Here is a 57,671-nt window from a genome sequence, read left to right as displayed (position 1 = left end):
TTCTTGCAGCCTGTGTGAGTAAGGATTTGAGCATTTTGTTTGCAATCTTACTTACTCTTGCCACCTTATGTACACTTGTTCCGGACTCTTGTGCAAATGCTACTACTCCCCAATATGTGGCTATCTTCTTTGCATTGCCTCCAAAGTCCTTAAAGTTATTTGTGTAAGCGATAAAGGCTGCGGCATTAATCAAAGATATTCCTTTGACAGAAGTAATGCTATCGTGGGTTGTCTTGAGTTCCTCATCCTCTTCGATAAGTTCCTGCATCTTTTCCTCGCATTTTTTAATGATGGCTTTTATCTGTTTAATTATCTTGGTTGAACTATCAACAATGAATCTTACATCGCCTAATTCTTTCTTGAAGTCATCCGTGATATTTTTACGAACAGCCATTGCTTTCATTTGAGATACCAAATGCTGGCGGAACAGAAACAACTCTTTGAGTCGGGAAACATTCTTTGATAAAGGAACGTAACATACTGCCATATCTTGATAACGATAAGCATAGAGGGCTATCTTTAACGAGTCAGCCTTATCACTCTTACCTCTGCTGATACCCAAAGATCTCTTGATGCGAAGTCCGCTGTCGAGCCATATTGAATAACCTTTGGCGTACAAGAAGTTGCTTAAAGGCAAAGAGTATTTACCGGTCTTTTCTCCACACAAGAGTAGTTCATCAGCGTTTATCTTCTTTACAGATGACTTTATCCATGTGACAAATGCTTTAAAACCCTCTTTCTTGTTGGTAAACTTTTCATGGACAGCAGATTGCACTGCTTCTGAAAGTTCTGAGTTGCGACAGTCCAATAAGGTCGCATCGAAAGTTTCTTTCGAAAAATCAATTCCAATAATAATTTTTTTCATATCTTTGTAGTTATAAATGGAGAGATTAACCGGAAGCAGCTTGACTCAACAACTCTAAATAGTCTCGAAGACTAAGCATTCTATCCGGTCTATGCAGCTTTGACAAGGGGACAAATACAGTCATAGGGCTTTTAAGCCCATTTGGGGTTCTTGTCTTGTTCCTTGTCAGGTTAATTTTCTCCTTTTTACAACAAAGGTAAGAAAATTAATCCCGGAATAAAAGTTTACTTTTATAAATTGATAAACTTTTTATTCGATGCAATCTCTTTATTTATTGCAATTCATATTGCAAACTTAGAGATTGGGGTTTAATCAAACCTTACATAGTGCTTGAAATCCTAATACGTGAAAATAAACATGAAAACCAAATCTATATGGATGCGCATTGCCAGACACTTGTAGCGTGGCAATATTGTGATTTGAGATGTGGTTTTATGGAAACAATTCGGTATTTTTGGATATTTGCGCTCTAAACAATTTGGTATTTTTGGATATTTGCCATGAAAACAATTCGGTATTTTTGGATATTTTGCTCAAAAAGATTTGCGTAATTCAAAGAAGTAGATTAATTTTGCAATCAAAATCAAATATATAATTGCTACAATGGAACGAATATTCAAACGTAAACTATATGACCGACTTCTCGAATGGAAGCGTGTTCAGAATGGCAAGACAGCAATCCTTGTAGAAGGTGCTCGACGTGTAGGCAAATCAACACTTGTTGAATTGTTTGCAAAAAATGAGTACGAGTCTTACATACTCATTGATTTTAATGAGGCTTCTGACGATGTGAAGTCTTTGTTCAATAATCTTATGAATAAGGATTTTATCTTTTTGCAACTTCAGGCACTCTATAATGTCGTTCTTAAAGAACGTAAGTCTGTCATAATCTTTGATGAGGTTCAAAATTGTCCTCTTGCTCGTCAGGCCATAAAGTACCTTGTTAAAGATGGGCGTTACGATTATATTGAAACCGGTTCGCTCATCAGTATCAAGAAGAATATAAAGAGTATCACACTTCCAAGTGAAGAGGAACGCATCACCCTTTATCCTATGGATTACGAGGAATTTCGATGGGCATTGGGAGACGATGCGACAGTTCCTTTGCTTAGTACATTCTATGAGAAGCGGCTGCCACTTGGCAAGGCACACCGCGACAAGATGCGTGACTTTAGGCTTTATATGCTGATAGGTGGCATGCCACAAGCGGTAGATGCTTATATTAAAACGAATAATTTCAGCATGGTGGATATGGCAAAGCGTGGTATCATCAAAATTTATCAAGACGATTTTCAAAAACTTGACCCAACAGGACGCTTGGAAACGCTGTTTATGGAAATACCGTCTCAATTGAGTCAGGCAAGCAATCGCTATAAACCGTATGCCGTACTTGGTAATATAGACGAGAACAAACTTATGGAACTAATGAAGAACCTTGAAGATAGCAAGACAACTCTTTTCTCATATCATTCCAATGATCCGAATGTTGGTATGTCTCTGACAAAAGACATCTCTAAATACAAGATATTCTGTGCCGATACAGGTTTGTTTGTTACTCTTGCCTTTTGGGATAAAGATCACACCGAGAATGTAATTTATCAGAAACTGTTGAATGACAAACTCAGCACCAACCTCGGATATGTTTATGAAAATATAATAGCACAGATGCTCGCTTTTTCGGGCAATAAACTTTTCTATTATACTTGGTCGAAAGATGCAACCCATAACTACGAGATAGACTTCCTCCTCTCACGTGGAGCCAAACTTCATCCTATAGAGGTGAAATCTTCCGGCTATAACAGTCATGCTTCACTTGATGCTTTTTGCGAGAAGTTCTCTCATATAATAGAAAGACGTTATCTGATTTATACAAATGACTTGAAAAAGGACAAAGATACCCTTCTTCTTCCAGTTTATATGACACCATTCCTATAGATTTATGGCTTGAATATTCATGAAAAAATTTGTTCTTCACGTATGATTTAAAATATAAAACGAAAAAAATAATGAAATATCTGATATGGCTATTTCTTTCCTTGAGAAGAGGAATGTCAACTTGTCAAATAAGGTTTTAGTTGTAACTTTTGTATATAAAGAGAATGGGAAATATATATCCATATACTTATTTGACAAGAGTTAACTTAGGTATGACGATAATATATTTGATTATACAAAATTTTATATAATATGTCTTTTGAGAGGAGATGAGATAGATAGAGTAGTAAGAAAGTGCCATAACCACAAAAGGCGATTAGTGTTTTACAAAGACTTTCAACTACCGACAGTGTTTTTTCCTTGATTCTTCTGTTGTAATGGTAATCTTGTAAAACACATATTTTTAATGAAAAATGGCAAAGAAATTAAAACAATTGCTCTATATGGGTCATAAAAAATAATTGAATATGTGATACGCAATTTTGGGATTCTTGTCCTAAACCTGCGTATTATTTATTAAAAACAATGTTTATAGTTAAGTTTTTTTGTGGTAACTTTGTGTATTTCCTTCTTTTTAATATCTTTGCATGAAAATTAAAATATTTGAATTCTTAAAGAAAGAAATAAAATCGCATTAAAGTGGTTTTGGCAGAAAAAGACATGACTGGAATTTTCTTTCGTGGGAAGATTGCGAAGAGTAATACTGCTATATCGAAGAACTTTATCTAACGAGTGCCTACAGACTTGATTACACTTAATGTGATTGCTGATGCTATTCTATTGGAGAGAAGTAACATATTAGTTGGTAAGCATTTTGAATAGTATTAATTCCATTTTTAACAGATATCGGATTATCTTTGGAGTCAATTAATATTTCAGAAAATAAGAGATGAATTATCAATAACCAGATTTTCAAAAAGGTCGAACTGTTTTTTGCCTAATTTTGTGAATAATTTAAATTAAAATAAAATTTATGAATGAAACATTAAAGCAAATAAGGATTAACGCATTGCAATATTCTGAAAAGGATATGGCAATAAAGTTAGACATGTCTTTATCTGACTATAAAAAAATAGAGGATATAACCCCAATAGATATAAACCTTTTATCAAAGTTGGCAAAAGCTGTTGGAAAACCAATAGAGAACTTGATAGATGCGCAGAAGCAAGAATTAAAGTTTGATATAGATGACGCATTTCAGACTGTTGATGAGTTCAAAAACAAACTCAATGGTTTTGTTAAACAATCTGAAAGTACAGAAGGTTCGCCTAACCTTGATCTTCATAAACTGCTAAATACAGTAAATAAGATGACTCGTAAACCAAGAGTAGCTTTCGTAGGCCGCTCTGATGTAGGAAAGAGTTCTCTTATCAATACTCTGATTGGTAGTAAAACTCTTCCTGAAGCATGGACGCCAACAACGTCTATTATTGTTTACGTTAAGCACTCCTCAGATAAACCTAAATACTGTTCAAATAATGTTATGGTTTTTAAGTCTGATGAGAATACAAATATTTGGGACGACACAAAATTATCTGATCAAGAGTATACAAAATCATTTTGTATAGCTGAAGGCGATTACAAAATTCTTGAAGACTATGGTGCAAGACAGGGCTCTAAATTTGAAGATTCTGACGCTTCGTCTGCTGTGGTTTTTGTAGAATCTGATATTCTTAATAATTGTGATTTGATAGACTTGCCTGGTTATGGAACCAAGGACAGAGAAGAAGATGATTCATTGCTTAAAAAAAATCAGAATGTTGATGTTCTCGTTTATATGTCAGTAGCCAATGGATTCATGCGAGGAGATGATATAAACTGGCTTCAAGGCGAATTACCTAATCTTGCCCCAATAGCATTGAACAATAGGCAACTTAAGCCATTGTCAAATCTTTATATTGTAGCTTCTCAAGCACATACCGTTTCAAATGGCTCTATTGATGCTCTTGAAACTATTCTGCAGAAAGGTGCTGACAGATTTGAAAAAACTTTGTCGTCAAATTACTGGAACAATCTTGGACAGGATACAACATCCAATGATTTTCGTTGTCGTTTCTTCACATACTCTAAAGATCAAAAGTCATTGAGAACCAAGTTTGAGAATGATTTAAGGAGTTTGCTTATTAAACTACCAGAAATTATTAAGAACTCGGTAGTTGATTATGTTAAAGAATATGTCAAGAACGAAAAAACTTGTTCAGAAAAAGAATTGCGTTCTTCTCGTGAAATCTTATCAAAAAGAGAAGAAAAGAAAAAAGAGCTTGAAGAAATCAAGGCAAAAGAACCACAAAGAATCAATGATAACGAGAACAGAAAAGCCAATATTATAAAAAAAATCAAGGATTTATCTCATGAGGCATCAGTAGATATTACAAACTGCTATAATAAGATACTTACTGTTGAAAATATCATTAAGATCATTGAGAAAAACTACTGGAGCAATAAAGAAGAAGACAATAAGCAGTTAAGCGCAAAATTGTCGAATCTTCTTAATGATTCATATACATCAGTACTTAAAAATTATTCAAAAGAATTATCAGAAGATATAGATAAGTTCTTGGAGAACCTTAAGAGTTCTATAACAATGTCGTTAAATAAAGATGGTGTTGATGTTGGCGCAAATTTCAATGTAAAAGTGTCATTTATAACGAGTTTGGAAGGACCGGCAACATGTGGGGCATTATCTGTTTGGGCATCAAGTTTGGGTAAATTAGGAACTTCGATACTTGTTTCTAAAGGGGTAAGTGTATTGTCTGCTATGGGTATCAGCTTAGGTGGAACAACTGCAGCTTATGCAGCAATCGCTGCTTTAGGTGGGTCGCCTGTTGTGCTTGCTATAAGATTAGCAGCAATCTTAGCAAGTTTTGTATATGTTCTATTTTTTGGCGATAGGAGGATAGAAATAGCGAAAAGGATTATTAAAGAATATGACAAAAATAAAGTGTTGAGTAATTATTTGTCTCAAAACTCTAAATATTGGTCAGACACAGAAGTGGCATTCAGTACAGCCGCCAATAAGTTAGAAAAAGATTTTGAAGATTATATTGCTTCATTAGATAAAGATATCAATACAAGCGATGATGATAACATTAATTTAAAAATAGTTTCTGAAGAAAGGAAAATAAGAGTTTATGATTCACTTTTAAATAATCTATAATATGGAAATTTTTGAAAGATTAAAACAAGAAAATTTAATTTGGGATGCCCAAATTGCAGGTAAAAATAAATTCTGCCTTGCCCCAGGTGAAGAAAAGTGTTTTACTGACTATTTTTCTTTTTGCTTGAATGTTGCAACTTGGCCAGTTGAAATTGAGACAAGAACATTCTTCGCAAATGAAGCAGAATTGGCTTTAAATGTGTTCTCTGAAAAGTGCAATATGGACGACTCTGTCTTGACAGTTATTCAGGAATCAAGAAGTAAGCTCGTTAAAGTTTCTACAGATATAAATGATTTTATTCTAAAACAGACAAAAGAACAAGCCAAATCTGCATATGATGCAAACAATAAGGTCTTAGCTAATTTGTCGAAACTCAAATCAGAGATAAATCAGGCAAAGGGACAGTCTCAGTTTGATGAAATACTCAAAAAAATGTCCACCTATGAAGACTGTTTGGACAAGAGCATTTTGGATCAGCAGCAAACAACTTTATATAACTCATTGACAAGAGATTTCTCTGCTCTTGTATCGAATAAAATGTCAGAGATAACTCATCATGATGATATTAAGTACAATAAAAAAGCTGTTGACTCTTTCAAGAAAGCATTTGAGCTTTTCAAGGCGAATGAAGAAAAGTATAAAAAATCAGACACAGAACTCTATGGACTGGTATCTGAATATCTGTTTGCCTTTGATGCCAGGAGACTTACAAATGAGTGCTTGGTATACTACAATCATGTATATTCTTATATTTTCAATAAGTTAGATGATAATGGTAAATTTAGGTTTACTCAATTTTCGTTTGATACACCAAAGAAATAATCTTAGAATGAATAGCCCCCAATCAATATATATGCGATCTTTCTTTGTTAGCGAAGGCGTAATGACTACCCCATTACAGGCAATGAATACGTTTTCTACTATTTCAACGACAAATCGCTATAATACTCAATGCAAGGAGTTCGTGTCTAACCTTAGAGAATTAACTCAACGATATAATGCAAAAGTTAAACAAGTTCTTGCACTAAATCCGACTTATACAGGCTCAAGGAGTAATGGTGTAAAATTGGCCTGGAAATATGAGAAAGCTGATATTACAATGGGTGGTAAAGGCTCTGCAAATTGGAATGAACTTCAGAGACAGGAAATCAAAGAAAGAGGGACTGTTAGAGGTGCCGAGGGGCATCATCAACGAAATGTAGCTGACTATCCAGAAGAACAAGTTAATCCAGACAATATTAAATTCTACAAGTCAAAAAAAGAGCATTTGGAAAAAGGTCACAATGGTGATTTTCATAATGAATCTGTTGCTCCCAAAATAGACAAGGAGGATATGTTAAAACGAACCAATCGAAAAAGGGTGTTAAAAAATGAATTAAAAGGGGCTAGTCTTGCTGCGATAATTGGTTTTGTTTCTGGGGCTTCTATCGGTTTTATCGTAACAATTGCTCAGAATGGCATTTCTCCCGATTCTATTAAAGATGCGGCGATAAATGGTTGGAAAGTAGGGTTAGAAGGTGCTGCATTCGGTTTGCTGAATCATATGGGTACAAGGTTTGTTGGTGATATAGCAACTAATACAATGACCGTATTACTTTCGAATTTCGGAATAAAAGTTACAGAAAATATAACTAAAGCTTGCAATATGGGAATTGCTGGTTCTGTTGCAATCATTACATTCTCTATCTATCAGTTCGTTAGACTTAAAAGGAATGGTTTGCATACTAATGAAGCACTTCGTTTCGTTTGGAAAGACGTAAAAGTTTCTGTAGCTTCACTCGCAATAACTGTTACTGTACAAGCTGCGTTTGGTGGGCCTGCTGCATTGGCTGTCAGTATCGGTATTGGTGCCATATTGCTAAGTTATTCCATGTATAATGTATATCACGATAAGAAACTCATGAGTAAGATACATTGTTACACAATAGAAAAATCATATCCATTAATACTTGAATAATATGACAGTTGAAGACTTTATAAATAAAGCAAAGAATCAGGACTCAAGAAACTTTTTTGAACCATACACTGGCGACATATCAAGTGTGCCTTCTGGAATAGTGGAATTATATCGCAAAGCGAATCCCATTAATGTGGAGATAGATACTAGAAAGTTTGGGAGTATCCATTTTTACCCATTGGAAGATTTGGAGAATCTAAAGAATGATTATTCTTTTATGCCAAAAGATTCTTTCATCTTTGCGTCAAATAATGGAGATCCGATTTTTATTGAAAACTCGCGTTTCTATATTACATATGAGAGTCGATTTAATCCTGAACAATTATCTGATAGTTTTGAAAGTTTTCTTGATTATATTAAAATTAAATAGAGGCCGTTGATAATGGCAGTTCTTCCATACTGTTTTGCCAGATTGATATGCCCCCCAAAGTTTGACAAAAATCTTTCGTGTGTATCATGGCTATGCCTAAAAACAAAAATCTGTTAATGAATTAATATCATATACACAAGTTCGTGATTCGTGTCCTAAATTCGCGTATATTGTGCTATTGCATTCTGCAATTTCGCCTGTTTTACTCTGCAAATTCGCCCAAATTGGTTTGCAAATTCGCCCATTTTGCTGAGCAATTTCGGCGAAATTGAAATTCAGTTGATGGTGTTTTGTGAACTAAAGTATGGGCGAGTAAAGAATGTAGAGAGGCTTACCCCCAATCGCTTCATTATAACGCATTTACTTAGACTTGTTATTTATGTAGTGCTTCCCTACCGTTTTAGCCCGCTTGTCGCCATCTGCGCTGCCATTACATCTCGTCGTAGCCCGCTACGTCTTCGATGAAACGGCAGCACATCTGCTCAACAATCGAACAAAATCAGTTGAGGGCTCTAATTACAGATTTGGGGTAACACCGTGTGGTATTGCTGTGCAGTAAGTTAATTATTGTGTGTGTGCTCTGTTTTTTGTGGTTTTTATTCGTTTATCTGAAATGTTTTTTATTAATTTGCACTCGCTTTCATGCCCCGTAGGCTGTCATAAGAGTTGGCAGCACGGTTATTTATGACTGTAAAGATATGAAGAAATTCCTAAAGTGGTTCGGCATTTGGCTTCTTGCCATGTTCATGACGGTTGCCGCCTTTGTTGCTCTGATATACTTCCCGCCGTTCCAAAATTGGGCTGTCGGGAAAGTGACGGAGTATGTATCGGAGCAGACCGGCATGGATATAAAGATAGAGCGGGTGGGCATTAGTTTTCCGCTCAATCTCAGCATTACCGGACTTCATGTGGAGAAACCCAACGACTCGATACCAAATCTCACAGATACCATTGCCGATGCACGCGAACTTGTGGTCGATGTCAGACTGCTGCCGCTCTTTGACAGCAGGGTGGAGATAGACGCACTGCGGTTCATGGACGTTAAGGTGAACACCGACGGACTGATAAATACCGCCAGGGTGAAAGGCCGTCTTGAACGCCTTAACCTTGAGAGTCACGGCATAGACCTGCGCGGAAAGATCATACGCGTGGATAGTGCTATGATTGCCGGAGCCGACCTGAACATCGAACTGGCCGACACCGTGCCGGAAGACACAACGGCAAACGACAACTTTTGGAAAGTCGATATTGACCGCCTGCAACTTGAGCGCAGCCGTCTCGCCCTACACATGTCGGGCGATACGATGTCGGTAAAACTGTCTGTTGACAACGCTTTGGCCACATCTGCATACATGGATTTGTATCGAAGTCACTACCGTGTGAAACGATTGCAGTGGCGAGGTGGCGAATTCGGTCTTGACTACAACCACGAGCCACATTCCGCCGGACTTGATTATAACCATCTCATGCTGACAGAGGTGGTTCTCGATGCCGACTCTTTCGACTTCTGTTCGCCTAAGATAGACGTGAACATTAGGCAATCGTCATTCCGCGAGAAGAGCGGCCTTGACGTGCGTTCTTTCACTTCGCACTTCGGTCTTGATGCCAAAAAACTATACCTGACCGATGCAAACCTCATTACCTCGGAGTCGCGTATGAAGGTGCATTTCGTGATGGATCAGAACACATTCAGCGAGACTGCACCGGGCAAGATGCACCTCACGGCCGACGGATATGTAGGTAAGCAAGACCTGATGCTGTTCATGGCCTACGCGCCAGAAGCACTGCGCCGCAAGTGGCCGGCACGCCCATTGAAAATAAACACCGTGCTGTCCGGAAATATGCGACGCGTTGTGCTGACAGGATTGGTTGCCGACCTGCCCACAGCATTCCATATCAATGCCCGCGGAACGATAGACAACCTCACCGACCCGGACAATCTTCGTGCCGACCTGCATGCCACTGCACATGCCGACAACATCGACTTTGCCACCGCCGCACTGCCTGCCGGCACACTCGATGGCATGACCATACCGCGCGGAATCGGAATAACCGGACAGTTCAATGTGGACGGAATGCGCTACCGTGCTAAGTTCAGAGCCACCGAAAGCGATGGAACGCTTTCGGGAAGTGCCGACATAAACACTGCCGGAAGCATGACATATTCTGCCGACCTTGTGGCGAGCAACCTCAACCTCGCTCATTTCATGCCACGAAAAGGTTTGGGGCCGTTCAGTGGAAAGATAGCATTGAAAGGCAACGGGACAGACATCTATTCGCCGAGAACACGAGTCGATGCCAACGTGGCGATAACAACATTCGCATACGGCGGCTACGACCTGAGCGGAATGGGCGGTACCGTGCGGTTGAGCAACGGGCATGGCATAGCCGACATAAATAGCAACAACCGTCTCATAAAGGGAAACATCACACTGGATGCACTGCTTGGCAAGCGAGAAATGAAAGCTACGCTCGGTGCCGACCTGTCGCATATCGACTTCCACGGATTGAAACTTGCCGACACTCCGCTATCGGCTGCATTCTGCACGCACCTTGATGTTGCCACGGATATGAATCAGTCGTATCTTTTGAAAGGCACGATAAGCGACCTCGTAGTGCATGAGGGAGAGAGCGGATATTTCCCCGATAACATCAATATCGACCTGCTGATGCGTCGTGACACAACCCATATCATTGCAAGTAACGGCGATTTCAACATCGAAATGGATGCACGCGGAGGTCATAAGGTGCTGTTGAGACAGATGGACAGCATAATGACACAACTGAAAAAAGACTTTGACAACAAGGTAATAGACCAATCGGCACTGCGTGCGAAACTGCCCACGGCGCGAATAAAACTCGATTCGGGCAGTGATAACTTCCTTGAACACATGTTGCGACGGTTCGGCTACTCGTTTGCGGCTGCTAAAATGAATCTCACTTCGTCTCCGCAGTCGGGGCTGAACGGAAATATGGAGATACACAGGTTGCTTGCCGACAGTATCCAACTTGACACCGTGCGCCTCAAGGTTTATTCCGATGCCGAGCGTTTCAAGTTCGACGGACAGGTGCGCAACAACCGAAAGAATCCGCAGTATGTATTCAATGCCTTTGTAGAGGGACAAATTGTGGAGAAAGGATTGGCTCTCAACCTTCGTTCTTACGACTATCGCGACGTGCTGGGAGTGAAACTCGGGGCTACGGCGGAGATGGAACAGGGGGGCATACGCATGCGAATGCTCACCGACAATCCGGTGATAGGCTACAAGGATTTCACCATAAACGATGATAACTACATCTTCGTGGGCAACGACAAGCGACTGTCGGCACGGTTGAGGATGCGCTCAAGCGATGGGGTAGATGTGCAACTGAAGTCTGAGGACGACAACGATGACGTGCTACAAGACCTAACACTCTCCATAAGCAAACTGAAGATTGAGGACATCGTTGCCGTAATACCTTATATGCCTCGCATGTCGGGAACGATAGACGGCGACTTTCACTTCATACAGACTGCTTCCGACATCTCGGTCAGTTCGACGATGAGTGTCAAGGAGATGACTTACGAGGGCAGCAGTATGGGAAATCTCGGTGCAGAGTTCGTATATATGCCTAAGGACGGTGGCTCTCACTATGTGGATGGAATAATCTACAGCGGCGAAGAAGAGGTGGCTACGGTGACAGGAACATACCGTTCGGAGGGTAATGGCTATCTCGATGCCACCATGAGTATGGAAAAGATGCCGATGAGTGTGCTCAACGGAATGATTCCTGACAAACTTGTGGGATTCGAGGGAGAGGCCGATGGTACTCTCGATATACGCGGACAACTGAACAAACCGCAGGTGGACGGTTCGCTGACACTGAACAATGCCTATCTCGTGAGCGAACCTTACGGCATGCGCATGAAGTTTGATAGCACACCGTTGAATGTGTCGGGCAGTAAGATTGCTTTCAAGAACTTCAACCTGCGTTCAAGCAACAACACCCCGTTGGTGGTTAACGGCAACGTGAACTTCTCTAACCTCGACGACATAACGATGAACATTCGCATGGCGGCGCAGAATTTCCAGATAATCAACTCTAAGGAAACACGTCGCAGTGAGGCTTTCGGTAAGGCATACGTTGATTTCGTCGGCTCGCTTAGAGGTTCGCTTAACGACCTAAATATGCGCGGAAGAATGGATGTGCTGGGAACTACCGATATGTCGTATATTCTGCGCGACTCTCCGTTGAACTCCGACTACCAGATGGATGAACTCGTGCGCTTCACCGACTTTACCGACACTACGCAGACCACCGTGAGCCATTCGACCTCAATGGGCTTCAACATGGATCTCGTGGTGAATATCGACCGTGCCGCGCGAGTGGTGTGTTATCTGAACACCGACCATTCAAACTATGTAGATTTGATGGGCGACGGTTCGTTGAGATTGCAATACACACCATCGGAAAATTTCCGAATACGCGGAAAATATACGCTCAACAACGGCAAGATGAAATACTCGATGCCGGTAATTCCGCTGAAGACATTCACCATAAGGGACGGCAGTTATATTGAGTTCACCGGCGACCCGATGAACCCAAGACTAAATATCACCGCAACGGAGCGCACCAAGTCGAGCGTAAACAGCGACGGACAGAGCCGCAGTGTGGATTTTGAGTGCGGCGTGGTGATAAGCAAAACGCTGAAAGACATGGGACTACAGTTCGTTATTTCGGCACCGGAGGATATGACCGTGCAGAACGAACTGAACATTATGAGCGAGGAAGAACAGGGAAAATTGGCTGTGGGAATGCTTACCACGGGAATGTATCTCGCCGGTGGCGGTACGTCGAACCTGTCGATGAACAATGCTCTGAGTTCTTTCTTGCAGAGCGGTATAAACAATATTGCAGGCAATGCGTTGCGCACTCTTGACTTCAGCCTCGGTTTCGACAACGCTTTCGATGCTTCCGGAGGAATGTACACCGACTATAGTTTCCGCTTCGCAAAACGATTCTGGAACAACCGACTGCGTGTGGTGGTGGGTGGAAAAATATCTACTGGTTCAAATATGACGAACAGAGACCAGGCCTTTTTTGATAACGTTACATTGGAGTACCGGATGAGTCAGACTTCAAACAAATATTTGAAGATGTTCTATAATCATGGAGCATACGACTGGTTGGAGGGGGAGAACAGTGAGTATGGAGTGGGATTTATATGGCGACGCAAGGTTAATCACTTCTTCGAACTGTTCAGAAAAGAAACCAACGACGACCGTCTCGACCTGAACAAACTGCAGATGCCGCGTGACTCTACTAATAATAATGTAAATGAAACTAAGGAAAATAAATAATACACCGGCACTTCTGACGGCTGTCTTGCTGTGCTGCGCCATGATACTGGCTTCGTGTTCTACTACGAGTGCGTTGCCGGAGGGTGAGCAGTTGTATCTTGGAATATCCAAAATAAACTACACCAACTATGAACGTGGAAGCCATTTCGCTGCAACGCAGGAGGAGGTTGAGGCTGCATTGGCGTGCGAACCGAATGGTGCGCTGTTCGGAAGTTCGTCCGTGCGCTCACCATTCCCCATCGGACTGTGGGTGTGGAACGCTTTTTCGGACTCTAAAGGGAAATTTGGTAAGTGGATTGGGCGCACTTTCGGTAAGAATCCGGTGCTGATGAGCGATGTGAATGCCCCCTTACGCTCCACCGTTGCGCAGAGTGTGTTGCGAAATCGTGGCTATTTCCACGGCAAAGTGGGTTATGAGGAAATAGCACAGAGAAATCCTAAGAAGGGAAAGATAAGATATGACGTTGAGATGAACCACCTGTTCACACTCGACTCCATTGCTTATTTAGGCTTTACGCCGGTGAGTGACAGTCTGATCAGGCAGAGTCTTGACGATGCAGTGGTGCGTCGTGGTTCGCCTTTCAGCGTTGCAGCACTCGATGCAGAGCGTACACGCATTTCGCAACTGTTCCGAAACAACGGGTATTACTATTACCAATCCTCCTACGCTTCTTATCTTGCCGACACGATGATGGTGCCGGGCAAGGTGCAATTGCGCTTCCAACTCGCTGAAAATATTCCGGAGAAAGCGAAGCATAAGTGGTATATCGGACGTATAGGACTGACATTCAAGCGCACGGTAACGGACATACCGACCGATTCTGTGGAACGAAGTAGGTTCAAGGTGTATTTCAGTGGCCGCCGGCCGCCGGTGAAAACGTCTGTATTAGGGAACGGATTGAAGATGCAGCAGGGACAACTGTTCTGCTACGATGATCTGATGGAGACCGAAAATACCATTACTTCGTCAGGATTATTCAGTATGGTGAATTTCACATTCACGCCGCGCGATGACTCGCCGACGTGCGACACGCTCGATTTGAACATCTCTTGTGTCTTCGACAAGAAATATGACTTCTACGCAGAGACGAACATACGCGGCAGAACCACAGGACGCATGGGGCCTGAACTGGTGATCGGACTCACGAAACGGAATACATTCCACGGCGGAGAGACATTCGACATCAACATGCACGGGCTTTATGAGTGGCGCACAACAAGGAAACTCGTGGACTATTCGGATATGGCGACCTACCGCGTGGGACTGGATGCGTCGCTGACATTCCCAAGAATTGTTATGCCGTTCAGTCTTTTCAAGAAGCAACGAAGGGTATTTAACAATAGTGTGAGGGAGAATAAACAGCACCGCAGGAAGTTTTTTGTAGCCCCTACCACTACCTTGAAAATGGGATTCGATATTGAGAGCCGTTCCGAGTATTTCAGAATGCACACCGCTTCGGGCGAACTGACCTACCGCTTGCAGCCTACACCGACATCGATACACAGCCTGTCGCCGCTGACGGTTGTCTATCAGTTCAAGAATAAAATCACTCATCTCTTCGACTCAATAGTCGGAACAAGTCCATATCTGACGCAGGCTCTTTCCGATCGTTTCATAATGAAACTCTCCTATACGTACAACTATTCGAGTCCGAGAAGTAAGAGAAATCCGATAGCGTGGGAAACGACTATCTCGGAGGCAGGAAACCTTGTGTCGCTCGGCTTTATGGCAACAGGAAAGAAATGGAACGAGGTGGGAAAGGAACTGTTCAAAAATCCTTATGCGCAGTTCCTGAAAGTGAATACCGACTTCGTAAAGCGTTGGAGGGTAAACGAAAAGACATCTCTTGTGGCTCATATCAACGCAGGGGTGATATGGAGTTACGGTAATAATACATACGCACCGTTCAGCGAACAGTTTTTTGTTGGTGGAGCGAATACCATCCGTGCTTTCCCTGTTCGTGGCATCGGACCGGGACGAATGCGCCCTGATGATGGTGGTTTGAGTTATTTGTTTCAGACCGGCGACATGAAATTTCTCGCCAATCTGGAATGTCGTTTCAATCTTTTCGGAAGTCTCAATGGTGCGTTGTTCCTCGATGCCGGAAATGTGTGGAACATAAGCAGTGGTAGTAATGACGTGGAATGCTTCAAACTTTCCAGACTACCACGCGATCTTGCTGTGGGTACCGGCTTCGGATTGCGTTACGACCTTGAGTTCCTTGTTGTGCGTGTGGATTGGGGTTTCGCCATACACGCTCCTTACGATACCGGCTATGGCGGATATTTTAACATGCGCAGATTCGGCGATATGCAGTCGATAAACTTCGCCGTGGGCTATCCGTTCTGACTTCTATTGCCGGTATAATAATCAAAAAGCGGTGGTCACATTCTTTTGTTTTGCGCTTAAAGCAGTGGCGAGAGAAGTCTAACAACCGATTCCCACAGCCGTTGTATGTATGAAGGACGGTGGGTGTATTTCAGTTCTGATGTGGGTATGCAGTGGTTTAGGTCGTCGAGAAAGACCTGTTTCATTCTTTTTGCAACCTCGGTGTCATAGAAGAAGACGTTTGCCTCGAAGTTATTCTCGAACGAACGGAAGTCGATGTTCGTCGAGCCACACGTGCATAGGGCATCATCGGAAACGAGAATCTTGCTGTGGTTGAACTCCTTCTCGTAGGCAAATACTTTCACTCCGGCATCTATTGCCTGCAATACGTATGAGCGGCTTGCCCATTCCACCACTTTGGCATCGCTCTTGAGCGGTACGATCAAGAGCACATCCACACCGGCGTTTGCTGCCGTGCGCAGTGCGAACATAATCGTTTCGGTGGGTAGGAAATATGGAGTTTCCATATATACGTAGTCTCGCGCTTCTATAATGATGCGCACATAACCCTGCATGATGTCGTGGTCGGGAGTGACAGGGCTACCCGTAACCAGTTGTGCAATGCAGTTATTGCTGATTTTTGTCTTAGGTTCAGGATAGTAGCGCAAGCCTGTTATCAGTGTCCGTGAAACGAAATACCAATCGATAAGGAATGCCCTCTGTATGGCATTCACTATTCCTCCGCGTACGAGCAGGTGTGTGTCGCGCCATTTCTTGGCATATCTCACGGCGATGTTCATGCCTCCTACAAATGCCGTTTCACCGTCTATGATGATTATCTTGCGGTGATTACGGTAGTTTATTTTGCTTGTCAGTAAAGGGAAATATACCGGAAGGAAAGGATAAACTTTCACGCCGGCATCTGTCATGCGGCGGAAAAACTTGCCGCTAACTCTCCAACTGCCCACATCGTCATATATCAGGCGCACTTCCACGCCACGATTTACGCAGTCTATCAGTGCATCGGCAACAAGATTGCCTATCGCATCGTCTTCTATGATATAGGTTTCTATATGCACGTGGTGTCTCGCCTGTCCTATATTAGACAATAAGGAGAGGAAGAAATCGCTGCCGTGGGTTAATATCTCCACATCATTATCCTTGAACGGTAATGACCAGTTGCTTTCAATGAATTGGTTTATCAGCGGCGAATATTTCTCCGGAAGGTAAAGGTCGCGCTGTGCAACGAACTCCACCATTGTGCGCTTTGTGAGTTGGTCAAGATTTTTTTGGTTTATGAGTCGTTCTTTCCTTATGTTCTGACCAAAGAAGAAATAGAGCAGAAAGCCTATTACAGGTAAGAAAACAAGCACCAAAATCCATGACACAGCCTTTGCCGGTTGCCTGTTGTCGAGCAGCACTGTGAATATCGCCGGTATAACAAAGACGACAATGTATATCAGGAATATGATGCTTAGGTTTATCATTTGAAGTTCGCCAATTTATGTGTTTGTAGCGACAATCGCCACTGTGGATGCTCTGTGATGTAGTTGATGCAGGCACGCATTATCTCCTCGTTGCGTTCCGGGTCGCCTATATCGCAAGGCTGGAGGTAGAGTAGGGGCAGGTCATGTTTTCTACGCTTCGCCATGAAAGTATCTTCTGTTGAATCCGATTGCAGAGATGGAGGAAGGAAAGTGTCGGGAGTGTGTTCCCCGTCGAATACCACCTTTATTTCGTCTGCCTGCTCCATAATCTCTCGGTAGATGTCAATGTTGTCGCTGTTGTTATATTTTCCGAACGGAATCTTTGGTGAAACGGTAATCCAGTCAATGCCTTTGGCCGGCCGTTTGCTGCCGTTCGTCTCCATGGCAATGGTAAATCCGGCATCGTGTAGGGCATCAACAAGAGTGTCATCTACCTGCAATGATGGTTCGCCACCTGTGAGAATCACAAACCTTGTGGGATAAACCGAAATGCTTTTCACAATCTCATCTGCCGACATCTCACGGTATTCCGAGAAGTCGGTATCGCAGAACGAACACCTGAGATTACAACCTGCAAACCTCACGAATGTCGCGGCGCATCCGGTGTTGTGCCCTTCGCCTTGCAGTGAGGAAAATATATCGTTTATTCTATACATTATTTATATGTCGCGAAACAAACTTATTCAAATCTCGTATGCTGCCACGTTTCCCCTGCTTTCTTGCACTTCCACTCGGTAGCAGTTCGGCACTTGGTCGCATATCCATCGTGCTATGTTCTCGGCCGTTGGGTTACAAGGCAACACGTCGTTGATAACCTTATGGTCAAGAACACTCTTCACCTTTGTCTTTATTATCGAGAAGTCTGTCACCATACCGTTATGGTCGAGTTCTTCGGCACGGCAATATACGGTTATTATCCAGTTGTGACCGTGCATCGAGGTGCATTTGCTCTCGTAGTCGAGTGTGAGGCGGTGTGCCGCCGATACTTCCAGTGTCTTCTTTACGTAATACATCTATGCTAAATGTTTAAAGTTTAAAATTAATAATAGCCAACTCATGTCACGATGTTGTTGCCCAACAGTGTTGCCATATTGTTACGCCTTTTCTGTATGTCGGCATATTCTGCCATCAGTTGGCGGAGTTTGTCGTTGTCTCCCATCGCCTTCGAAATCTCCGTTTTCAGTTGCCGCAGTTTCTCTTCCATGAAGTTCTTGCGAAAATCGAGCAGCAGATGGTTTACATCATTACACAGCGAGTCCTTGTCTTTATTTATTTGCAGACTCTTTGTCAGTGGCACATCCATTAACATTTGCGTTGCGATGTTGCTCAGTTCCACATCGGTATGACGTGTGAAATACTGTTCTGAGTTGAAGTCTGGTTCGTTGCTGTGCTCCGTTGCCTCTTCGAGTATGCGTGCATAGACTGGATTTTTCAGTTGCAGGTCATCTTCGCTGAGGTTGTAACTGATGAATTGCGCCATGCTCAGATTTATCTTCTCGCCGTCTTCTGTCTCCACGTCGCGATATATTATGTCCCCTCCATGCTTGATGATTAACTGTGCTATCATTTTCTCCACGGTGCTTCCCTGTTCTTGCGGCGTGTCCGGTGCAAGTGGTTGGCTGATGGGTCGAGCCGGTGTGTCTGCCGTTATAGGCAGCGTTCCTTTGCTCTCTTTCTCCATATTGCTGCGTATGAACTTGTTCAGCGTAGATATTATTGTCGGCTCGTTTATTCCAAGTCGGTGTACGCAGAGGTTTATGTATGTTGCCCTTACTATCTGGTCTTTTATCACGCTGATGCTCTGTATTATGGAGTTCACGGCTTCGGCGCGTTTTATCGGGTCGCTCACACCGCGTATCATCAGGTCTATTTTGAAATCGATGAAATCCTGTTGGTGTTGCTCCACATATTCTCGGAAATCCTTTGCGGTGTGTTTCCGTGCGAAACTGTCAGGGTCTTCGCCGTCGGGAAGCAACAGAACCTTTATGTTCATGCCCTCGCCGAGCATCATGTCTGTTCCGCGCATTGCGGCATGAATACCCGCCTCGTCACCGTCGTATAGCAGCACAACGTTGGGCGTAAACCGCCGCAGAATGCGTATCTGGTGTACCGACAGAGCCGTTCCGGAGTTTGCCACCACGTTCTCAATGCCGCTTTGGTGCATTGATATTACGTCAGTGTAGCCCTCCACCATATACACGCAGTTCTCTTTCGCTATCGCTTTCTTTGCTTGGAATATGCCGTATAGTTGCTGTTCCTTGTGATATATCTCGCTGTCTGGGGAGTTGACATATTTCTGTTGCACCCCTTTCGTTGCCTGATCGAGTTTTCTTCCGCCGAAAGCCACAGTCTTTCCGCTGATGCTAATCCATGGGAATATCACTCTGCCTGCGAAACGGTCGATAAGTTGTCCGTCGTTCTCGCGCTTATAGCAGACACCGGTTTTCAGGAGATATTCCTCCTTATAGCCTTTATGTAGTGCCAAGCGCGGAAGCGCCTCACGGTCTGAAAGAGAGAAACCGAGACGGAATTTGCTTATCGTGTCATCGCGAAATCCGCGACTGCGGAAGTATTGCATACCTATGGCAATGCCTTCTTCGTTCTCGTGCAACATCTCTTCGAAATGGTCGGCGGCCCATTCGTTTACTATGAACATCGACTCGCGATCGCTTTCTTGTTTCTTTTCCTCGTCAGAGAGTTCGCGCTCTTTTATCTCGATGCCATATTTCTTGGCGAGCCAGCGCAGAGCCTCGGGATAGGTCATCTGCTCGTGTTCCATGATGAATCCCACCGGATTGCCACCCTTTCCGCACGAGAAACATTTACAGATGCCGCGCGAGGGCGAGACATAGAACGACGGTGTGCGCTCGTTATGGAATGGACAAAGGCCTTTATAGTTGGCCCCCGATTTCCTTAACGATACGAATTCGGACACCACTTCCACGATGTTCGCGGTTTCCATTATTCTATCCACCGTAGGTCTGTCAATCATTTCTCGCCGTCAGTTGTTTCACTTCGTTGTTTAATTCTGTTTTTCGGCATGCCATTTTATGGCCTCCATTGCTGTTTTTTCAGCCTCTTCGAGCGAGCAATACAGTCTGCCGCCCGATGCGTTACGGTGTCCGCCACCGTTGAAAAATCGTTCGGCAATCTCATTGCATGCCACGTTATCAACCGAGCGCAGGCTCACCCACACAAGATTTTCGTGCTCCGTGTCTTCGCGCAGTGATATAGACAGACTGATGCCTTTTATCTGCAAGGGCAGGTTTACCAATCCTTCTGCGTCTCCTTTTATGAAGTGAAAACGCTTTATGTCTTGCCGTGATATGGCGAAATAAGTGGCATGCCAGTCGTGGAACACGCGCATCTTCTGATAGAGCACATATCCCATAAGCCTCATTCGCCAGTCGCTGTAATTGTGGAACACGTTGCGATACACCTTGTCCTTGTCGAAACCTTTTGTCAGCAGTTGACTGATGATGAAGAATATCTCCGGCTTCGACGAGTTGAAAGTGAATCCTCCGGTGTCTGTCATCATGCCGCAATAGATAGAAACAGCCCCTTTCTTCGTCATTTCTTCAAATCCTCCGAGTTGCCATTCCACGCGGAAAAGCAATTCGCACGTGCTGCTCATTTCAGGATGCGATATGCTGAGCACGGTATCGAGATCGGGGTCGGGGTGGTGGTCTATCATCACTTTTTTTGCCGGCGATGCTTTCAGCACTTGGCACATGTCGTTGCCAAGCCGCTCGGCTCGGTTGAAGTCGAGGCAGAACACGAGTTCCGCGTTCGCCAATGCGTTCTCCACCGTTTCCTTATGCTTGTCGAATCTCACTATTGTCTGTGAGTCCGGCAACCATTGCAGGAAGTCGGGATAAGCATCGGGCACGGCAATCAAAGGCTCTTTTCCTTGTCGTTTCAAGTATTCCGCAAGTCCGAGACACGAACCGAGGGCATCGCCATCAGGGTTCTGATGACTGCATACAACTATTTTTTCAGACTGCTCTATCAGGCTTTTCAGTAGCGCAGCCTCTTCATCTTTCAATATTTCAATATGCATAGTGACTGCAAAGATACAGCAAAAAGGGAATAAAACAAAATAATTACCTAATAAATCATGCCCCTTTTATGCCCATTCACCTTCAAATTTTTTTAACCCAAATCGATTGTTAGAGTCCTTGACTCATTTTGTTCTATTGCCGGGCAGACTTTGATTTACAGGCTTTGTTTTCGCCATTATCCGTAAATTACTCGTATAAAGATTATTCTGTAAAAAGCAATTTCGCCCAATTTGCTCACCAATTTCGCCCAAATTGCAAAGCAAAATGGGCGAAATTGCTTTTCAAATTGGGCGAGATTGCTAAACGAAATATGTGAAATAGGGTGACGTGGGGACTGAAAATGGGTGTTGGATTTGTGTCTTCGGCTTTTTTGTATTACTTTTGCGGCTCGATGAATTACTTTTGGTTTCAGGAGTAATTGTTTCGGTCTGTTGAAGAAAATACGTTTATAAATATGGAAGAAATAATTATCAGAGGAGCACGGAAAGATGAGGCACCGCTCGTGGCAACGATGATAATGGAGGCTATGAACCATGAGTGCTGTCAGAACTTTGCGGGAGACGAGCACACACTTGATGATTTCCACCGCATGATGACCGCTCTTGTGGGTATGGAGCGGTCGCAATATAGTTATCAGAACACGCTTGTGGCCGAGTTTGATGGTAATGTTGCCGGATGTCTTGTGTGTTACGATGGGGCATTGTTACGCCCTTTGCGCGAGGCATTCATTGCCGCAGCCTGCGAACATTTGGAGCGCGACTTCTCGCAAATGGACGATGAGACGCAGGCCGGCGAACTCTATCTTGACAGTCTGTGCGTGCTTTCGGAATACCGTAACCGCGGCATTGCCACGGCATTACTGCGCTCGTCGATTGTCAAGGCACGCGAGATGGACATTCCCGCCGTAGGACTTCTCGTTGACAAGGGTAATCCTTCGGCAGAACGACTGTACTCCTCGCTCGGTTTCCGCAACGTAGGTGAGACGATGTGGGGAGGGCATGGAATGAAGCATTTGGTCTATATTAAGCCATAATCGGTCATCAACCCATGAACTGATTTTTTATTTATTGTCGGTGTCTTATCTGTCTTTTCTATTCAACATAGCCCATGCTACGTATTCGATGAAACGTCAGCACATCTGTCCGGCAATAGAACAAGATCAGTCAAGGACGCAAATGACAAATTTTGGGTTAATGTCCGATTTGGGCTTTAATAAACTATCCTCTCAAAGAATTTGGTTCTTGGGCCAGTTCACAAGAAACAAATGCTCGGTGGCTCGTGTGAAAGCGGTGTATAGCCAGTGTATGTAGTCGGGCGAAAGCATGTCGTCGGTCATGTAACCTTGGTCAATATAGACGTGTGCCCACTGTCCGCCCTGCGCCTTATGACACGTCACGGCATAAGAATATTTTATCTGTAAGGCATTGAAAAACCTGTCTTCGCGCAGGCATTTCAGGCGTTCGCTCTTCAAAGGAATGTCGGCATAGTCTTCCATTACGGCGTTGAAGAGACGCTCGCTCTGCTCTCGCGTCAGCGATGGGGCCTCCGATTGAAGCGTGTCGAGCAGTACGGTGGCATCAATTTCGCGGTCGTCGTAGTCGGGGAACACTAATTGTGCGTCGGCAAAGGTGAAACCATAAAGGCTCTGAATGTTGCGCACGCGATGCACCCGCATACGGTCGCCGTTGGCAAGGAATGCCATTTCGTGTTCGTTGTCGGTCTCTTCTTCTGTGGTTTTTGTCCAATGGTAGTTGTTCTTTACCACCATCAGCAGGTCGCCCGATGTTAGAGAGTCCTCTCGTCCGAGCACCATTGCGCGTATGCCGTTATTATAAATGTTGGCTCTTTTGTTGCTTCTCACCACCACTGTGGTCTCGTCAATACCCACGTTGCAATACGAAGAGTTGAGGCTCTCTATCAGTTCGTCGCCCGGCACGCTACTAATGTCGGGAAATCGGTTCAGCGTGATGCGTGGCAACTGTGTCATCTCGTCGTGGGTTATCATCTCGCGTATTATCGTGGCGTTCCACAATATGCCCGACTCGGCACTCTGTCGGAGAACCTCATTGAGGTCGGCAAGGAACACGCGAATGCCATAACCCTCAACCGTGAGTGGTGAGAGAGCAGGCGACTCGGTTTCGCCAACCGGCGGCAACTGTGCCTTGTCGCCTATCAGCATCAATCGGCAATGCTGTCCTCCGTAAACATACTGCATCAGGTCGTCGAGCAGTTGTCCGCTGCCAAATATGCTCGGCGTGCCGGTGCCCGCCGGAATCATCGACGCTTCGTCAACGATGAACAGCGTGTGTCGGTGCTTGTTGAAATTCAGAGAGAAACCGGTATCCTCGCCCACGTATGTCTTTCGGCGATATATGCGGTGATGAATGGTGTGCGCTTCGCATCCGGCATTGAGCGAGAACACTTTAGCGGCACGCCCTGTGGGAGCCATGAGCACCACGTTCTGATGCAAACTCTTCATCGCTCTGACTATTGCACCGGCGAGAGAGGTTTTGCCCGTGCCTGCCGAACCGCGCAAAATCATTGCACTTTGCTCATCGCGACAAGTGGCGAAACTGCTGAAGACATCTATCGCAGCCGCCTGTTCGGAGGTCGGAGTGAAGCCGAAAGCACGGCATATCTCATCGGTGAAAATATCCTTTATCATCAGTTTTTTCGTGATAAAACGTTGTCAAATCGAATTATTTGCGTAATTTTGCATCATACGAGTGCAAAAGTAACAAATAAATGGGAAAAAGGCACGCCTTTCTTAATAATAATTTTGCGCTTGCCGCGGTGGCTCTATTGCTCGGCGTGGCGGTGATATTCAGTGTGGCTCGTCCTGTATCGTTCGCCAAAGAAAAGGAGGAGCGCGAACAGGAGGTGAAGCAACGGCTTGTCGAGATTCGTGCAGCCGAGGAGAACTACCGCCGTGCCGCAGGACGATATACCGCCAACCTCGACACGCTGGTGGTGCTAAAGTTGCTTAAAGAGGGGCGGCAGATGATACCCAACAGTGACGGACGGCGGTTTCAGACGGCAGTGGGAATGGTGAAACTGCAGTCGGGACGCACGGTGGCAATAATGGAGTGTGGAGCGCGTTACGATGAATATCTGTCGGGACTTGACAGCCATGAGATTGCCGCGGAGATAGAACGTGCCGATGCCGAGGCGCGATACCCGGGACTGAAGATAGGCGACTTGGCACAACCCAATGACAATAAGGGTAATTGGGAATAGTCTTTGAAAAAGAATAGTATAAGAAAAAAGGTGGAATGACGCAATGGAAACAGAGCAAAAGATAAATGAAAATAATGTCGTTGAGGCTCCGGAGAACGTGGTGAAGACAGTGAAAAGCCAACGCCTCACAATTCGTGTGAGCCGTTATGCGATGTCGTTCTCGGTGCCTGATGCCGAGAATGCGGGACAGATAGAATATGTTCCGTACCCCATGAAGAGCGGGGTGTCAACGGCGGCGAACCTGCGCGAGGCGTTCCTTGAGGAACCATTGTTGCAGAGAGAATGGAAAAAGGCATTGGTGATGGTAAGCACTCCGGTGGTGATAGTGCCTGCCGATAGTTTTCGTGCGGGAACAGAGACGACGATATATAACCACGCCGTTCTGGAACATGAGGGCGACCTCGTGATGTTTTCGGTATTGACGCAACTTAATGCCGTGGCTCTTTTTGCCGTCAACAGAGACTTGAAGACAGTGATTGACGACCATTTTGATGATGCAAAGTGGTGTCCGGTGTGCCAGCCGGTATGGAACTATATGCACCAACGCAGTTATGCCGGCATGCGTCGCAAACTGTATGCCTATTTCTATGATAAGCATCTGGCACTGTTCAGTTTCGCGGAGAACCGCTTCCGCTTCGTAAACACATTCGATGGAACCAACCGTCACGATAGCGTTTATTTCATTCTGTCGGTGTGGAAACAACTCGCACTCGACCAAAAACGCGACGAACTGCATCTCGTGGGCAATATCCCGGAGCGTGAGGAGATGATGGAGCAACTGCATAAGTTCCTTCAGAACGTATATAGAATAAACCCGTCGGGCGACTTCAACCGCGCTCCGATAACACAGATAAAGGGCTTGCCTTACGACTTGATGACGCTTTACCTGAAAGGAAGAGGGTAGAGGAGTGACGATTGGCATTTGGAATTTGTCAATGAAGTGTTGGTAATAGTATGTGTTGAGGAGTGTTTTTGACTGTTGATATTTAACTTATAACTTTTAATTTGCTTCGCTGTGCGTGTAATTACAGGAAAATATAAAGGGCGGCATTTTGATATTCCGCGCTCTTTCAAGGCGAGACCGACAACGGACTTTGCCAAAGAGAACATATTTAATGTGCTCACAGGACTGATAGACTTCGACGATGCCACGGCTCTCGACCTCTTTTCGGGCACGGGAAGCATATCCTTGGAACTGCTTTCACGCGGCTGTAAGCAGGTGGTCAGCGTTGAACTTGACCGTGACCACCATGCTTTCATACGCCGGTGTTTGAAGACGTTGGGAGATGATAACTGCATCGCATTGCGAGGCGATGCCTTTCGGTTCATCAAGACATGTCGTCAACGATTCGATTTCATCTTTGCCGACCCGCCATACGCGTTGGAACGACTTGCCGAAATTCCTGACATGGTACTTTCAAACGATTTGCTGAAAGATGGCGGAATATTCGTTTTCGAGCATGGAGAGAAAGACGATTTCTCTGCACATAGATACTTTGTAGGGCATCGTTCTTATGGAAGCGTGAACTTCTCTATATTCAGAAAAGACGCTCCGGATACACTCCCTCGTTGATTAACGCACGGATGCGGTCAACGGTTCCCTGACGGTCGGCAGCGTAAGTCACACCGAACCATTTTGATGTGGTGTCGAGCACGCTTACCGAAGATGTGCCTTCGACGATAAGTTTGTTTACCATCATAGGTATGAAAAACTCCGATTTCGGATTTTCCATGTTCTTTTTCTCTGAAAGGAAGTCTTTGAATGCCGCTTCGCTATACTCGAAATAGTCGGGTGTGAAGCCCCACATGTTCATGGAGACTGGTGTGTTGTCGTCAACCGAAATCCATTCTCCGTTTTCGTCTTTATAACACACAGACCCGTTGATGCGCATTATCTCGGTGCGTTCTACAACGGTAGTGAGGTTGCCGTGCTCGTCTTTCGAGCATACACCGCGTGCCACCGTTCCGTTCTCTGACAGCGTGTTGCCAATGCGGAAGCCCACCATTGCATACGTGTTCTTGGCATTTTCGGGCAGTTCGCTTAAGAATTTGCCTATCACCATGAATGCGTCGCGGTTGTAGAAGTCGTCGCAGTTGATTACGCAGAACGGCTCTTTGATAACGTCCTTGCCCATGAGTATGGCATGGTTTGTTCCCCACGGCTTCTCTCTTCCCTCGGGAACACTGAATCCTTCGGGCAGTGCGTCAAGCCCTTGGAACACTAATTCGGCAGGGATGTGCCCCTCGTACTTGCTCAACACCTTATCGCGGAACTCCTGTTCAAAGTCCTTGCGGATAACGAAAACAATCTTTCCGAATCCCGCTTTTATTGCGTCATAGATGCTGTAGTCCATTATTGTCTCACCGTTAGGGCCGAGACCGTCGAGTTGTTTCAAGCCACCGTAGCGGCTTCCCATTCCTGCTGCGAGGAGTAATAAAGTTGGTTTCATCGTTATTCTTGTTTCTTTTGAGTTATTTTTCTTTTGTTATGCCGTTTCCGGAAGATGCTTTTCGGTGGGCATCAGGATGCTTCTCGATTTGCCTGTCGTGGTCAGATGGTTAAAAGAAAAGGGCGCGTTCTATGGCATAGCAGAATATTCCGGCGAGATAACCCACCAGTGCTATCCACGAAATGTGCTTCATGTACCACCCGAAAGAGATTTTTTCCAGTCCCATTACGACCACACCTGCGGCACTTCCGATGATTAGTATCGACCCACCAACGCCCGCACAATAGGCCAGTAGTTGCCAGAAAATACCATCTACAGCCATATCTCCGGCTGCTTCTACCGGATACATACCCATACATCCGGCCACCAATGGAACGTTGTCAACGATGGATGACAGTATGCCGATGATGCCTGTTACGAGGTAGTGATTGCCATTGAAAGCATCGTTCAGTCCGTATCCCAGCATGGTGAGCACTCCGATGGTTTCAAGACAGGCCACCGCCATGAGGATTCCGAGGAAGAACAGAATGGTTGACATGTCTATTCTTTTCAGCATATTGGTGACGCGCTTCATCGTACCTTTCTTGTTTGTGTTCGTTTCGGGCAGTTTTCTGTAGAACACTTCGGTCACTGTCCATAGCAGACCGAGCACCAACAGTATGCCGACAAACGGCGGAAGATGGGTCAGGGTCTTGAAAATCGGAACAAATATAAGTCCGCCCACGCCCAGACAGAACACCGCTTTGCGTTGCCCGTCGGTAAGGTCTTCGGCATCGGTATTTTCATCGCGTATTGTCGAAATGTCCATAGTTCCTTTCAGCGAGAGCGATATTATGAAAGCCGGGATAACCATTGATACTATTGAAGGCAATAAGAGTTCGGTAATAACGCCTGCTGCGGTTATCACACCCCTGTTCCAAAGCATTATGGTAGTAACGTCACCGATTGGCGAGAAAGCACCTCCCGAGTTTGCTGCGATGATTACTAATGCCGCATATTTGAATCGGTCTTTTTGGTCCGGGATAAGTTTCCGCAGAATCATTATCATCACTATGCTCGTGGTAAGGTTGTCAAGGATTGCCGAAAGCAGAAATGTCAGTAGTGCAACGCGCCATAGCAGAAGTCTTTTGTGGCGCGTCTTCACCCAGTCTCGCACGAAATTGAAACCTCCGCTCTGGTCAACCAACTCCACTATGGTCATTGCTCCCATGAGGAAGAACAGCGTCGTGGCGGTGCTACCCAGATGATGTTCCATCGCGCTACTTACCACATTGCCTATCTGATCGCCTATTGCGGTGGGCAGATACTGTGCAGGGTCTATCATGAAAAGAGTCCAGCATGCCACGAACATTAGCAATGCCACGGCGGCTTTGTTTACTTTTGTTATGCTTTCCAAGGTGATGCATAGATAGCCTATTATGAAAGCGATGACTATAGCCAATGATAATGTTGACATTTTTATATGATTTTGTTTCTAAATGAGTGTCTGCAAAGGTACAATATTTAATTCGTAACAGCGTGCGATATGTTGTTAATTTTGAACTAATAGATTATTTCGTACACTTCTTCGTATTCTGTCTTACCGCGATTCATGTTGCCATAGGCATTTTTTAAGTCGGCATTGCTTATGTCGATAGCCATATTTACGCGTCGTTTTTTGTCTCTCAGACTGTGTGAGAAGAGCCATTGGTAGGTCTTCTCAAGATAGAATATGCGTGCAAGTGCGCCATGACTTGCCCCAGGAAGCCAATCGAATCTGAGCATGTAGTCGTTGTCGGCCTGTTGCAATGCACGCACAACCCTTTTCGATTGCTCAACTCCTACTGCACGGTCGCCTGTTCCATGGATTATCCAGAAAGGCAGTTCGCCAAGTCCCTGCACGTCTTTCAGCGAGCAACCGCCGCATAATGCCATTCCGGCGGCAATCTTTTCAGGGTAGGTTCCGCAGAAATCCATCGTGCCATAGCCTCCAAGACTCATGCCAAGCACATACACACGACTATCGTCCATGGGGTAGTTGTCCTCCACCCATTCCAGTATATTGTTTATCTTTCGAGGGTTCCATGCCCCGCCGGGGTTTTGCGGTGTGATAATCATTGCACGTATGTCGCGCCCCATTTTCAGAGCATGCAGCGGCCCATAGCGGCGCGAGCGGTTCATGTCACTGCCGCAAAGGCTTGCCCCATGTAGGAAAATTATGACCGGAGTTTTGTCAAATGTCTTGGAATAGTCGCTCGGAACGTAAAGCCAGAAGTCGTAACCGTCTTCCACTTCGCCCCTTATTGCGGCCAGTTGTCCCACTTGTGCCATTACGGAAGTTATAGATAGGGTAGCAAATAGTAGTATTGCGCAGCGTTTTACCTGCTGTCTGAAATGTCGTTTTATACTCATGATCTGTTGTTTTATGGTTTTCTTATTTTATAAAAAACTTAAAAATACCGTTCCGTGTGATTCTGCCGCAACGGTGTTCTTACGCTTGGCAATTGCCGCAAAGTTACGAAATATACTTGAATATTTTGTCATTCGGAGTAAAAAAATTAACTTTGCATCTATGAATGAAGAATTGAGAAATGAGAAATGGAGCGAGAATGTGATTATTGCCGATGCCGACTACGTTGACCGTGTGGCGTTCGACTTGACGGTAAACTTCGAGCGAATGTTGATGAGACGAGTGCCAAAGGCAGATCTTGCACGATGGATAGACTGCATTGCACTTGACGGTGGGGTTCGCGAAGGGCAGAACGAGACCCATGTGGTGCTGGTTCACGACGATAAATCGACTGCTATGGAGAACTTCTCGCCATCAGAATACGACCGTGAAATCAACGGTAAGGCGTTCAATGACAACCTTGGCGAGTTCCTTATGACTGCTGTCGGTGTGCCCGAACTTACCTCTAAGGACAGCATGATGCTTGAAATGGTGCAAATGGTGGCAAGCCGACCCGAAGTGAAGCGCATCATGTTGGTGCCCAATGGAGAAGAAAGCAATATCTACGACACGCTCCGCCGTGCTCTTGCACATGTCGATGAAGAGAAGCGGGTAACGCTTTTTGCCATGCAACCGATGCCCGGTGGCAACTTCCGTCAGGAAATTCTTGGCTATTCATTGATGAGTGCACTCGGAATAAAAAGCGAGGAGTTGGGTTGAGGTTCAAAAATAAATGTTTTTGTTTTGTATTCTCAACGATTTATAATAACTTTGCAGCAGATAGTGGGGTGTCGGCATACGGCATGCCCATTGTTGGTTAGACGATAGAAAACAAATAAAAAAAAGAAAATGAGTAGAATACTTATGATTGGCGCAGGTGGCGTGGCCACGGTCGCTGCTTTTAAGATTGCACAGAACACAGACGTGTTTACCGAGTTTATCATTGCAAGCCGCCGCAAGGAGAAGTGCGATAAGTTGGTGGACGATATGGTCGAACGTATGGGTTTGAGCGTTGAGAATAAGGAAGAGAAAGAAGGACATACACACTATGTTCTCGGCACGAAGCCATTGCCACTCAGCGTCACCACGGCGCAGGTTGATGCCGACGACGTGGAGCAACTGAAGGTTCTGTTCAATCATTTCAAACCGGAACTGGTGGTTAATCTTGCCCTGCCATATCAGGATTTGACAATAATGGATGCTTGTTTGGCATGCGGGTGCAACTATCTCGACACCGCCAACTATGAGCCGAAGGATGAAGCACACTTTGAATATTCATGGCAATGGGCATACAAGGAGCGTTTCGAGCAGGCAGGACTGTGCGCAATACTCGGTTGCGGATTCGATCCGGGAGTGAGCGGAATATACACTGCGTATGCTGCAAAGCATCATTTCGATGAGATTACACAGTTGGACATCGTGGATTGCAACGCCGGTAATCACCACAAGGCATTCGCTACGAACTTCAACCCCGAGATAAATATACGCGAAATAACGCAGAAGGGACTTTACTACAAGGACGGAGAATGGATAGAAACAGAACCGCTGAGTGTTCACAAGCCGCTGACCTATCCTAACATCGGTCCGAGAGAGTCTTATCTTATGCACCATGAGGAACTGGAATCACTGGTGAAGAACTATCCGACAATCAAACAAGCACGCTTCTGGATGACATTCGGACAGCAATATCTCAACTACCTTGACGTGATACAGAACCTCGGAATGAGCCGTATTGACGAAATAGAATATGAGGCTCCGTTGGCAGATGGTTCGGGAAAAACGGCACGGGTGAAAATCGTACCGCTGCAGTTCCTGAAGGCTGTGCTGCCAAATCCGCAAGACCTCGGACAGAACTACGATGGTGAAACAAGCATCGGATGCCGCATAAAGGGTATGAAGGACGGAAAGGAACGCACATACTACGTATATAACAACTGCTCTCATCAGGCAGCATTCGAGGAAACCGGTATGCAGGGCGTTAGTTACACGACAGGTGTTCCGGCAATGATTGGTGCAATGATGTTCGTAAAGGGACTGTGGAAAAAGTCCGGAGTATGGAACGTTGAGGAGTTCGACCCGGATCCATTCATGGAACAACTGAACAAGCACGGACTGCCTTGGGTAGAGGTGTTCGATGGTGATTTGGAGTTATAATACCCCATTTGCATGCCATTCGGATGCTACTGCGTGGATTATTGAATTAAATCAGTATTAATAATAAATAACAAAAGAAGACCATCTTGATCCTTTAGGATTTATTTCCGACTACATTATTTCATGGAGAGGATTAAGGATGGGGTTGTATTATGGCAAAGAAAACAGAAGAGACCAACGCCTTGAACCCGCAAAACGAGAAGATGAAAGCGTTGCAGGCGGCAATGGCGAAGATAGAAAAAGATTTCGGAAAAGGCTCTATAATGAAACTCGGAGACGAGCAGATTGAGAATGTGGAGGTTATTCCGTCGGGAAGTATCGGACTGAATGCCGCGCTCGGCGTGGGCGGTTATCCTCGTGGGCGTATCATTGAGATATATGGTCCGGAGTCGTCGGGTAAGACAACGCTTGCTATCCATGCTATTGCAGAGGCTCAGAAGCAGGGTGGCATAGCGGCATTCATCGATGCGGAGCATGCTTTCGACCGTTTCTATGCCCAGCGATTGGGTGTGGATGTGGATAATTTGTGGATTTCGCAGCCCGACAACGGTGAGCAGGCATTGCAGATTGCCGACCAACTGATATCCTCGTCTGCCGTGGATATTCTTGTTGTTGACTCCGTTGCGGCTCTCACTCCGAAGAAAGAGATAGAGGGAGATATGGGCGATAACGTTGTGGGATTGCAGGCACGATTGATGAGTCAGGCTCTGCGTAAACTCACAAGTACTATTTCAAAGACAAACACCACGTGCATATTCATCAACCAGTTGCGTGAGAAGATTGGCGTTATGTTCGGCAATCCGGAGACAACAACAGGTGGAAACGCCCTGAAGTTCTATTCGTCGGTGCGCCTTGACATACGCCGCGTGACGAGCATAAAGGATGGTGACGAGGTTGTTGGCAACCAAGTGCGCGTGAAAGTGGTGAAGAACAAGGTTGCTCCTCCGTTCCGCAAGGCCGAGTTTGAGATAACGTTTGGCAATGGTATTTCGAAGGTTGGCGAGATTGTTGACCTTGGCGTGGAGTATGGAATATTGCAGAAGAGCGGCTCATGGTTCTCTTACGAAAATGCGAAACTTGGTCAGGGACGCGACGCTGTGAAGAAAGTACTTAACGATAATCCAGAACTTTGCGAAGAACTTGAGGCAAAGATAATGGAGGCTTTGGCAAGTTAGAGAAATAATATTAGCATACAGGCATGAATCAAAAGCCATATCCCGCTTCTTTATGAAGTTGGATATGGCTTTTAATTATGCCTGTTACTGACGGCGATAAGGTCTTAGAGGTTTGCCAGTTCTATTACTTTATCCACCGCAGCACTTATTCCATCAGGGTTCTTTCCGCCCGCAGAAGCGAAGTGTGGCTGTCCGCCACCGCCGCCTTGTATAAGTTTCGCCGCCTCGCGCACTAACTGTCCGGCATTCATGCCTTGCTCTTTTACGAGGTCTTCGCTGATTATCACATTCAGCATCGGACGGTTGTCAAATACGCTTCCTACGACACAGAGTGACTGTTCCGGCTCTGCCGCACGCACTTTGAACACAAGGTCTTTGGCCTGTTCCGGTTTTATGGGCAATACCGAGGTATATACCTTCACACCGTTTATTATACGTGGGTTTGCGAGCAGTTTTTCTTTCAGTCGTTCAATGGCTTCGGCGGTGAATTTCTCCACCTGCTTCTTCAGTTCGTCATGCTCACTGATATATTTCTGTACCGTGCCTTCAAGGTCTTTGGCGTTGTTGAACATCGCCTTCAGAGCGCGTATAGCGTCTTCGAGATTATACATCAGTTCCTCACATTCCCTTCCGGTCTTGGCCTCTATACGGCGTATTCCGGCGGCAACGCTTGCCTCACTCATAATCTTGAACATACCTATGCTGCCTGTTGCACGTGCATGAATACCGCCACAGAACTCGACACTCGGGCCGAATTTCACCACTCTCACCTTGTCGCCATATTTCTCTCCGAATAGTGCCACAGCACCCATTTTGCGTGCTTCTTCTATCGGAGTTTCGCGAAATTCTTCAAGACTGATGTTCTGGCGTATCATGTCGTTTATCATGCGTTCTACCATTCGCAGTTCCTCATCGGTGGTTTTCTGGAAGTGAGAGAAGTCGAAACGCAGTGTGTCGGGGCTTACGAACGAGCCTTTCTGTTCCACATGGCTGCCCAAAACCTGCTTCAGTGCGTAGTCGAGCAGGTGGGTTGCGCTGTGGTTTGCGGCACAAGCCTCACGCTTATCGGTATCAACGCAAGCCATGAAACTTGCTTCCATGTTCTTCGGAAGTTCCTTAACGATGTGTACCGACTGGTTGTTCTCGCGCTTGGTGTCGATGATTTCCACCGTCTCTTCCTCGCTTACGAGCACACCTTGGTCGCCCACCTGACCACCCATTTCTCCGTAGAAAGGTGTGTAGTCGAGCACAAGTTCATAGAAGGTGTTCTTCTTCTGTGTCACCTTGCGGTAGCGTATGATGTGACATTCGTGTTCGGTGTAGTCGTAACCCACGAAATGTTGTTCTCCGAATGTTGTCTCCTCTGCAACTTTTCCATCAGTGTTTCCAACCGTTATCCAGTCACCATTCTCCACGGCCGCAGCATTGCGGGCACGCTCTTTCTGCTTTTGCATCTCCTCATCGAAACGTTTTTCATCCACCGAGAAACCGTTCTCGCGGCAGATAAGTTCGGTAAGGTCGAGCGGGAAACCGTAGGTGTCGAAGAGTTTGAACGCTTGTGCGCCGTCGAGTTCCTTCTTTCCGGCAGCCCTCATCTCGTCCATGGCGTTGTTCAGCATGCTGATACCTTTGTCGAGGGTACGCAGGAACGAGTCCTCCTCTTCCTTTATGACGCGTGTTATCAGCTCGCGCTGTGCTTTAAGTTCCGGGTATGCGTCGCCCATTTCGTGAACGAGCATCGGCACAAGTTTGAACAAGAACGCCTCCTTTTGACCGAGGAAGGTATAGGCATAGCGCACCGCACGGCGCAATATGCGGCGTATAACGTATCCCGCCTTTGCGTTTCCGGGCAATTGTCCGTCGGCAATCGAGAAACTTACTGCACGTATATGGTCGGCTATTACACGCATTGCAACGTTTGTTTCTTGTTGAGAACTGAGAGTTGAGGGTTGAGGGTTGAGGGTTGAGGGTTGAGCGTTGTTAGTTTCATTAACATTACTTTCTTTGCTCAACGCTCCCCCTTTGTCGCTCAACGCTAAACGCTCAACGCTCAACGTTCCTTCCTTGTCGCTCAACGCTAAACCTTCAACGCTCAACGCTTCCCCTTCATATTGAAGTCCGGTGAGACGTTCTATCTCCTTGATCATCGGTTGGAAAACGTCTGTATCATAGTTGGAGCGCTTGCCTTGCAGTGCCCTTACGAGTCGTTCGAAGCCCATGCCGGTATCAATAACGTTCATTGCGAGTTTCTCCAGCGAACCGTCTGATTTGCGGTTGAACTGCATGAAGACAAGGTTCCAAATCTCAATTACCTGAGGGTTGTCCTTGTTTACGAGTTCTCGTCCGGATATTTTTTCTTTCTCTTTGTCAGTGCGTGAGTCGAGATGTATTTCCGAACAAGGACCGCAAGGGCCTGTATCGCCCATTTCCCAGAAGTTGTCGTGCTTGCTGCCGTTGATGATATGGTCGGCGGGGACATGCTTTGCCCAGAATTGTGCAGCCTCGTCGTCGCGTGGAATATTTTCTTCCGGCGAACCCTCGAACACCGTTACGTAGAGATCGTTCGGGTTGAGATGCAGCACATCAACGAGATATTCCCATGCCATGTCTATGGCACCCTCCTTGAAATAGTCGCCGAACGACCAATTGCCGAGCATCTCGAACATCGTGTGATGATATGTGTCATGACCAACTTCCTCCAAGTCGTTGTGCTTGCCGCTCACGCGGAGACATTTCTGTGAGTTCGCTCGGCGGCGCGGTTCCGGCTCGCATGTTCCGAGGATAATATCCTTCCATTGGTTCATGCCTGCATTTGTGAACATCAAAGTTGGGTCGTCTTTCACCACCATTGGTGCAGACGAAACGATAGCGTGACCTTTCGACTCGAAGAATTTCTTGAATGAGTCGCGGATTTCGTTTGCTGTCATCATATAAATTGCTATTTACTTATTTCCTGTTTGCTATTTTTGAAATTTGAGTGCAAAATTAATAAAAATATCGCGGTATTCGTTTCATATTGCAAATTATTTTGTATTTTTGCAGAAAATATCGCTATGAAAAATCGCATGGTGTCGATTTGAAAATAAAACCATAATTTCATAATATGCCTTTAAAGACCGAGAAACCCAAGAAACTCTATTATTCTATAAGGGAAGTGGCAGAGATGTTCGATGTCGCGGAGAGTCTTCTGCGATATTGGGAGACTGAGTTCCCGCAGATAAGACCGAAAACCACCGGCAACCGCGTGCGGCAATACACCGAAAAAGAGATAGAACAGTTGCGTCTTATATATAATCTTGTGAAAGTGCGTGGCTTCAAACTCGCTGCGGCTCGCAAGATGTTGCATCAGAACAAGAAGAATGTGGACAGTAGTACGCAGGCTCTTGAGCGACTGATTCGTGTGCGTGAGGACTTGAGAGAACTGAAACGGCAACTCGATTATCTTACCTGACCTCTTCATGAAAGAAATTTTCGGCAAGATAATAAACCCCTCTCTTCCATGCAGTTAGCCTGTGTTGGTATGATGTAAGATTGGCTTTGCAACTGCAATCTCGCCTATTTTGCCCGACAATTTCGCCCGTTTTACAATACAATTTCGCCCAATTTGTCAAGCAAATTGGGCGAAATTGCATATTGTTATATTGTGTTTCGACGAGCCGATCGTTATGAAACGGCGATTTGTTTGTGCCGTTCGGATTTACATTGTCTCGTTCACCTCTTTCAGACCGTCAATCTTTTTCAGCCTGTCTATGATTGTATGAACGTCTTCGCGATCGTGTACGCGCAGTTCCATTGTTCCCTCAAAGATGCTCTCCTCGCAGCATGCGGTAATCTTACGCATGCTGACACCGAATTGTGATGATAGCACCTGCGTTACATCGTTTAGTATTCCGATGCGGTCGATGCCCCTTATTTTTATCGAAGCATCGAAGAACAACCTCTTGCTCATTTTCCATTTAGCATCGAGGATGCGGTTGCCGTAACTTGATTTCAGTTTCGATGCTACGGAGCATGAGCGTTTGTGTATCTCTATATGGTTGTCGCCGGTGATGAAACCGAGGATGTCGTCGCCCGGAATTGAGTGACAACAGTCTTTGAAGATGTATTGTGAGATGTTTTCGTCGGTGACAAATATCGGTTTCTTGCGGTTCATGTCTTTCGGCACAACTATCAGTCCGCCGGTGCTATCTGTCTGTCCTGGTCGCAATTCTGTCTTTTCCTTGCCGCCAAGGAACGGCACATAACGCCGCCAACCGCTGTTTGTCTGTTTCTTCTTTTTGCCATTCAGTTCATCTATGTCGCGGTTACCGAGGATTATTTTTTTGTTTCCGAGATCTTGGAATAGTGTCTCGTGCTTTTTCACTTCGTGCAGTTCGCAAAGTTTGTCGAGCACCGACAGCGTAGGTTCCATGTCGTAGCGTTTCAGGAAATCTGTAAGAACCTGCTCTCCTACTTTCTGAGTTTCGCGACTCTCGCGTCTCAGTATTGAAAGGATTTTGTTCTTTGCCTTAGCCGTTCCCACAAAGTTGACCCATTCCGGTTCTACATGCTGCGAGTTGCTCGTAAGTATTTCCACTTGGTCTCCGCTCTGTAACTTATGGCTTAGCGGCACCAATTTGTGGTTAACTTTTGCTCCGATGCAGTGGCTTCCGAGGAAGGTGTGAATCTGAAATGCAAAGTCGAGTGCGGTGCATCCTGCCGGCATGGTTTTTATTTCCCCCTTTGGCGTGAAGACAAAAATCTCTGTCGCGAAGAGGTTCATCTTGATAGCGTCGAGGAAATCCATTGCGTTGGGCTGCGGGTCATCGAGTATTTCCTTTATTGTGCGCAGCAAGTCGTTCAGTTCGTTCTCGTCCTCGGTGTATTCACCACCACCGTCTTTGTATTTCCAGTGTGCTGCAAATCCTTGTTCGGCAATCTCGTTCATTCTGTCGCTGCGTATCTGCACCTCAATCCATTGTCCCGATTTCGACATCAATGTCACGTGCAGAGCCTGATAACCGTTTGCTTTCGGCAGGCTCAGCCAGTCGCGCAGGCGGTTCGGATGGGCTTTATAGAGTTTGCTTATTGCTACGTAGATGTTGAAACATTCGTTTACCTCGTTTTCCCTTTTTTCAGGTGTGAAGATGATGCGCACGGCAAGAATATCGTATATGTCATCGAAAGATACGTGCTTGCTCTGCATCTTATTCCAAATGGAATATGGACTTTTTACACGTGCCTTGATTTCATACTTTATCCCCATGGATACGAGTTTCTCTCGTATTGGTTCTGTGAATTTCTCGAAAAGTTCATCGCGACGAGCACTTGTCAGTTCGAGTTTCTTCATTATATATTGATATTCTTCCGGGTGTTCGAACTTGAAACTGAGGTTCTCGAGTTCAGTCTTTATCTTGTTCAGTCCCAGACGGTTGGCGAGTGGTGCGTAGATATACAGCGTTTCGCCTGCAATCTTGTATTGCTTGTTGGCCGGCTGACTGTCAAGTGTGCGCATGTTGTGCAAGCGGTCGCATATTTTTATCAGAATAACTCTGATGTCATCGCTCATCGTGAGCAGCAGTTTCTTGAAGTTTTCTGCCTGTGCCGATGCTTGGTCGCCGAATATTCCGCCTGAGATTTTTGTCAGTCCGTCAACAATTTGCGCAATCTTCTTTCCGAAGATATTCTCTATGTCTTCTACGGTGTAGTCGGTATCTTCGACCACATCGTGCAGGAGCGATGAGCAGATGCTCGTTGAGCCGAGTCCCATTTCCTCGCATGCTATCTGTGCTACGGCAATGGGGTGCATGATATAGGGTTCGCCCGAAAGTCGTCGAACACCTTTGTGTGCTTGTTTTGCGAAATTGAATGCCTTGGTGATTATGTCCACCTTCTTTCTGTGTCGTGATGCGAGGTAACTCTCCAGCAGTTTTTGGAAAGCGTCGTTCACCAATTTCTCTTCCGCTTCTTCGCGTGTGATGTCTGTCTTGTTCTGCTCTTCCATAGTGTTTCTTCTTTCTCTTTCAGAACGGTTAGTTTGTAAAGGCTATGCCCGACTTGCGCTTATATATATAATATAAGGTATGAACACACACGTTATTGCATGTCCATACCTTTATCATTGCTGTTTTATTTTACTCTGATTTGCTTTCCGGCACGGATATTTGAACCCTTGATGCCGTTTATCTGCTGTAGTTTTTTCACGGTAGTACCGTGCTTGCGTGCCAATCCTGAGAGTGTTTCGCCCTGCTTGATGGTCACGTTCTGCGTTGTCTGTTGGCGGCGTGACGAGCGTTTTGAACTCTTCTTGCCACTATTGCCGCGTTTCTTTGAAGCCTTGGATGCTTTAGAATAAGCATTTTTTCCTTTGGCTGAAGATGATTTACGATGGCTTTTCCCTACTTTACTCCGTGCTCTTGAATAACTCTTCTTGCCTGCACTGTATGAGTAATTCCTGCTGCTTGAGTAGTTTCTTTGCTGTGAGGAATAACTTTGTTGAGGCTCCGAATACGACTGCGTAGTGTAGTTGTTACTTGTCGAAGGTGTCCTGTATGACCTTGTTTCGCTGTAAGTTGAATTGTCAACGTTGTCAGAGAATGTTACGCTTGATGACTGTGCGTATATTTTCTGCTGGTTATCGATGAACGACAATACCACTGCCGGCGGCATGCTTATGGCCGACGGTTCGCTGCTTCCGTTCACTACGTCGCGGCGATACTGTGGGTTCAGTGCACGAAGTTGTTCGATAGAGATTCCGCAAACATCCGATATGGTCTGGAAAGTTACGTCACGGTCAACCATAACGGTATCTGCTTTCTCCGGCAGTGTTGAGCGCATGGGGCAGATTTTGTGTTCGCAGTAGTAGTTCATCACGTAGTTTGCCGCGATGAATGCCGGCACATAGCCTCGCGTTTCGCGTGGCAGGTATTGGTATATCGTCCAATAGTCCTTGCTTCCTCCTGCGCGGTGAATGGCGCGGTTCACGTTTTCCGGTCCGCAGTTGTATGCTGCCAATGCCAGATGCCAGTCGCCAAAGACACGATATAGGTCGCTAAGGAGTTCGGCTGCGGCGTACGATGACTTGATAGGGTCGCGACGATCGTCCACGAGAGAGTTCACTCTCAGACCGTAACGTTTGCCTGATTGCATCATGAACTGCCATAGTCCGGCTGCTCCGGCATGCGAAACGGCCGCCGGGTTCAGACCCGATTCCACTACCGGAAGATACTTCATCTCGAGTGGAACACCGAAAGTTTCGAGTGCTTGTTCGAATATTGGGGTGTAGAAGTTCATCGCTGCGAGCATGTAGCCTACCGAACGGCGACCCGACTTGGTGTATCGGTCGATGAATTTCCTTACTATTTCGTTGTATGGCATTGGTACTACGTATGGCAGACGGTTAAGTCTGTCGATGTATTCCTGTTCGCTGAACTCCGGGTCGCTGCTGCTTGTGGTGCAGTTGGCATCGTCTGTTAGGAACGTTTTGGAATAATAGAGATTCAACATGCTGTCAACCTCGAATGTCATTGCTTCGGGAATGTCAATCTCTTGTCGGTTTCCGTTGGCATCGGTCACCACGATTTCGTATTCATCGTCATATTGAGCGTATGCTGAAAAACTGACGGTGAACATTGCGGCAATAATTAAAAAAAATCTTTTCTTCATATCTGTCGTTTATATTATTGTTTCATATCGTTAGGTGTTTGTACTCTGTCAGCCTCTGTTGAGGGGCGAAAAGTAATTCCTTTGTTACTCTTTTGATATTGTTCAGAAGGTTAGCGAGCAACTGACTCCTACTGCTGCCGACTTCAGCGGATTGTTGTAAATCCCGCTTTTTATCACTGCCGGCTCTATTCTCATGCTCAAGTCGGGCGATATGTCGAACTCGGATAGTGATGCATCTACGTAAGCATCGATTACCGACAGTGCATATACGCCCACGAGAATGAAGAAACTCATGTCGCGGTAGCGGCGAAAGTAATCCTTTCTTCTCCTGAAAATGTTCTCATATTGAGCCTTGTTGCTCTCGTTGATGACAGCCCCGAGGTGCAAGAATTGGTTGTAACTCTGCGTCTGCGGGTCGTTGTCCATAAGATCGAGATAGGCTTGCGAGTAGTCGTTGTACATCATGTTGTTCCACTGCATGGCATATATGCAACCCATGAATCCCCCATACACGATAGGTAGTTTCCAGTATTTGCGGTTGTATATCTGTCCTGCGCCGGGCAGTACTATGGAGAGCCAGAGTGCCTTCTTTGGATCCGGCCGCCACAATCCCATGTCTTTTTTCTCCTTCTTTATTCTCTCCCTGTCTCGCCTTTCTTTCGCAAAGGCAGGCCTCTCTCTTATTTCCGCGTCTTCAAAGTAAATGATGTCGCTACCCGTAGCAATCACGGTATCGCCGGCATTGCGTATCGGGTCGTAGTCGAAGATAAACGTGCTGTCAGTCTCCACCTGTGCCTTTGCACCTGTTGAGAACCATGTGAAAGCGATTATTGCCGTCACCGCAATCCTGTTTATTTTGCTCGACATTATCCTCACGGCGCAATCAGTTCATTTTGTCGAACACGCTCATTATGCGTTCCAGTTCCTCCTCACTGCCGAAAGGTATGGTAATCTTTCCTTTTCCGTTTGCAGAGCAAATCATTTCCACTTTGTTATTGAACAAGGCGGTGAGTTTTTCTTGCAGCGGGGCATATTCTTCCGGCATCGAAGTTCTTCTCTTCGGTGCGCTCTTCGTGCCCTCACCATCTCCTTCTTTCAGTCCTTTTACGAGGTTTTCCACCTGTCTTACCGAGTATCCGTTCTTCTGAATGTCGCGGAATACGCGTATTTGTTGCGACGGACTATCTATTGATAGCAGTGCACGTGCGTGCCCCATGTCTATTTCTTTCTTCTGAAGAGCCATCTGTACCTGCGCCGGCAGTTTCAACAGTCGCAGATGATTAGTGACCGCCGTGCGACTTTTTCCCACGCGCTCGGCCACTTTTTCCTGTGTCATTCCTGTGTTTTCCAACAGGTGCTGATATGCAAGTGCAATCTCAATGGAATTAAGATCCTCGCGCTGAATATTCTCAACGAGAGCCATTTCCATGACATTCTCGTCGCTTGTGGTGCGGATATATGCCGGTATGGCATTCAGTCCGGCTATTTGTGAAGCCCTCCAGCGGCGTTCTCCGGCTATGATTTGGTATTTGTTATCGCTCGTCTGCCTTAACGTTATGGGACTCACGATGCCTATTTCCTTTATGCTTTGCGCCAGTTCTTGCAGCGCTTCTTGGTCGAAATCGCGGCGCGGCTGGTTAGGGTTTGCCTCTATCTGCGATATAGATACCTCACATATTGTGGAAGAGCCCTGCGTCTTCACCTCCTCGGTAGAAATCAGAGCATCGAGCCCGCGGCCAAGTGCATTATGGCCGGACGTGGCATATTTCTTTCTTACTGCCATGATTAATTCTTGTTGATAATTTCCTTTGCAAGTGCAAGGTGGTTCTTTGTTCCTGTGGATTCAGCGTCATAAAGTATCACGGGTAGGCCGTGGCTCGGTGCTTCCGACAACTTCACATTGCGCTGTATAACGGTCTTGAACACCAATTCTTGGAAATGTCGTTTCACCTCATCGTATATCTGGCGAGCCAGACGCAGTCTGCTGTCATACATAGTGAGCAAGAATCCCTCGATCTCCAACTGCGTATTCAGTTTGCTTTTGATAATTCTTATCGTGTTAAGCAGTTTACTGATGCCCTCAAGTGCGAAATATTCACACTGAACCGGGATAATTACCGAGTCGGCAGCCGTAAGTGCATTCACGGTGATAAGTCCCAATGATGGTGAACAGTCGATAAGGATATAGTCGTATTCATCCTTTATCGGCTCGAGTATTTTCTTGATTACGCGTTCTCGTTGTGGGAGGTTGAGCATCTCGATCTCTGCACCCACGAGGTCTATGTGGCTCGGAATTATGTCGAGAGTCTCAATGTCTGTGGTGTACATGGCATCTCTTACGTCTGCTCCGTTGATGATACATTCGTAGAGAGAGCACTCCACCTCGTTGAGATCGACACCCAAACCGCTAGACGCATTGGCCTGCGGGTCTGCGTCAACTATGAGCACCTTTTTCTCAAGTGTAGCCAGTGATGCAGCCAGATTTATGCTTGTAGTGGTCTTGCCAACGCCTCCTTTCTGATTGGCTAATGCAATTATCTTTCCCATTTCTTTACTTCTTGTTTTTTTGCTTCTATTGACTTTGATGTCTTTAGAACTCTTTTAACTGTTTCTTTTAGCGTTTTACTGCCCATTTCAAAAGTCAATCTTTTTGATTTTTTGAGGGCAACAAGTCCTAAATATCTTGCAAAGATAAATAAAAAAATTGGTAAACTGATGTTTTTTTATTACTTTTGCACCGAAAGATTAATTTTTTTATGAAAAATAAAAGACCGTTAATACTTATTTCAAATGACGACGGCTACGATGCAAAAGGCTTGAACAGTCTTGTTGAAATGCTTCGCGACTTAGCCGAAATTGTTGTCTGTGCGCCGGATTCGCCACGCTCCGGATATTCGTGTGCATTCTCTGCGACTATGCCGTTGCGACTCGAACTCAGGAGTGAAGAAGAGGGATTGCAGGTGTGGTCGTGCAACGGCACACCGGTAGATTGTGTCAAGATGGCACTTGGCAACATCCTCACGCGTCGCCCCGATATGGTTATCGGAGGCATAAATCATGGTGACAATGCCTCGGTGAATACCCATTATTCAGGGACTATGGGCGTAACGCTCGAAGGTTGCATGAAATACATACCCTCCGTTGCGTTCTCTCTGTGCGACCATGACCCTGATGCGGATTTCTCTTTGATGACAACAGTGGTGCGCTATGTGACAAAGCGGGTTCTCGACGAGGGACTCCCCGTTGGTGTTTGTCTGAATATCAACTTTCCGGTAGTGGAGAAATACAATGGTGTAAAGGTGTGTCGAATGACCAAGGGAACATGGGCAGGAGAGACCGTTCGCTGCGTTCATCCGAGGGGTTACGACTATTTCTGGATGGTTGGCAAATATGAGACTGACGAACCCGATGCCGAAGATACTGACAACTGGGCACTGCGGCATGGATATGTGGCAATAACGCCTACACAGATAGATGTAACAAACTATCCGATGATTGAAAAAATGAAGACTTGGGAGTTCCCTGTCTGAATAGTAAAGGCTGTGAGGTTGATTAGTTAAGAGGATAGAAAAATGGCACGTAAGTTATGAAATACTATATTATAGTAGGCGAAGCGAGTGGAGACCTGCACGCTTCCCACCTGATGCAGGCAATCAGTGAGCGCGACCCGGAAGCGGATTTCCGTTTTCTTGGTGGCGATTTGATGACCGGAGTGGGGGGTACGCGCGTGCGTCACTACCGTGATATGGCTTATATGGGTTTCATTCCTGTGCTGCTGCACTTGCGTACAATATCCAAAAATATGAAGATGTGCAAGCGCGATGTGCTCAACTGGAATCCCGATGTGCTTATACTCGTTGACTATCCCGGTTTCAATCTCGATATAGCGAAGTATGTGCACCGTCATTCAGACATTCCTATATATTACTATATCTCACCGAAACTGTGGGCATGGAAGGAGTATCGGATAAAGAATATAAGGCGCGATATTGACGAATTGTTCTCGATATTGCCTTTTGAGAAAGACTTCTTCGAGAAAAAACATAACTATCCCATACATTATGTTGGCAATCCTACGGCGACAGAAGTGAACTGTTTCCGTGACAATTGCAAAGAAACGGCCGAGGAGTTCCGCGCAAGATACGGCCTTGACGAACGTCCGATAATAGCACTCTTGGCAGGCAGTAGGAAACAGGAGATAAAAGACAATCTTCCGGCAATGCTCCGTGCGGCAGCAGAACATTCACGCGACTATAATTTGGTACTGGCCGGTGCGCCCGGTATCGAGCGTGGATATTATGACAAATTTGTTTGCGATTATGGTGTGAGTATTATTGATAACAACGCGTTCGCGCTTTTAATGAATGCTACTGCGGCTTTAGTCACGAGCGGTACGGCTACACTTGAGACTGCGCTCTTTCGTGTTCCACAGGTGGTGTGTTATGAGACACCGATGCCCTCTGTAATCGGCTATCTGCGCAAGAAGGTTATCAAGGTGTCGTATGTTTCGCTTGTCAACCTCATTGCGGGGGAAGAAGTGGTGCCGGAACTTGTTGCCGATTCCTTCACCGATGAAAATCTTAGTGCGTGTCTGCGCTCGATATTGCCGGGGGGCAATGCTCGTGAGGCGATGCTTCGTGGCTATGAGCGCATGGAGGCGGCTCTCGGACATAACAATGCGGCAGATGAGACGGCGCGCATAATGCTGTCGTTGCTGCGCAAAGATACTCCGTGATTTCCGGTTGAATTATCTGCGGGTTGCCACTCGGCAAACTTTATGAAAACAATTTCGCCCAATTTGCTGACTAAATTGGGCGAAATTGCAAAGCAAAATGGGCGAAATTGGTTGGCAAATTCGCCTGTTTTGGTTTTATGAAGAGTGTTGACGACTTGCTTTATCCTTGATTTACAGGTGCTTTCTTGCTGTGGAACGACTGTGCCACCCACGCATATACGCCAAGCAGAACAACGAGCATGGTCTGTAGGGTATGCACGATAAGCACAAAATAAAGAGCCTGCGGGTCTGGCACGAGGTATAGTATGAGCATCGTTTTTACTGCGAAATGCCAAGGGCCGGCACCATTCGGGGTCGGTACTATCACTGCGATAGACCCCACAATGAATGTTACGAGAGCGCATGACATGCCGAGGTGGGACGTGGCATCAAAGCAGAAAAACGTGAGGTAGTAGTGCATGAAATAACTTCCCCATATTGCCAGTGTGTAAAAGGTGAACAATGGTTTGTTGCGCACACCGCGTAGCGACATCACGCCCTGCCATATTCCGCCCAATGTTGAGCGTACCTTATTATATATACTAAGGCGGCGAAAGAGCAGGTGGAGCAGAATGATTGCAGCAATGCCACATATAATGGTGACGAGATAGCCTGCCGGTGAGAAGCCGGAGAGTATAGAGTCGATGCTTGTACCGGTCTTTTCGAAGAATACTCCGAAAAGGCTCATCTGCCACAGCAGTGTCAGTGAGGTTATGGCAAGTACGAGCAATGTGTCAATGGCACGCTCGGTGACAACAGTGCCCAATGCCTTGGGGAAAGACACTCCGTCGTACTGTCGCAGCACACCGCAACGGGTGAACTCTCCGATACGCGGAATCACGAGGGAGGCGGCGTAACTCATGAATATGCTGTTGATACAGGTGGAGGTGCGTGGGGTTTCGCCTAACGGCTCCAACGCCATTTTCCAACGCCATCCGCGGAACATTTGCGCCAATATTCCGAAAGGCATGGAGAGAATCATCCACGTCCAATTCATCTCGTGCAGCATCACGTTTTTGATGCTCCCGAAATCGAAGTCGCGATACATCCAGTAGAGTATTGCTGCGCCCAAGATAATAGGCATTGCGATTTTCACCGCATTCGAAATGATTTTCTTTTGCTCTGTCATATTGTAATCGCGTGCAAAGGTAGCGTAAATCAATGTAATACGGAAATTTGTAGTGAAAAGATTTGGCGGTGGAATAGTTTTTTTATATCTTTGCGGTCGAAACTTTAAATTAAAATAAGATATAACAACTATGAACGAAATCTTAAATCTTAAACCGCAATGTATCTGGAAGAACTTCTATGCATTGACACAAGTTCCACATCCATCAGGACATCTTGAGAAAATAGAGACATTCTTGCTTGACTTCGCAAAGCAGGCAGGAGTAGAGGCTTTCAAAGATCCGGCCGGCAATATAGTAATGCGCAAACCCGCAACTGCCGGTATGGAGAACCGTAAGGGTGTGATACTGCAGGCTCACATGGACATGGTGCCACAGAAATCTTACGACAGTAAGCATAACTTCGAGACAGACCCGATTGAACCGTGGATTGACGGTGAGTGGGTAAAGGCAAACAATACCACACTTGGTGCAGACAATGGCTTGGGCGTTGCAGCCATTATGGCCGTTATGGAAGATAAGACTTTGAAGCATGGTCCGGTAGAGGCTCTCATCACAGCAGATGAGGAAACCGGTATGTGTGGAGCCAACGACCTGCCCGCAGGCGAACTTAATGGCGACATTCTGTTCAACCTCGACTCTGAGACATGGGGCAAGTTCGTTATCGGAAGTGCCGGTGGTATAGACGTAACAGCCATACTTGGCTATAAGGAAGTTGACACCGACAAGGAAGATGTTGCAGTTCGCGTAACGATAAAAGGCCTCCGTGGAGGACACTCCGGACTGGAGATAAACGAGGGCAGAGCCAATGCTAACAAATTGATGGTGCGCTTCGTTCGCGAGGCTATCGCTAAGTGTGACGCTCGTTTGGCTACTTGGCATGGCGGAAACATGCGCAATGCTATTCCTTTCAAGGCCGAGACAGTGCTCACTTTGCCGAAAGAGAATGTTGAGGCAGTGAAAGAACTTGTTGAGGAGTGGAAAGAACTGTTCATCGATGAGTTCAAGATGATAGAGACAAATGGCATTGAGTTCTTCGCAGAAGATGTTGAGGCACCTGCCAAGCAAGTGCCTGTAGAGGTTCAGGATAATCTCATTAATGCCATTTATGCATGCCATGACGGTGTTATCCGTATGATTCCTTCTTATCCCGATGTTGTGGAAACAAGTTCTAACCTTGCCATCATAGACATCGAGGGTGGTGATGCTTTTGTGAAGATTCTTGCCCGCTCAAGTCGTGAGGATATGAGAGACTATGTTGTGAATACAATTGAGAGTTGTTTCAACATGGCCGGAATGAAGGTGGAAACTGCCGGAAGTTACGGCGGTTGGGATCCGAACCCGGATTCTGAGGTTCTCGCACTGATGCTGCGTGTGTATAAAGAACTGAGCGGTGAGGACGGTATCGTGCAGGTTGATCATGCCGGTTTGGAGTGCTCGATAATCCTTGGCAAGTATCCGCAACTTGATGTGGTAAGTTTTGGTCCTACCATTCGCTCTCCGCATACAACTACCGAGCGTGCACTCTGGAAGACTGCAGAGCCGTTCTGGGAATTGCTGAAGAAGGCACTTGAGGAAGTTCCTGTGAAATAAGAGGCTGTTTTCCGGAATTGTTAGGGTCTTCCTGATAATCCCGGAAATCCTCAGTCTTATCCCAAAGGATTCAAATAAATCCCAATTTTATCATAGAGTTGTCCCGAAAAATCTCCGGATAACTCTATGATAATTTTTATATAACCTTACGACCTATCAATATTATTCCACCCGAAACCGATAATCGCCCCTCAATACCTACGCCGCCCAAGTCTAAAATAAAAATCCCATTTCAATATTGTAATCCTCCTTTATCCCCTCAAAAATACCCCTTTATCCTAAATTTTTCCAAAATTCTTAATCGAAAAAAATACGATAATGCTCGTGTTAGAAAAAAAAATATTATCTTTGCAGCCGAAAATCGTGCATAATACCATAAAAAATAACAATCAGAACGGTATATGCGCCAATATTAATCAAAAGAAACAACAGTATGGACGACTATCCGGCGGAAAATAACGAGAACTTATCGTAGGCAGAGGATTACCACTTCCGCAGGGCTAATCCTTCGCCAAAAGAATCATTGAAGGATTAGAAAAAATGAAGAAATACTGGAACACAACAGGTTGCCTAAAGCAATTGACAGAGTGGCAACCGAACTGTTGGACACAGGTAACATGTCCGACCGACGAGGATCAGCGTGAACTTGAAGAAAGATTCGGCATCCCCGACTATTTCATTTCTGACATCAGCGATACCGACGAGCGTGCCCGCTACGAATATGACGACGGCTGGATGCTCATCATCTTGCGTATCCCATACGTTAAAGAGGTGCGTTCCCGCACCCCTTTCACAACCGTGCCTCTCGGCATAATACATAAGCGCGACGTTACAATAACGGTGTGCTACTACGAAACCAATATGATGCTCGATTTCATAAGTTTTCATCAGAGGCGCGGTTCGGGCTTTACCGACTATGTGGATATGATTTTCAGACTCTTCCTCTCATCGGCAGTGTGGTATCTGAAACGCTTGAAACAAATAAACAACATAATAGAACGTGCGAAGCAAGACCTCGATAAAGGTGTTGACAATGAGTCGCTTATAGGACTGAGTAGGCTTCAGGACTCGCTTACATACTTCATCACTTCGATACGTGGGAACGAGAACCTGCTGCAGAAGTTGAAGTTCAAATTGCAGGTCGATGAACTTGATGCCGACCTGATAGAAGACGTGAACATCGAGATGAGTCAGGCTCGCGAGACGACAAATATCTACTCCGACATTCTCGAATCTACAATGGACACCTATTCGAGCATAATCAACAATAACATGAACACCGTGATGCGCACGCTCACCGTGGTGACAATCGTGATGATGTTCCCCACGCTCGTAGCATCGCTTTTCGGAATGAACCTCATAAACGGCATGGAAGACAGCCCATTCGGTTTCATCATCGCATTGGTTATATCTCTGCTTGTTTCTTTCGGTTCGTGGGCTGTTTTGCGTTGGAGAAGGCTTATTTGAATCGAAAAAGTGAAAAAAACATTCTTTTTTTAGGTTATTTAAAATAAAAGACGTAATTTCGCACGTTGAATGTAGTTATAATCCTCTATGTTGGGGAGAAAATCTCGAATCATCAACTATAAAGACAGTTACATGATGGACTCTCAGGAGAATACCTTGGATAAGGCACAAATGGAAGAAATGGCAGTCGAGAATACGGCTGAAGTAGTGAATAGTGAGCCGATGGCAGATACTGCAGGTGCTCAGGCAGAGGAAGTAAAGCAAGAGGAGCAACCCTCAAAGGTCTATGAAACTAAAAAGGAAATAATAGAAAGGTTGCAGGAAATTGCTCATGGAGAAGGCGCGCCGAACAAAGAAGAGGTCGATGCGCTGAAATCTTCATTCTACAAATTTCATAAGGCAGAGCGTGAGGCTGCACTGAAGGAGTATCTCGATGCCGGAGGCGATCCTGAGAAATACCATGTTATGCCTGATGATGAGGAAGAAGCATTCAAGAGCGAGATGATTCTCATCAAGGAACGACGTGCAAAGATTTTCCAACAACAAGAAGAAGAGAAACAGGAAAACCTGAAGAAAAAACAAGAGATAATTGAAAAGGTGAGAACAATGGCGACATCGCCGGAGGAAGCCAACAAGTCATACCAACAGTTCAAGCAGTTGCAGCAGGAATGGAAAGAGATAAAACTCGTGCCGGCTGACAAGGCCAACGAACTGTGGCGCAGTTATCAACTCTACGTTGAGCAATTCTATGATTTGCTGAAACTGAACAGTGAAGCACGCGAATACGACTTCAAGAAGAACCTCGAAAAAAAGACAAAACTGTGTGAAGCGGCAGAAAAACTCGCCGAAGAGGAAGACATTATAAGTGCGTTCCACCAACTGCAGAATCTGCATCAGGAGTATCGCGAGACGGGTCCGGTGGCAAGAGAATTGCGTGATGAGGTGTGGGCACGCTTCAAGGCGGCATCTACCGTAATCAACAAGAAACACCAACAGCACTACGATAACGTGCGTGCAAAGGAACAAGATAATCTCGTTCGCAAGACTGCCCTCTGTGAAAGGGTTGAGGAGATTGTGCAGAGAGAGAACAAGGGTGCGGCCGATTGGGACAAGAATACGAAGGAGATAATGGAAATCCAGAAAGAGTGGAAGACCATAGGCTTTGCTCCCCAGAAGATGAACGTTAAGATTTTTGAACGTTTCCGCAAGGCATGTGATGACTTCTTTGGCAAGAAATCAGAATATTTCAAGGACTTGAAGCAGCGTTTCAGCGAGAATGCAGAGAAGAAACGTGCACTCGTTGAGCAGGCGCAGGCACTTCAGGACAGTACTGACTGGAAAGCGACGGGCGACAAACTGATTGCTTTGCAGAAAGAATGGAAGACCATAGGAATGGTGTCTAAAAAACTCGGAGACCAACTGTGGAATGATTTCCTCGCTGCTTGCAATAAGTTCTTTGAGGCTCGTAACGAAGCAACATCGGGCACAAGAAAGGCTGAGAAAGAGAATTTGGAGAAGAAGCGCGGCATAATAGCACAATTGAAGACCATACTCGAAGAGGCAGGTGAGGATGTAAAGGATAAGGTACACCAACTTACTGATGAGTATAACGGCATCGGACATGTGCCTTTCAAGGAGAAAGATAAAATCTATAAGGAATATCGTGAGGTTCTCGACCGTATCTATAATGAACTTAACATCAGTGCCAACCGTCGCCGTCTCGACAATTTCCGCAGTTCGGTGAAAAGTATGGCAGAACGCGGGGAGGGTTCGCTCGATAGCGAACGTTCACGACTGATGCGTCGTTACGAAGGCTTGAAACAAGAAATTCAGACCTACGAGAACAACCTCGGCTTCCTAAATGTTGCTTCGAAGAAAGGTAATTCGCTGATTGATGAGATGAACCGTAAGGTGCAGAAACTGAAAGATGAATGCGAACTGGTGCGCCAGAAGATAAAGACTATCGACGAAGAGAACAGCGAACAATAATAAGTCGCAGTGCAACATAATATATAAATCCCCGCAATCGTAACAGGTTGCGGGGATTTTTTACTTGTATATATGTAAAAAAAGAGGTTATGCCTATAGCGACATAACCTCTCGTTGTTGGGGTACTCGGACTCGAACCAAGAATGACAGGACCAGAATCTGTAGTGTTACCATTACACCATACCCCAATCATTTAAAGCAATGGATGACGGTGTTTCCGCTTGTTCTCCCACAAACTACACCCGAATTGCGGGTGCAAAGGTACATATAATTTTTAAAATACAAAGGTTTTTCTTTACTTTTTTCTAAAAAATATCAAATTAATAATCGATATTAGTGGTTTTACGATTATAAGATGTACCTTTGCATAACATTTTGCGCACGAAATAAGCGCATAAAAAATCAAATCATTAATTACTTAAATGACAACAGTAAAACAACTTGTAGAAGTTATTACCCAAGGTATTCAAGAGAAGAAAGGGCAAGAAATCGTTATTGTAGATATGCAGGGAATAGAGGGAGCAATCTGTAACTATTTTGTGATATGTACCGGAAATTCGCCCACTCAGGTGTCGGCAATCATGGACTCGGTGGAGGATATGGCACGCGATAAGGCCGGCGAGAAGCCCATACGCGTTGTGGGAGAGCAGCAGGCTCAGTGGATTGCGATGGACTATGTGGACGTGATGGTGCATATTTTCCTGCCTGAGACTCGTGAGTATTACAACATAGAGCGACTGTGGGAGGATGCCAAAGTGGACGTTATTCCAAATATTGATTAATATCGGGAGCGAAAAATAAGGAGAGAAGTTTGAAAAAATATGAAATTCTAAGTTAAAAACAATAAGGACAATCGTCTGATAGAGAAATGGAACAAAACAACAATAACCGTCCGAAGATGCCGAAGTTCAACATGAGTTGGATTTATATAATGATATTGCTGGCTCTCGTGGCATTCTATTTTTCGGGAGGTGACAGCATAGGTGGGGGTATGAATAAGACCGCTACGTATGATGAGTTCAAGGCTTATGTGGATAGCGGATATGCACAGAAGGTGGAAGTGAACAAAAGCGACAATGTCTTGAAGATGTTCGTGAAGCCGGAATACGTGAGACGTATATTCAAGACAGGTCTCGACAAGGTGGGGAAAAATCCTTATCTTGAAGTGGAATATGGCAGTGTTGACAAGGTGGAAGAGTTTATCAGTGCTGCGAAAGAACAAGGGAAGTTCAAGGGACAACTTGACTATCAGAACCGTAAGGACAACGGTTTGCTGAATATCCTTATTAATTTCTCTCCTTTCATCATACTCATCGTTATATGGATATTGATAATGAAGCGTATGGGAGGCGGTGCAGGCTCTTCGGGAGTGTTCTCGGTGGGCAAGAGCAAGGCCAAGATGTATGAAAAGGGAGGCGAGATAAACGTTACGTTCAAAGACGTGGCGGGACAGGAAGGAGCAAAGCAAGAGGTTCAGGAGATTGTCGAATTTCTGAAGAATCCAAGAAAATATACCGACCTCGGAGGTAAAATTCCTAAGGGAGCATTGCTCGTAGGACCTCCGGGAACGGGTAAAACACTGCTCGCAAAGGCTGTTGCCGGCGAGGCAGGAGTGCCGTTCTTCTCGATGTCGGGTTCTGATTTCGTAGAGATGTTCGTGGGTGTCGGTGCCAGTCGTGTTCGCGATTTGTTCCGTCAGGCAAAGGAAAAGTCACCCTGTATAATCTTCATTGACGAGATTGATGCAGTGGGAAGGGCACGCTCCAAGAATCCATCTATGGGCGGAAACGATGAGCGTGAGAACACACTTAATGCCTTGTTGACCGAGATGGACGGTTTCGGAACAAACAGCGGAGTGATAATTCTTGCTGCAACAAACCGTGTCGATATGCTCGACTCTGCTTTGTTGCGTGCCGGAAGATTCGACCGTCAGATAAATGTTGACCTGCCGGATCTCAATGAACGCAAGGCGATTTTCATGGTACACTTGAGGCCTATCAAGATAGACCGCAGTCTTGATATTGACCAGTTGGCACGTCAGACACCGGGATTCTCCGGAGCAGACATAGCCAACGTTTGTAATGAGGCAGCCTTGATAGCCGCGCGTCATGATAAACAAGCCGTGGAGAAACAGGATTTCCTTGATGCCGTTGACCGTATCATCGGTGGACTGGAGAAGAAGACGAAGGTACTTACGGCGCATGAGAAACGCTCAATAGCAATACATGAGGCAGGCCATGCCACCATATCATGGTTCTGTGAGCATGCCAATCCGTTGGTCAAGGTGACTATTGTGCCACGTGGCCGTGCTCTCGGTGCGGCATGGTATATGCCCGAAGAGCGACAGATAACGACCAAGGAGCAGATGCTTGACGAGATATGTGCATTGCTTGGAGGGCGTGCAGCCGAGGATTTGTTCATCGGACAGATTTCTACGGGGGCGATGAACGACCTCGAACGCGTAACAAAGACATCTTACTCAATGATAGCATACGCCGGAATGAGCGACAAGATACCGAATGTTTGCTATTACAACAATCAGGAGTATAATTTCCAAAAGCCTTATTCCGATACCACAGCGCAGGTGATTGACGATGAAGTGATGAAACTGATAGCAGGTCAATACGAGCGTGCGAAACAGATATTGACAGAGCATAAGGATGGACACAATAGGTTGGCGCAACTCCTGATAGACCGCGAAGTTATTTTTGCAGAGGACGTTGAGGAAATTTTTGGTAAACGACCATGGGCAAGTCGCTCTTCAGAGATTATGCAAGAGGAGGCAAAAGAATCAGTTGAATCGGTGCAGGAAACATCTGTAGCAGAAATAAAAGAAGACAATAACGATAATGAAAAATCTGATAGTTAGAGCCATTACAGGCGTGTTTTTCGTCACGGCAGTGGTAACTTGCTTTCTGAGTCCTATTACAATGGTATTCCTTTTTGCCATTGTCACGGGACTTACGGTATGGGAGTTTACCGGGATTGTCAATACGTTAAAGGCCGTAAGTGTGAATCGCTTTATCAGTACGGTAGGCGGTGTGTATCTTTTCTTGGCAATGGCGGGATATGTCAGTGGCTTCGTGCCGACAAGTGCGGTGTTCGTGCCGTACCTGCTCACCGTGGTATATCTTTTCATAAGCGAATTATATACATGTGCCGAAAACCCTATAAACAACTGGGCTTACACCATGCTTTCACAGATGTATATCGCCCTGCCGTTCTCAACGATAAATGCTCTTGCTTTCATGCAGCAGGGTGACGGTACTATTGCATTCAGTACGATGTTGCCGTTGAGCGTTTTCATTTTCCTTTGGGTGAGCGATACAGGTGCATATTGTTGTGGTTCTCTTTTCGGTAAGCATAAGTTGTTCCCCCGTGTTTCGCCCGCCAAGAGTTGGGAGGGTAGCATCGGCGGAGGCATTTTTGTGCTGATTACTGCTGCCGTGGTGTGGTATTTCACCGGTGGTAATGATGCGGGAAGTGTTCTTACGCTTCCGGTATGGCTCGGTTTAGGACTCGTTGTTGTGGTGTTCGGAACTTTGGGCGACCTCGTAGAGAGTCTTTTCAAGCGTACTGTCGGCATCAAGGATAGTGGCAGCATACTGCCGGGACATGGCGGAATGCTCGATCGCTTCGACTCATCGCTAATGGCTTTGCCTGCGGCTTTAGTCTATTTGTATTCGGTAACATTATTATAAAAAAACTCCTTATAACTTAAGAAGATTACTTTTCATACCAATGTGTTTTAGGTTTGGAAAGTAATCTTCTTAAGTTATAAGGAGGCTTTAATTCCTATTTATGCCCACGGATCTTCTGAAACCGGGACTCTGATGTCTGAGAGGAAACTGAACTGGGTCACGAACCATTGTCCTGTGCTTGGTTTCTTGCGCAAACATACCGGGCGAGGGCTGTCTGCACCGCCCGAATATAGAAATATTTTTGCCGATGTATCAACGTAAGAGTATGGGTTGGTTGACACTTTTATAGTGTAAGGAACCGATGGTATATAACCATTGTTCGGTGTTGCACCTGCAAAGAAAGAGCGTGGCTTGTATGTCTTTCCACCGAGTCTGTCGCGTAGAAACTGCACCTCAATGTTGGTCATCGGTGTCGGTCCCATAAGATAGTTCAGCATTTCAAGCGAGTCCTCGATGCTCTCTTCGTATCGGCATAGTGCAGCAACTACGAGTGCTGCAACTTCAAATTCGTCTGTAAGCCCGGCCTGTGGCATGGCTTTTAGTTCGTCAATGTTTTTCGGCAGTGTCGAGAATGTGATGGTCTTCGACTTATTGCCATTAAGAAAATCTAAAAATCCCATAGTCTGATATTTGTTTTTATTGTCCAATTGTGTTTGCAAAGATATAATTAAAAATAGTGAGTTGTTCTGTTTTTGTATCTTCTTTAACATAATTTTCGATATAGGTGTGCTTTTGAAGAACTAAACTGATATCCGGTATTGATAATCCGTATATTATAAATCCTTTCTTTTCTTATAATTTGGCCAATACAAAGTAAATGCTTAATTTTGCATTAGAAAAGCAATTGATTAAATAAAATATAAATTATGAAAAACAACTTGAGGTTTAAAACGCTCCTTCTTTCGCTAATGGTGTTATTTTCCGTAGGGGGCTATGCAGAAGAAAAGACGAGCACTTTGACATTTAATGGTAAATGTAATGGTAGTGGTACAGCCGATGATGGTGTGAAATGGACGATTACATCTGATGGATCGGAATCCACATTTGAGCCTGCTAAAGGTATTCATTATGGAACATCAAAAAAAGCGGTATCTTATTTGCGACTAAACACTTCGGGTATTAGTGGCACAATAACGCAGGTTGTAGTTAATGCATCAGGTGCTAAAAATACCACTGCAAAACTTAATGTTACCGTAAGTGGTATGCCGTTTGGAGGTGAAGAATCATTAACAGCAAACAACAAACCATATACCTTTACCGGAAATTCAACCGGAGAAATCGTAGTAGAATTAAAACAAGAACCTGCAAAGAAAGCATTATACGTGAAATCTATTGTTGTGACATACTCTACTGAAGTGCCACAAGGGACTGAAAACCCGGAGAATAGTTTTGCCAACGCAGTGGAGAATGCTACAGTCGGCCAGTCTTATACATTACAGACATTGACAACAAAGAGTGATGGTGGAAGAAACTATGAGAGTAGTAGTATGGATGTCGCATCTATTGATAAGTCTGGAGAAATAACATTGCATAAAGCAGGTGAGACAACAATCACCGTTAAGACTTTGCAAACCGCAACATACGCGGAAGGCTCTGCATCGTATAAACTTATTGTAAGTAAAGGTACTCCTGATCTGAAATTCGATCCCGATAACTTCTTTATGCTTAAAGGCGATGAGAATGAAGGCCCCAAATTAATTAATTCCGGAGATGGTGCTGTAACTTATTCAATAGTAGGAGACGGTATTGCCGAAATAATGAATACCGGTTTCATTAAAGCATTGAATGTCGGCACAACTACCGTTACTGCTACAACAGCAGAAACAGATGCCTATCTCTCTGCATCTGCGTCCTATACTCTTACTGTTGAGGAGAACCTAATATCTAAGGGGAGTTACGAAATTGTTACGGATGTAGGGACTCTGCAGGCCGGTGACAAGTTGATATTCGTTTATCAAGGTAAAAAACTTCCGGTGGCAATGGGAGTAAAAAAAACGAATAACTTCGGTAGAACAATAGTAGTGTATTCGAAAGAGAATGATAAGTCTTTCGTTGAGGTGCAGGATGATGATAAAGAAAATGTAACTCAGATATTGCTCGGAGGAAAAGCCGGCGAATGGACATTCAACACCAAAGATGGTTATCTCTGCACTGTAACAGGTAATGCTAATTCCTTGCTAACAACAAATAAGGTTGATGACTATTCCAAGGCATCAATATCTTCAGATAATAATGGTGTAACAGTGAAGTTTATAGGAAGTCGCAGGATTATTAAATACAATGATAAGAATTCTTTGTTTTCTGCTTATTGGGAAAGTAGTGATTTCCCACTTATTCAGATTTATCGAAAGGTAAACGACATAACGGTTTCTTTCGACAGGACTAACGATGAAATAACCTATGGCGATAACTATAATCTGCAGCAGGC

Annotated in this window: 42 protein-coding genes and 1 tRNA gene (2 of these 43 running past the window's edge); 24 read left to right on the top strand and 19 right to left on the bottom strand. The window is 45.3% G+C overall.

The window, feature by feature from the left end; translation table 11 throughout:
* Positions 1–865, bottom strand: partial view of an IS110 family transposase gene (locus EHV08_RS05055; protein ID WP_126678362.1) — the 5' portion only. Its footprint begins 173 nt before the window's first position; the window shows 865 of its 1,038 coding nt (coding positions 1–865); the start codon lies at positions 863–865; the stop codon falls past the left edge of the window.
* 603 nt (positions 866–1,468) lie between these two features.
* Here EHV08_RS05055 and EHV08_RS05050 point away from each other — a divergent pair.
* The 7 genes from EHV08_RS05050 (at position 1,469) to tamL (ending at position 15,977) form a co-directional block, all read left to right on the top strand.
* The gene (locus tag EHV08_RS05050) at positions 1,469–2,800 is read left to right on the top strand and encodes an ATP-binding protein (RefSeq protein ID WP_126678361.1); all 1,332 of its coding nucleotides are present in this window, start codon (positions 1,469–1,471) and stop codon (positions 2,798–2,800) included.
* A 973-nt stretch (positions 2,801–3,773) separates the two neighbouring features.
* On the top strand, positions 3,774–5,957 hold the full coding sequence (locus EHV08_RS05045; protein ID WP_126678360.1) for a dynamin family protein: 2,184 nt from the start codon (positions 3,774–3,776) through the stop codon (positions 5,955–5,957).
* A gap of 1 nt (position 5,958) precedes the next feature.
* On the top strand, positions 5,959–6,780 hold the full coding sequence (locus tag EHV08_RS05040; RefSeq protein ID WP_126678359.1) for a hypothetical protein: 822 nt from the start codon (positions 5,959–5,961) through the stop codon (positions 6,778–6,780).
* Between the two features lie 61 nt (positions 6,781–6,841).
* A complete protein-coding gene (locus EHV08_RS05035; RefSeq protein WP_158676050.1) occupies positions 6,842–7,915 on the top strand; it encodes a hypothetical protein in 1,074 nt (357 codons plus the stop codon).
* Position 7,916: 1 nt separating this feature from the next.
* Entirely contained in the window at positions 7,917–8,285 is a 369-nt protein-coding gene (locus EHV08_RS05030) for a hypothetical protein (protein WP_126678357.1), read from the top strand.
* Between the two features lie 698 nt (positions 8,286–8,983).
* Positions 8,984–13,627 carry a translocation/assembly module TamB domain-containing protein gene (locus tag EHV08_RS05025; protein WP_126678356.1) on the top strand — a complete coding sequence of 1,548 codons (4,644 nt, stop codon included), beginning with the start codon at positions 8,984–8,986 and terminating at the stop codon, positions 13,625–13,627.
* Positions 13,605–15,977 carry a translocation and assembly module lipoprotein TamL gene (gene tamL, locus EHV08_RS05020; RefSeq protein ID WP_126678355.1) on the top strand — a complete coding sequence of 791 codons (2,373 nt, stop codon included), beginning with the start codon at positions 13,605–13,607 and terminating at the stop codon, positions 15,975–15,977. The genes EHV08_RS05025 and tamL overlap by 23 nt, the downstream gene beginning before the upstream one ends.
* 56 nt (positions 15,978–16,033) lie before the next feature.
* On the opposite strand, the gene cls is transcribed toward tamL, so the two are convergent.
* The 5 genes from cls to EHV08_RS04995 are packed head-to-tail and all read right to left on the bottom strand — an operon-like array spanning position 16,034 to position 21,503.
* Entirely contained in the window at positions 16,034–17,443 is a 1,410-nt protein-coding gene (gene cls, locus EHV08_RS05015; RefSeq protein ID WP_126678354.1) for a cardiolipin synthase, read from the bottom strand.
* Complete coding sequence (locus EHV08_RS05010) at positions 17,440–18,099, bottom strand: 7-carboxy-7-deazaguanine synthase QueE (RefSeq protein WP_126678353.1); 660 nt, start codon at positions 18,097–18,099, stop codon at positions 17,440–17,442. The genes cls and EHV08_RS05010 overlap by 4 nt, the downstream gene beginning before the upstream one ends.
* A gap of 27 nt (positions 18,100–18,126) precedes the next feature.
* A complete protein-coding gene (locus tag EHV08_RS05005; RefSeq protein ID WP_126678352.1) occupies positions 18,127–18,456 on the bottom strand; it encodes a 6-pyruvoyl trahydropterin synthase family protein in 330 nt (109 codons plus the stop codon).
* A 41-nt stretch (positions 18,457–18,497) separates the two neighbouring features.
* Positions 18,498–20,435 carry a DNA primase gene (gene dnaG / locus EHV08_RS05000; RefSeq protein ID WP_126678351.1) on the bottom strand — a complete coding sequence of 646 codons (1,938 nt, stop codon included), beginning with the start codon at positions 20,433–20,435 and terminating at the stop codon, positions 18,498–18,500.
* Positions 20,436–20,465: 30 nt separating this feature from the next.
* Entirely contained in the window at positions 20,466–21,503 is a 1,038-nt protein-coding gene (locus tag EHV08_RS04995; RefSeq protein ID WP_126678350.1) for a DHH family phosphoesterase, read from the bottom strand.
* 455 nt (positions 21,504–21,958) lie between these two features.
* On the opposite strand from EHV08_RS04995, the gene EHV08_RS04990 reads away from it, so the two are divergent.
* Entirely contained in the window at positions 21,959–22,537 is a 579-nt protein-coding gene (locus tag EHV08_RS04990) for a GNAT family N-acetyltransferase (RefSeq protein ID WP_126678349.1), read from the top strand.
* A gap of 192 nt (positions 22,538–22,729) precedes the next feature.
* Here EHV08_RS04990 and EHV08_RS04985 read toward each other — a convergent pair whose 3' ends face one another.
* Positions 22,730–24,169, bottom strand: a complete 1,440-nt coding sequence (locus tag EHV08_RS04985) for an ATP-dependent DNA helicase (protein ID WP_126678348.1) — start codon at positions 24,167–24,169, stop codon at positions 22,730–22,732.
* A gap of 80 nt (positions 24,170–24,249) precedes the next feature.
* On the opposite strand from EHV08_RS04985, the gene EHV08_RS04980 reads away from it, so the two are divergent.
* The 3 genes from EHV08_RS04980 to EHV08_RS04970 all read left to right on the top strand — a co-directional run bounded on the left by EHV08_RS04980 (position 24,250) and on the right by EHV08_RS04970 (position 26,314).
* A complete protein-coding gene (locus EHV08_RS04980; RefSeq protein WP_126678347.1) occupies positions 24,250–24,741 on the top strand; it encodes a hypothetical protein in 492 nt (163 codons plus the stop codon).
* A gap of 43 nt (positions 24,742–24,784) precedes the next feature.
* Positions 24,785–25,645, top strand: coding sequence for a DUF3822 family protein (locus EHV08_RS04975; RefSeq protein ID WP_126678346.1), 861 nt, complete (start codon positions 24,785–24,787; stop codon positions 25,643–25,645).
* 111 nt (positions 25,646–25,756) lie between these two features.
* Positions 25,757–26,314: an RsmD family RNA methyltransferase gene (locus tag EHV08_RS04970; protein ID WP_126678345.1), complete on the top strand. Its 558-nt coding sequence runs from the start codon at positions 25,757–25,759 to the stop codon at positions 26,312–26,314.
* On the opposite strand, the gene EHV08_RS04965 is transcribed toward EHV08_RS04970, so the two are convergent.
* The 3 genes from EHV08_RS04965 to EHV08_RS04955 all read right to left on the bottom strand — a co-directional run bounded on the left by EHV08_RS04965 (position 26,280) and on the right by EHV08_RS04955 (position 29,582).
* On the bottom strand, positions 26,280–27,191 hold the full coding sequence (locus EHV08_RS04965) for a glycosyltransferase family protein (RefSeq protein WP_126678344.1): 912 nt from the start codon (positions 27,189–27,191) through the stop codon (positions 26,280–26,282). The genes EHV08_RS04970 and EHV08_RS04965 overlap by 35 nt on opposite strands.
* 109 nt (positions 27,192–27,300) lie before the next feature.
* On the bottom strand, positions 27,301–28,647 hold the full coding sequence (nhaD, locus tag EHV08_RS04960; protein WP_126678343.1) for a sodium:proton antiporter NhaD: 1,347 nt from the start codon (positions 28,645–28,647) through the stop codon (positions 27,301–27,303).
* Between the two features lie 86 nt (positions 28,648–28,733).
* A complete protein-coding gene (locus EHV08_RS04955) occupies positions 28,734–29,582 on the bottom strand; it encodes a carboxylesterase family protein (protein WP_317125809.1) in 849 nt (282 codons plus the stop codon).
* Between the two features lie 160 nt (positions 29,583–29,742).
* Here EHV08_RS04955 and EHV08_RS04950 point away from each other — a divergent pair, with 160 nt between their 5' ends.
* From EHV08_RS04950 to recA, 3 genes are all read left to right on the top strand, one after another.
* Positions 29,743–30,339 carry a DUF6621 family protein gene (locus tag EHV08_RS04950; protein ID WP_126678342.1) on the top strand — a complete coding sequence of 199 codons (597 nt, stop codon included), beginning with the start codon at positions 29,743–29,745 and terminating at the stop codon, positions 30,337–30,339.
* Between the two features lie 129 nt (positions 30,340–30,468).
* A complete protein-coding gene (locus EHV08_RS04945; RefSeq protein WP_126678341.1) occupies positions 30,469–31,773 on the top strand; it encodes a saccharopine dehydrogenase family protein in 1,305 nt (434 codons plus the stop codon).
* Positions 31,774–31,925: 152 nt separating this feature from the next.
* Complete coding sequence (gene recA / locus EHV08_RS04940) at positions 31,926–32,948, top strand: recombinase RecA (protein WP_126678340.1); 1,023 nt, start codon at positions 31,926–31,928, stop codon at positions 32,946–32,948.
* Between the two features lie 104 nt (positions 32,949–33,052).
* Here recA and alaS read toward each other — a convergent pair whose 3' ends face one another.
* The gene (gene alaS / locus EHV08_RS04935; protein WP_126678339.1) at positions 33,053–35,878 is read right to left on the bottom strand and encodes an alanine--tRNA ligase; all 2,826 of its coding nucleotides are present in this window, start codon (positions 35,876–35,878) and stop codon (positions 33,053–33,055) included.
* Positions 35,879–36,051: 173 nt separating this feature from the next.
* Here alaS and EHV08_RS04930 point away from each other — a divergent pair, with 173 nt between their 5' ends.
* Positions 36,052–36,399, top strand: coding sequence for a MerR family transcriptional regulator (locus tag EHV08_RS04930; protein ID WP_126678338.1), 348 nt, complete (start codon positions 36,052–36,054; stop codon positions 36,397–36,399).
* A 246-nt stretch (positions 36,400–36,645) separates the two neighbouring features.
* Here EHV08_RS04930 and EHV08_RS04925 read toward each other — a convergent pair whose 3' ends face one another.
* The 5 genes from EHV08_RS04925 to EHV08_RS04905 all read right to left on the bottom strand — a co-directional run bounded on the left by EHV08_RS04925 (position 36,646) and on the right by EHV08_RS04905 (position 43,139).
* Positions 36,646–38,931, bottom strand: coding sequence for a RelA/SpoT family protein (locus EHV08_RS04925; protein WP_126678337.1), 2,286 nt, complete (start codon positions 38,929–38,931; stop codon positions 36,646–36,648).
* Between the two features lie 125 nt (positions 38,932–39,056).
* The gene (locus EHV08_RS04920) at positions 39,057–40,592 is read right to left on the bottom strand and encodes a lytic transglycosylase domain-containing protein (RefSeq protein WP_158676049.1); all 1,536 of its coding nucleotides are present in this window, start codon (positions 40,590–40,592) and stop codon (positions 39,057–39,059) included.
* A gap of 102 nt (positions 40,593–40,694) precedes the next feature.
* Positions 40,695–41,459, bottom strand: coding sequence for a DUF5683 domain-containing protein (locus tag EHV08_RS04915; RefSeq protein WP_126678336.1), 765 nt, complete (start codon positions 41,457–41,459; stop codon positions 40,695–40,697).
* A gap of 16 nt (positions 41,460–41,475) precedes the next feature.
* Entirely contained in the window at positions 41,476–42,375 is a 900-nt protein-coding gene (locus tag EHV08_RS04910; RefSeq protein ID WP_126678335.1) for a ParB/RepB/Spo0J family partition protein, read from the bottom strand.
* 2 nt (positions 42,376–42,377) lie between these two features.
* Positions 42,378–43,139 (bottom strand): ParA family protein, encoded by a 762-nt coding sequence (locus EHV08_RS04905; protein WP_126678334.1) that lies wholly within the window; start codon positions 43,137–43,139, stop codon positions 42,378–42,380.
* Positions 43,140–43,348: 209 nt separating this feature from the next.
* Between EHV08_RS04905 and surE the strand changes: the two genes are divergently transcribed.
* Both surE and lpxB read left to right on the top strand, forming a co-directional pair.
* The gene (gene surE, locus EHV08_RS04900) at positions 43,349–44,122 is read left to right on the top strand and encodes a 5'/3'-nucleotidase SurE (RefSeq protein WP_126678333.1); all 774 of its coding nucleotides are present in this window, start codon (positions 43,349–43,351) and stop codon (positions 44,120–44,122) included.
* 56 nt (positions 44,123–44,178) lie between these two features.
* Positions 44,179–45,327, top strand: coding sequence for a lipid-A-disaccharide synthase (lpxB, locus tag EHV08_RS04895; protein WP_126678332.1), 1,149 nt, complete (start codon positions 44,179–44,181; stop codon positions 45,325–45,327).
* Between the two features lie 160 nt (positions 45,328–45,487).
* Here the strand turns inward: lpxB and EHV08_RS04890 are convergent, their stop codons facing one another.
* The gene (locus tag EHV08_RS04890) at positions 45,488–46,495 is read right to left on the bottom strand and encodes a lysylphosphatidylglycerol synthase transmembrane domain-containing protein (RefSeq protein WP_126678331.1); all 1,008 of its coding nucleotides are present in this window, start codon (positions 46,493–46,495) and stop codon (positions 45,488–45,490) included.
* 130 nt (positions 46,496–46,625) lie between these two features.
* Between EHV08_RS04890 and EHV08_RS04885 the strand changes: the two genes are divergently transcribed.
* The 3 genes from EHV08_RS04885 (at position 46,626) to EHV08_RS04875 (ending at position 51,542) form a co-directional block, all read left to right on the top strand.
* Positions 46,626–48,086, top strand: a complete 1,461-nt coding sequence (locus EHV08_RS04885; protein ID WP_126678330.1) for an aminoacyl-histidine dipeptidase — start codon at positions 46,626–46,628, stop codon at positions 48,084–48,086.
* A 540-nt stretch (positions 48,087–48,626) separates the two neighbouring features.
* Positions 48,627–49,553 (top strand): magnesium transporter CorA family protein, encoded by a 927-nt coding sequence (locus EHV08_RS04880; RefSeq protein WP_126678329.1) that lies wholly within the window; start codon positions 48,627–48,629, stop codon positions 49,551–49,553.
* 132 nt (positions 49,554–49,685) lie between these two features.
* Positions 49,686–51,542 (top strand): DUF349 domain-containing protein, encoded by a 1,857-nt coding sequence (locus EHV08_RS04875; protein ID WP_126679418.1) that lies wholly within the window; start codon positions 49,686–49,688, stop codon positions 51,540–51,542.
* Positions 51,543–51,659: 117 nt separating this feature from the next.
* Here the strand turns inward: EHV08_RS04875 and EHV08_RS04870 are convergent.
* Positions 51,660–51,730, bottom strand: a tRNA-Gln gene (locus tag EHV08_RS04870).
* A 234-nt stretch (positions 51,731–51,964) separates the two neighbouring features.
* Here EHV08_RS04870 and rsfS point away from each other — a divergent pair.
* The 3 genes from rsfS (at position 51,965) to EHV08_RS04855 (ending at position 55,243) form a co-directional block, all read left to right on the top strand.
* The gene (gene rsfS, locus EHV08_RS04865) at positions 51,965–52,324 is read left to right on the top strand and encodes a ribosome silencing factor (RefSeq protein ID WP_126678328.1); all 360 of its coding nucleotides are present in this window, start codon (positions 51,965–51,967) and stop codon (positions 52,322–52,324) included.
* Between the two features lie 86 nt (positions 52,325–52,410).
* Positions 52,411–54,411, top strand: a complete 2,001-nt coding sequence (gene ftsH, locus EHV08_RS04860; RefSeq protein ID WP_126678327.1) for an ATP-dependent zinc metalloprotease FtsH — start codon at positions 52,411–52,413, stop codon at positions 54,409–54,411.
* On the top strand, positions 54,392–55,243 hold the full coding sequence (locus EHV08_RS04855) for a phosphatidate cytidylyltransferase (protein WP_126678326.1): 852 nt from the start codon (positions 54,392–54,394) through the stop codon (positions 55,241–55,243). Before ftsH ends, EHV08_RS04855 begins: the two co-directional genes overlap by 20 nt.
* Positions 55,244–55,341: 98 nt before the next feature.
* On the opposite strand, the gene EHV08_RS04850 is transcribed toward EHV08_RS04855, so the two are convergent.
* The gene (locus EHV08_RS04850; RefSeq protein WP_126678325.1) at positions 55,342–55,863 is read right to left on the bottom strand and encodes a DUF6935 domain-containing protein; all 522 of its coding nucleotides are present in this window, start codon (positions 55,861–55,863) and stop codon (positions 55,342–55,344) included.
* Positions 55,864–56,109: 246 nt separating this feature from the next.
* On the opposite strand from EHV08_RS04850, the gene EHV08_RS04845 reads away from it, so the two are divergent.
* Positions 56,110–57,671, top strand: the 5' portion of a protein-coding gene (locus EHV08_RS04845) for a hypothetical protein (RefSeq protein ID WP_126678324.1). The gene runs 751 nt beyond the window's last position; the window shows 1,562 of its 2,313 coding nt (coding positions 1–1,562); the start codon lies at positions 56,110–56,112; its stop codon lies beyond the right edge, outside the window.

This window comes from Prevotella koreensis, assembly GCF_003977605.1.
In the GTDB taxonomy this organism is placed as follows: Bacteria; Bacteroidota; Bacteroidia; order Bacteroidales; family Bacteroidaceae; genus Prevotella; species Prevotella koreensis.
This window is presented reverse-complemented; position numbering and strand designations above follow the sequence as displayed.

Excerpts from the sequence above, each read along its gene's own strand:
- EHV08_RS05050 (WP_126678361.1), top strand. The coding sequence starts at position 1,469 with ATGGAACGAATATTCAAACGTAAACTATATGACCGACTTCTCGAATGG.
- EHV08_RS05045 (WP_126678360.1), top strand. The coding sequence starts at position 3,774 with ATGAATGAAACATTAAAGCAAATAAGGATTAACGCATTGCAATATTCT.
- EHV08_RS05040 (WP_126678359.1), top strand. The coding sequence starts at position 5,959 with ATGGAAATTTTTGAAAGATTAAAACAAGAAAATTTAATTTGGGATGCC.
- EHV08_RS05035 (WP_158676050.1), top strand. The coding sequence starts at position 6,842 with ATGACTACCCCATTACAGGCAATGAATACGTTTTCTACTATTTCAACG.
- EHV08_RS05030 (WP_126678357.1), top strand. The coding sequence starts at position 7,917 with ATGACAGTTGAAGACTTTATAAATAAAGCAAAGAATCAGGACTCAAGA.
- EHV08_RS05025 (WP_126678356.1), top strand. The coding sequence starts at position 8,984 with ATGAAGAAATTCCTAAAGTGGTTCGGCATTTGGCTTCTTGCCATGTTC.
- tamL (WP_126678355.1), top strand. The coding sequence starts at position 13,605 with ATGAAACTAAGGAAAATAAATAATACACCGGCACTTCTGACGGCTGTC.
- cls (WP_126678354.1), bottom strand. The coding sequence starts at position 17,443 with ATGATAAACCTAAGCATCATATTCCTGATATACATTGTCGTCTTTGTT.
- EHV08_RS05010 (WP_126678353.1), bottom strand. The coding sequence starts at position 18,099 with ATGTATAGAATAAACGATATATTTTCCTCACTGCAAGGCGAAGGGCAC.
- EHV08_RS05005 (WP_126678352.1), bottom strand. The coding sequence starts at position 18,456 with ATGTATTACGTAAAGAAGACACTGGAAGTATCGGCGGCACACCGCCTC.
- dnaG (WP_126678351.1), bottom strand. The coding sequence starts at position 20,435 with ATGATTGACAGACCTACGGTGGATAGAATAATGGAAACCGCGAACATC.
- EHV08_RS04995 (WP_126678350.1), bottom strand. The coding sequence starts at position 21,503 with ATGCATATTGAAATATTGAAAGATGAAGAGGCTGCGCTACTGAAAAGC.
- EHV08_RS04990 (WP_126678349.1), top strand. The coding sequence starts at position 21,959 with ATGGAAGAAATAATTATCAGAGGAGCACGGAAAGATGAGGCACCGCTC.
- EHV08_RS04985 (WP_126678348.1), bottom strand. The coding sequence starts at position 24,169 with ATGATAAAGGATATTTTCACCGATGAGATATGCCGTGCTTTCGGCTTC.
- EHV08_RS04980 (WP_126678347.1), top strand. The coding sequence starts at position 24,250 with ATGGGAAAAAGGCACGCCTTTCTTAATAATAATTTTGCGCTTGCCGCG.
- EHV08_RS04975 (WP_126678346.1), top strand. The coding sequence starts at position 24,785 with ATGGAAACAGAGCAAAAGATAAATGAAAATAATGTCGTTGAGGCTCCG.
- EHV08_RS04965 (WP_126678344.1), bottom strand. The coding sequence starts at position 27,191 with ATGAAACCAACTTTATTACTCCTCGCAGCAGGAATGGGAAGCCGCTAC.
- nhaD (WP_126678343.1), bottom strand. The coding sequence starts at position 28,647 with ATGTCAACATTATCATTGGCTATAGTCATCGCTTTCATAATAGGCTAT.
- EHV08_RS04955 (WP_317125809.1), bottom strand. The coding sequence starts at position 29,582 with ATGAGTATAAAACGACATTTCAGACAGCAGGTAAAACGCTGCGCAATA.
- EHV08_RS04950 (WP_126678342.1), top strand. The coding sequence starts at position 29,743 with ATGAATGAAGAATTGAGAAATGAGAAATGGAGCGAGAATGTGATTATT.
- EHV08_RS04945 (WP_126678341.1), top strand. The coding sequence starts at position 30,469 with ATGAGTAGAATACTTATGATTGGCGCAGGTGGCGTGGCCACGGTCGCT.
- recA (WP_126678340.1), top strand. The coding sequence starts at position 31,926 with ATGGCAAAGAAAACAGAAGAGACCAACGCCTTGAACCCGCAAAACGAG.
- alaS (WP_126678339.1), bottom strand. The coding sequence starts at position 35,878 with ATGATGACAGCAAACGAAATCCGCGACTCATTCAAGAAATTCTTCGAG.
- EHV08_RS04930 (WP_126678338.1), top strand. The coding sequence starts at position 36,052 with ATGCCTTTAAAGACCGAGAAACCCAAGAAACTCTATTATTCTATAAGG.
- EHV08_RS04925 (WP_126678337.1), bottom strand. The coding sequence starts at position 38,931 with ATGGAAGAGCAGAACAAGACAGACATCACACGCGAAGAAGCGGAAGAG.
- EHV08_RS04920 (WP_158676049.1), bottom strand. The coding sequence starts at position 40,592 with ATGAAGAAAAGATTTTTTTTAATTATTGCCGCAATGTTCACCGTCAGT.
- EHV08_RS04915 (WP_126678336.1), bottom strand. The coding sequence starts at position 41,459 with ATGTCGAGCAAAATAAACAGGATTGCGGTGACGGCAATAATCGCTTTC.
- EHV08_RS04910 (WP_126678335.1), bottom strand. The coding sequence starts at position 42,375 with ATGGCAGTAAGAAAGAAATATGCCACGTCCGGCCATAATGCACTTGGC.
- EHV08_RS04905 (WP_126678334.1), bottom strand. The coding sequence starts at position 43,139 with ATGGGAAAGATAATTGCATTAGCCAATCAGAAAGGAGGCGTTGGCAAG.
- surE (WP_126678333.1), top strand. The coding sequence starts at position 43,349 with ATGAAAAATAAAAGACCGTTAATACTTATTTCAAATGACGACGGCTAC.
- lpxB (WP_126678332.1), top strand. The coding sequence starts at position 44,179 with ATGAAATACTATATTATAGTAGGCGAAGCGAGTGGAGACCTGCACGCT.
- EHV08_RS04890 (WP_126678331.1), bottom strand. The coding sequence starts at position 46,495 with ATGACAGAGCAAAAGAAAATCATTTCGAATGCGGTGAAAATCGCAATG.
- EHV08_RS04885 (WP_126678330.1), top strand. The coding sequence starts at position 46,626 with ATGAACGAAATCTTAAATCTTAAACCGCAATGTATCTGGAAGAACTTC.
- EHV08_RS04880 (WP_126678329.1), top strand. The coding sequence starts at position 48,627 with ATGAAGAAATACTGGAACACAACAGGTTGCCTAAAGCAATTGACAGAG.
- EHV08_RS04875 (WP_126679418.1), top strand. The coding sequence starts at position 49,686 with ATGATGGACTCTCAGGAGAATACCTTGGATAAGGCACAAATGGAAGAA.
- rsfS (WP_126678328.1), top strand. The coding sequence starts at position 51,965 with ATGACAACAGTAAAACAACTTGTAGAAGTTATTACCCAAGGTATTCAA.
- ftsH (WP_126678327.1), top strand. The coding sequence starts at position 52,411 with ATGGAACAAAACAACAATAACCGTCCGAAGATGCCGAAGTTCAACATG.
- EHV08_RS04855 (WP_126678326.1), top strand. The coding sequence starts at position 54,392 with ATGAAAAATCTGATAGTTAGAGCCATTACAGGCGTGTTTTTCGTCACG.
- EHV08_RS04850 (WP_126678325.1), bottom strand. The coding sequence starts at position 55,863 with ATGGGATTTTTAGATTTTCTTAATGGCAATAAGTCGAAGACCATCACA.